Source organism: Rhodococcus sp. IEGM 1302 (genome assembly GCF_030056935.1).
GTDB classification, from domain to species: Bacteria; Actinomycetota; Actinomycetes; order Mycobacteriales; family Mycobacteriaceae; genus Rhodococcus_F; species Rhodococcus_F qingshengii.
In genome coordinates, this window is the sequence record NZ_JASHKY010000002.1 from 427,482 (window position 1) to 483,845 (window position 56,364).

Annotated in this window: 59 protein-coding genes and 1 tRNA gene (2 of these 60 running past the window's edge); 33 read left to right on the forward strand and 27 right to left on the reverse strand. The window is 62.5% G+C overall.

Annotation, left to right across the window (positions count from 1 at the left end; genetic code table 11):
* The 4 genes in view from QM609_RS06675 to QM609_RS06690 are tightly spaced (at most 56 nt apart) and all read left to right on the forward strand, a layout consistent with a single transcriptional unit that may run on beyond the window.
* Positions 1-115, forward strand: partial view of an alpha/beta fold hydrolase gene (locus QM609_RS06675; protein WP_047270040.1) — the end only. Its footprint begins 725 nt before the window's first position; 115 of the gene's 840 nt are visible here — the last part of the coding sequence; its start codon lies beyond the left edge, outside the window; it ends in the stop codon at positions 113-115.
* A 56-nt stretch (positions 116-171) separates the two neighbouring features.
* Positions 172-1,938, forward strand: a complete 1,767-nt coding sequence (locus QM609_RS06680; protein WP_047270036.1) for a multicopper oxidase family protein — start codon at positions 172-174, stop codon at positions 1,936-1,938.
* Positions 1,939-1,974: 36 nt separating this feature from the next.
* The gene (locus QM609_RS06685) at positions 1,975-3,189 is read left to right on the forward strand and encodes a CaiB/BaiF CoA transferase family protein (protein WP_283337168.1); all 1,215 of its coding nucleotides are present in this window, start codon (positions 1,975-1,977) and stop codon (positions 3,187-3,189) included.
* Between the two features lies 1 nt (position 3,190).
* Positions 3,191-4,102, forward strand: coding sequence for a hydroxymethylglutaryl-CoA lyase (locus QM609_RS06690; RefSeq protein ID WP_047270034.1), 912 nt, complete (start codon positions 3,191-3,193; stop codon positions 4,100-4,102).
* Between the two features lie 6 nt (positions 4,103-4,108).
* Here the strand turns inward: QM609_RS06690 and QM609_RS06695 are convergent, their stop codons facing one another.
* The 5 genes from QM609_RS06695 to QM609_RS06715 form a co-directional block, all read right to left on the reverse strand.
* The gene (locus QM609_RS06695; RefSeq protein ID WP_047270033.1) at positions 4,109-4,414 is read right to left on the reverse strand and encodes a hypothetical protein; all 306 of its coding nucleotides are present in this window, start codon (positions 4,412-4,414) and stop codon (positions 4,109-4,111) included.
* Positions 4,415-4,461: 47 nt separating this feature from the next.
* Positions 4,462-5,559, reverse strand: coding sequence for a DUF8320 family protein (locus QM609_RS06700; RefSeq protein ID WP_047270032.1), 1,098 nt, complete (start codon positions 5,557-5,559; stop codon positions 4,462-4,464).
* The gene (locus tag QM609_RS06705) at positions 5,556-6,623 is read right to left on the reverse strand and encodes a sensor histidine kinase (protein WP_042446628.1); all 1,068 of its coding nucleotides are present in this window, start codon (positions 6,621-6,623) and stop codon (positions 5,556-5,558) included. Before QM609_RS06705 ends, QM609_RS06700 begins: the two co-directional genes overlap by 4 nt.
* 131 nt (positions 6,624-6,754) lie before the next feature.
* On the reverse strand, positions 6,755-7,021 hold the full coding sequence (locus tag QM609_RS06710; RefSeq protein ID WP_370333094.1) for a response regulator transcription factor: 267 nt from the start codon (positions 7,019-7,021) through the stop codon (positions 6,755-6,757).
* 143 nt (positions 7,022-7,164) lie between these two features.
* A complete protein-coding gene (locus QM609_RS06715; protein ID WP_050656944.1) occupies positions 7,165-7,875 on the reverse strand; it encodes a response regulator transcription factor in 711 nt (236 codons plus the stop codon).
* A 183-nt stretch (positions 7,876-8,058) separates the two neighbouring features.
* Here QM609_RS06715 and QM609_RS06720 point away from each other — a divergent pair, with 183 nt between their 5' ends.
* From QM609_RS06720 to QM609_RS06755, 8 genes are all read left to right on the forward strand, one after another.
* Positions 8,059-8,583, forward strand: coding sequence for a TetR/AcrR family transcriptional regulator (locus tag QM609_RS06720; protein WP_228232611.1), 525 nt, complete (start codon positions 8,059-8,061; stop codon positions 8,581-8,583).
* Positions 8,580-10,064 carry a flavin-containing monooxygenase gene (locus QM609_RS06725; RefSeq protein ID WP_050656943.1) on the forward strand — a complete coding sequence of 495 codons (1,485 nt, stop codon included), beginning with the start codon at positions 8,580-8,582 and terminating at the stop codon, positions 10,062-10,064. The genes QM609_RS06720 and QM609_RS06725 overlap by 4 nt, the downstream gene beginning before the upstream one ends.
* Positions 10,061-11,776 carry a GMC oxidoreductase gene (locus tag QM609_RS06730; protein WP_007732329.1) on the forward strand — a complete coding sequence of 572 codons (1,716 nt, stop codon included), beginning with the start codon at positions 10,061-10,063 and terminating at the stop codon, positions 11,774-11,776. Before QM609_RS06725 ends, QM609_RS06730 begins: the two co-directional genes overlap by 4 nt.
* The gene (locus QM609_RS06735; protein WP_076948725.1) at positions 11,760-12,407 is read left to right on the forward strand and encodes an acetoacetate decarboxylase family protein; all 648 of its coding nucleotides are present in this window, start codon (positions 11,760-11,762) and stop codon (positions 12,405-12,407) included. Before QM609_RS06730 ends, QM609_RS06735 begins: the two co-directional genes overlap by 17 nt.
* A gap of 285 nt (positions 12,408-12,692) precedes the next feature.
* Positions 12,693-13,247: a Fur family transcriptional regulator gene (locus tag QM609_RS06740; protein WP_003943517.1), complete on the forward strand. Its 555-nt coding sequence runs from the start codon at positions 12,693-12,695 to the stop codon at positions 13,245-13,247.
* A gap of 31 nt (positions 13,248-13,278) precedes the next feature.
* Entirely contained in the window at positions 13,279-14,730 is a 1,452-nt protein-coding gene (locus tag QM609_RS06745) for a catalase (protein WP_003943483.1), read from the forward strand.
* A 269-nt stretch (positions 14,731-14,999) separates the two neighbouring features.
* Complete coding sequence (locus QM609_RS06750) at positions 15,000-15,686, forward strand: HAD family hydrolase (protein WP_003943463.1); 687 nt, start codon at positions 15,000-15,002, stop codon at positions 15,684-15,686.
* Positions 15,687-15,692: 6 nt separating this feature from the next.
* Entirely contained in the window at positions 15,693-16,682 is a 990-nt protein-coding gene (locus QM609_RS06755) for an LLM class F420-dependent oxidoreductase (RefSeq protein WP_283337173.1), read from the forward strand.
* Here the strand turns inward: QM609_RS06755 and QM609_RS06760 are convergent.
* Together QM609_RS06760 and QM609_RS06765 are read right to left on the reverse strand one after the other, a co-directional pair.
* Positions 16,579-17,958: a sensor histidine kinase gene (locus tag QM609_RS06760; protein WP_042446646.1), complete on the reverse strand. Its 1,380-nt coding sequence runs from the start codon at positions 17,956-17,958 to the stop codon at positions 16,579-16,581. The genes QM609_RS06755 and QM609_RS06760 overlap by 104 nt on opposite strands.
* Positions 17,955-18,659, reverse strand: coding sequence for a response regulator transcription factor (locus tag QM609_RS06765; protein WP_042922831.1), 705 nt, complete (start codon positions 18,657-18,659; stop codon positions 17,955-17,957). Before QM609_RS06765 ends, QM609_RS06760 begins: the two co-directional genes overlap by 4 nt.
* A gap of 167 nt (positions 18,660-18,826) precedes the next feature.
* Between QM609_RS06765 and QM609_RS06770 the strand changes: the two genes are divergently transcribed.
* From QM609_RS06770 to QM609_RS06780, 3 genes are all read left to right on the forward strand, one after another.
* Positions 18,827-19,291, forward strand: a complete 465-nt coding sequence (locus QM609_RS06770; RefSeq protein WP_050656940.1) for a hypothetical protein — start codon at positions 18,827-18,829, stop codon at positions 19,289-19,291.
* 220 nt (positions 19,292-19,511) lie between these two features.
* A complete protein-coding gene (locus QM609_RS06775) occupies positions 19,512-20,315 on the forward strand; it encodes a metal-dependent hydrolase (protein WP_007732353.1) in 804 nt (267 codons plus the stop codon).
* Between the two features lie 118 nt (positions 20,316-20,433).
* Positions 20,434-22,179 (forward strand): cholesterol oxidase substrate-binding domain-containing protein, encoded by a 1,746-nt coding sequence (locus tag QM609_RS06780; RefSeq protein WP_050656945.1) that lies wholly within the window; start codon positions 20,434-20,436, stop codon positions 22,177-22,179.
* A 5-nt stretch (positions 22,180-22,184) separates the two neighbouring features.
* Here QM609_RS06780 and QM609_RS06785 read toward each other — a convergent pair whose 3' ends face one another.
* Complete coding sequence (locus tag QM609_RS06785; protein WP_283337175.1) at positions 22,185-22,853, reverse strand: DUF6891 domain-containing protein; 669 nt, start codon at positions 22,851-22,853, stop codon at positions 22,185-22,187.
* Positions 22,854-22,972: 119 nt separating this feature from the next.
* Complete coding sequence (locus QM609_RS06790; RefSeq protein ID WP_283337177.1) at positions 22,973-24,589, reverse strand: DHA2 family efflux MFS transporter permease subunit; 1,617 nt, start codon at positions 24,587-24,589, stop codon at positions 22,973-22,975.
* A 120-nt stretch (positions 24,590-24,709) separates the two neighbouring features.
* Between QM609_RS06790 and QM609_RS06795 the strand changes: the two genes are divergently transcribed.
* Positions 24,710-25,186 carry a MarR family winged helix-turn-helix transcriptional regulator gene (locus QM609_RS06795; RefSeq protein WP_003943458.1) on the forward strand — a complete coding sequence of 159 codons (477 nt, stop codon included), beginning with the start codon at positions 24,710-24,712 and terminating at the stop codon, positions 25,184-25,186.
* Between the two features lie 57 nt (positions 25,187-25,243).
* On the opposite strand, the gene QM609_RS06800 is transcribed toward QM609_RS06795, so the two are convergent.
* Positions 25,244-26,275 carry an ABC transporter substrate-binding protein gene (locus QM609_RS06800; protein WP_076948726.1) on the reverse strand — a complete coding sequence of 344 codons (1,032 nt, stop codon included), beginning with the start codon at positions 26,273-26,275 and terminating at the stop codon, positions 25,244-25,246.
* A gap of 189 nt (positions 26,276-26,464) precedes the next feature.
* On the opposite strand from QM609_RS06800, the gene QM609_RS06805 reads away from it, so the two are divergent.
* Positions 26,465-28,021 (forward strand): acyl-CoA synthetase, encoded by a 1,557-nt coding sequence (locus tag QM609_RS06805; protein ID WP_050656938.1) that lies wholly within the window; start codon positions 26,465-26,467, stop codon positions 28,019-28,021.
* A gap of 1 nt (position 28,022) precedes the next feature.
* On the opposite strand, the gene QM609_RS06810 is transcribed toward QM609_RS06805, so the two are convergent.
* From QM609_RS06810 to QM609_RS06825, 4 genes are all read right to left on the reverse strand, one after another.
* A complete protein-coding gene (locus QM609_RS06810; RefSeq protein WP_042446659.1) occupies positions 28,023-28,376 on the reverse strand; it encodes a VOC family protein in 354 nt (117 codons plus the stop codon).
* Between the two features lie 76 nt (positions 28,377-28,452).
* Positions 28,453-28,776, reverse strand: a complete 324-nt coding sequence (locus QM609_RS06815; protein WP_003943496.1) for a hypothetical protein — start codon at positions 28,774-28,776, stop codon at positions 28,453-28,455.
* Between the two features lie 74 nt (positions 28,777-28,850).
* Positions 28,851-28,924 (reverse strand) — tRNA-Pro (locus tag QM609_RS06820).
* Between the two features lie 54 nt (positions 28,925-28,978).
* On the reverse strand, positions 28,979-29,947 hold the full coding sequence (locus QM609_RS06825; RefSeq protein WP_003943461.1) for a metallophosphoesterase: 969 nt from the start codon (positions 29,945-29,947) through the stop codon (positions 28,979-28,981).
* 132 nt (positions 29,948-30,079) lie between these two features.
* Here QM609_RS06825 and QM609_RS06830 point away from each other — a divergent pair, with 132 nt between their 5' ends.
* A complete protein-coding gene (locus QM609_RS06830) occupies positions 30,080-30,556 on the forward strand; it encodes a GatB/YqeY domain-containing protein (protein WP_003943491.1) in 477 nt (158 codons plus the stop codon).
* A gap of 95 nt (positions 30,557-30,651) precedes the next feature.
* On the opposite strand, the gene QM609_RS06835 is transcribed toward QM609_RS06830, so the two are convergent.
* Positions 30,652-33,021: a penicillin-binding protein gene (locus QM609_RS06835; protein WP_050655305.1), complete on the reverse strand. Its 2,370-nt coding sequence runs from the start codon at positions 33,019-33,021 to the stop codon at positions 30,652-30,654.
* A gap of 291 nt (positions 33,022-33,312) precedes the next feature.
* On the opposite strand from QM609_RS06835, the gene QM609_RS06840 reads away from it, so the two are divergent.
* Entirely contained in the window at positions 33,313-33,636 is a 324-nt protein-coding gene (locus QM609_RS06840) for a WhiB family transcriptional regulator (RefSeq protein WP_283337181.1), read from the forward strand.
* Between the two features lie 18 nt (positions 33,637-33,654).
* Here QM609_RS06840 and bagB read toward each other — a convergent pair whose 3' ends face one another.
* The gene (gene bagB / locus QM609_RS06845) at positions 33,655-34,833 is read right to left on the reverse strand and encodes an ATPase BagB (protein WP_007732380.1); all 1,179 of its coding nucleotides are present in this window, start codon (positions 34,831-34,833) and stop codon (positions 33,655-33,657) included.
* The gene (bagA, locus tag QM609_RS06850; RefSeq protein ID WP_037130910.1) at positions 34,833-35,846 is read right to left on the reverse strand and encodes an ATPase BagA; all 1,014 of its coding nucleotides are present in this window, start codon (positions 35,844-35,846) and stop codon (positions 34,833-34,835) included. The genes bagB and bagA overlap by 1 nt, the downstream gene beginning before the upstream one ends.
* Before the next feature lie 53 nt (positions 35,847-35,899).
* Between bagA and sp36 the strand changes: the two genes are divergently transcribed.
* The 9 genes from sp36 (at position 35,900) to QM609_RS06895 (ending at position 43,252) form a co-directional block, all read left to right on the forward strand.
* On the forward strand, positions 35,900-36,064 hold the full coding sequence (gene sp36 / locus QM609_RS06855; RefSeq protein WP_003943454.1) for a Sp36 family protein: 165 nt from the start codon (positions 35,900-35,902) through the stop codon (positions 36,062-36,064).
* Between the two features lie 5 nt (positions 36,065-36,069).
* Positions 36,070-36,540 carry a RidA family protein gene (locus QM609_RS06860; RefSeq protein ID WP_050655304.1) on the forward strand — a complete coding sequence of 157 codons (471 nt, stop codon included), beginning with the start codon at positions 36,070-36,072 and terminating at the stop codon, positions 36,538-36,540.
* On the forward strand, positions 36,540-37,325 hold the full coding sequence (locus tag QM609_RS06865) for an MBL fold metallo-hydrolase (protein WP_050655303.1): 786 nt from the start codon (positions 36,540-36,542) through the stop codon (positions 37,323-37,325). Before QM609_RS06860 ends, QM609_RS06865 begins: the two co-directional genes overlap by 1 nt.
* A 126-nt stretch (positions 37,326-37,451) precedes the next feature.
* The gene (locus QM609_RS06870; protein WP_050655302.1) at positions 37,452-38,927 is read left to right on the forward strand and encodes a 2-hydroxymuconic semialdehyde dehydrogenase; all 1,476 of its coding nucleotides are present in this window, start codon (positions 37,452-37,454) and stop codon (positions 38,925-38,927) included.
* Positions 38,928-38,969: 42 nt separating this feature from the next.
* The gene (locus tag QM609_RS06875) at positions 38,970-39,743 is read left to right on the forward strand and encodes a 2-keto-4-pentenoate hydratase (protein ID WP_076948744.1); all 774 of its coding nucleotides are present in this window, start codon (positions 38,970-38,972) and stop codon (positions 39,741-39,743) included.
* The gene (locus tag QM609_RS06880) at positions 39,740-40,192 is read left to right on the forward strand and encodes a RidA family protein (RefSeq protein ID WP_050655300.1); all 453 of its coding nucleotides are present in this window, start codon (positions 39,740-39,742) and stop codon (positions 40,190-40,192) included. Before QM609_RS06875 ends, QM609_RS06880 begins: the two co-directional genes overlap by 4 nt.
* Positions 40,189-40,710 (forward strand): 3-hydroxyanthranilate 3,4-dioxygenase, encoded by a 522-nt coding sequence (locus tag QM609_RS06885; protein ID WP_003943511.1) that lies wholly within the window; start codon positions 40,189-40,191, stop codon positions 40,708-40,710. Before QM609_RS06880 ends, QM609_RS06885 begins: the two co-directional genes overlap by 4 nt.
* A gap of 3 nt (positions 40,711-40,713) precedes the next feature.
* Positions 40,714-41,709: an amidohydrolase family protein gene (locus QM609_RS06890; RefSeq protein ID WP_050655299.1), complete on the forward strand. Its 996-nt coding sequence runs from the start codon at positions 40,714-40,716 to the stop codon at positions 41,707-41,709.
* A gap of 184 nt (positions 41,710-41,893) precedes the next feature.
* A complete protein-coding gene (locus QM609_RS06895) occupies positions 41,894-43,252 on the forward strand; it encodes an MFS transporter (RefSeq protein WP_003943460.1) in 1,359 nt (452 codons plus the stop codon).
* A 58-nt stretch (positions 43,253-43,310) separates the two neighbouring features.
* Here the strand turns inward: QM609_RS06895 and QM609_RS06900 are convergent, their stop codons facing one another.
* The 6 genes from QM609_RS06900 to QM609_RS06925 all read right to left on the reverse strand — a co-directional run bounded on the left by QM609_RS06900 (position 43,311) and on the right by QM609_RS06925 (position 48,045).
* Entirely contained in the window at positions 43,311-44,237 is a 927-nt protein-coding gene (locus QM609_RS06900) for a LysR substrate-binding domain-containing protein (protein WP_003943516.1), read from the reverse strand.
* A gap of 50 nt (positions 44,238-44,287) precedes the next feature.
* Complete coding sequence (locus tag QM609_RS06905) at positions 44,288-45,580, reverse strand: carboxylesterase family protein (RefSeq protein WP_283337185.1); 1,293 nt, start codon at positions 45,578-45,580, stop codon at positions 44,288-44,290.
* An 85-nt stretch (positions 45,581-45,665) separates the two neighbouring features.
* The gene (locus tag QM609_RS06910) at positions 45,666-46,226 is read right to left on the reverse strand and encodes a TetR/AcrR family transcriptional regulator (protein ID WP_042446684.1); all 561 of its coding nucleotides are present in this window, start codon (positions 46,224-46,226) and stop codon (positions 45,666-45,668) included.
* 15 nt (positions 46,227-46,241) lie between these two features.
* A complete protein-coding gene (locus QM609_RS06915) occupies positions 46,242-46,712 on the reverse strand; it encodes a nuclear transport factor 2 family protein (protein ID WP_007732407.1) in 471 nt (156 codons plus the stop codon).
* 130 nt (positions 46,713-46,842) lie between these two features.
* Positions 46,843-47,517, reverse strand: a complete 675-nt coding sequence (locus tag QM609_RS06920) for a Crp/Fnr family transcriptional regulator (RefSeq protein WP_003943506.1) — start codon at positions 47,515-47,517, stop codon at positions 46,843-46,845.
* Positions 47,518-47,772: 255 nt separating this feature from the next.
* Positions 47,773-48,045 (reverse strand): hypothetical protein, encoded by a 273-nt coding sequence (locus tag QM609_RS06925; protein ID WP_019746620.1) that lies wholly within the window; start codon positions 48,043-48,045, stop codon positions 47,773-47,775.
* Between the two features lie 80 nt (positions 48,046-48,125).
* On the opposite strand from QM609_RS06925, the gene nth reads away from it, so the two are divergent.
* From nth to QM609_RS06945, 4 genes are read left to right on the forward strand one after another with little or no spacing between them, the layout of a single operon-like run.
* Positions 48,126-48,911, forward strand: a complete 786-nt coding sequence (nth, locus tag QM609_RS06930; protein WP_003943471.1) for an endonuclease III — start codon at positions 48,126-48,128, stop codon at positions 48,909-48,911.
* Positions 48,912-48,917: 6 nt separating this feature from the next.
* Positions 48,918-49,571, forward strand: coding sequence for a TlpA family protein disulfide reductase (locus QM609_RS06935; protein ID WP_003943500.1), 654 nt, complete (start codon positions 48,918-48,920; stop codon positions 49,569-49,571).
* Complete coding sequence (locus QM609_RS06940; protein ID WP_050655297.1) at positions 49,568-50,287, forward strand: NUDIX hydrolase; 720 nt, start codon at positions 49,568-49,570, stop codon at positions 50,285-50,287. The genes QM609_RS06935 and QM609_RS06940 overlap by 4 nt, the downstream gene beginning before the upstream one ends.
* Positions 50,284-51,474, forward strand: coding sequence for a MarP family serine protease (locus tag QM609_RS06945; RefSeq protein WP_003946095.1), 1,191 nt, complete (start codon positions 50,284-50,286; stop codon positions 51,472-51,474). Before QM609_RS06940 ends, QM609_RS06945 begins: the two co-directional genes overlap by 4 nt.
* 3 nt (positions 51,475-51,477) lie before the next feature.
* Here QM609_RS06945 and QM609_RS06950 read toward each other — a convergent pair whose 3' ends face one another.
* Genes QM609_RS06950 through nhaA form a run of 3 tightly spaced genes read right to left on the reverse strand, consistent with a single transcriptional unit; the run spans position 51,478 to position 54,266 of the window.
* Positions 51,478-52,413: an alpha/beta fold hydrolase gene (locus QM609_RS06950; protein WP_007732412.1), complete on the reverse strand. Its 936-nt coding sequence runs from the start codon at positions 52,411-52,413 to the stop codon at positions 51,478-51,480.
* Between the two features lie 15 nt (positions 52,414-52,428).
* A complete protein-coding gene (locus QM609_RS06955; protein WP_007732413.1) occupies positions 52,429-52,938 on the reverse strand; it encodes a phage holin family protein in 510 nt (169 codons plus the stop codon).
* Positions 52,935-54,266, reverse strand: a complete 1,332-nt coding sequence (gene nhaA, locus QM609_RS06960) for a Na+/H+ antiporter NhaA (protein ID WP_371683642.1) — start codon at positions 54,264-54,266, stop codon at positions 52,935-52,937. Before nhaA ends, QM609_RS06955 begins: the two co-directional genes overlap by 4 nt.
* Positions 54,267-54,439: 173 nt before the next feature.
* On the opposite strand from nhaA, the gene QM609_RS06965 reads away from it, so the two are divergent.
* A complete protein-coding gene (locus QM609_RS06965) occupies positions 54,440-55,831 on the forward strand; it encodes an MFS transporter (protein ID WP_003946096.1) in 1,392 nt (463 codons plus the stop codon).
* Between the two features lie 55 nt (positions 55,832-55,886).
* Here QM609_RS06965 and QM609_RS06970 read toward each other — a convergent pair whose 3' ends face one another.
* Positions 55,887-56,364 carry the end of a purine-cytosine permease family protein gene (locus QM609_RS06970; protein ID WP_047270014.1) on the reverse strand. The gene runs 1,208 nt beyond the window's last position, so only the last 478 of its 1,686 coding nucleotides appear in the window; the start codon falls outside the window, past its right edge; the stop codon is at positions 55,887-55,889.

The following is a 56,364-nucleotide window of genomic DNA, read 5'->3' on the forward strand; positions in this document are numbered from 1 at the left end:
GTCGGCAGGGTGGGATATCGAGGTACTCGACGGTCTGGATCACACGCAGGCAATGCAACCGGCTCATGTTCTACCCATTCTCAAACCCTGGTTGGAGAAGGTGGTCGGTGTTTGACCGTGCGGGCACACGGGTAACCCGCTCCGGATGCCGTCAGCGTGAGGGGGCCGTGAGTGGACGAGTCACACAAGATCCGTCGCCGATCGTTTGTTCAAGGGCTTGGCCTGCTGGCCGGTCTGAGCGCGTTGTCCGCTGGATCAGCGACGGCTCGACCACCTGATGTCGATCCACTGCGCCCATTCCAACTTCCGTCGCCCCGTCTGGAACCGTTCCGGGAGTCCCTTCCTGTCCTGCCGGGCATTTCGGGTGGCAACCTGGAGCTTCGTGCGGCATCGTCGATGCACCGTTTCCATCCGGACCTACCGTCGTCGCCGTCGCTGGGTTACGGCGGAATGGATTATCTGGGCCCCACCATCGAGGCGCACGTCGATCAGCTCGTGACAGTCCGATATGCCAACGACATTTCTGCGTATCCGCTTGCCGCCGATGTCGATCCGGGTCTGCACGGCGTCAGCGACCTCGACCGCACACAGGTCCCCACCTCGCTTCACCTGCACGGAGGAGTTACTGCACCGCAGTTCGACGGGCATCCGGAGCTGATCCAGCGTCCGGGCGAAGGTTTGGTTCACGAATACACGAATGGTCGTGCCGCCGGCAATCTTTGGTATCACGATCACGCCATGGGAATGACGCGCCTCAACGTCTACGCCGGGCTGGTCGGGATGTATTTTCTCCGTGACGACGCAGATACAGGCACCACCGGGAATTCTCTCGGCTTGCCGTCCGGCGAATTCGAGCTTCCGATGATTCTGCAGGACAAGGTCTTCACCTCCGACGGTCAACAGAGTGTCCGTTCCACGTGGCTCACTCCGCAGGGTTCCTGGGATCCGGCGACTCCCGGTGACGTGGGTGTAGTGAACGGCGTCGTGTGGCCGAAAGTGGAGGTTGCCCGCGGCCTGTATCGATTGCGACTGCTCAATGCCGCAACCTATTCGGTGTGGAATCTGCACTTCGCAAATCGTATGCGGTTCTGGGTGATCGGTTCCGAAGGCGGTTTTTTGGCCGCTCCTGCGCCGACGGATCACGTCCGGCTGAGTCCGGGTGAACGCGCTGATCTGCTGGTCGACTTCAGCATGCTCGAGCCGGGCACGACGGTGGAATTGCGCAATGACGAACCGGTACCCCTTGCGGTGGCTCAACGCGGCACGCAGGTGATGCCGGTGTTCTGTCGGTTCGACGTGGGCAGCGCAAAGGGATTCACCGGCTCGATCCCGCAGCAGTTGAATTCTGTTGCGGCCGAACCAGTACAACCGGATGTGGTGCGAAATCTTACGATCATGCAGCTCTCGCGTCCCTCGGATTATCCCTCGATCACCATGTCGCTCAACAATTTGCGGTTCACTGATTCAGATATCGAACTGCCGCGTCAGGGAACCGTCGAGCAATGGAATCTGATCAACATCACCACGGAACCACATCCGATTCATCTGCACCTGGTGGCGTTCCGCGTTGTGGGACGCCAAAGCCTCGACACTGCAGCACTGATGCAGCGGTATCCGGTGCCTGACTTGGGGGTCCGGTGGACGCCGTCGGCAGAGGAATTCGTGACCTCTTCGCTGCGGCCTCCCGAAGTGTGGGAAACGGGGGAGAAGGACACTGTCATCGTGGATGCCAACTCGATCACCCGCGTGATCGTGCGCTTTCCGACGGCCGACGAGTTGGGCTTCGATCCGGATGCAACTTTCGCGAGAGGTTCCATGGCAGACCACTCGGCACACGGAGAAGCCGGTATGGGGGACCTGCAGGGGTACGTCTGGCACTGCCACATGCTCGATCACGAAGACCACGACATGATGTTGCGATATCGGGTGGTGACGTAGCCTTCAAGGGGAGAAAAGTTCCCAGAGGAGGCAGCTGTGTCGGAAGGTGCGCCCACCGGGCCCCTGGACGGATATCGGGTGATTGAACTCGGAACCTTGATCGCCGGGCCCTTCGCCGGGAAACTGCTCGGCGACATGGGTGCCGACGTGATCAAGATCGAATCGCCGGACCGCCCGGACCCGCTTCGTACCTGGGGTCAGGCCGAGCAGGACGGTCATCGATTCTTCTGGACGGTTCACGCCCGCAACAAGCGGTGTGTGACCTTGGACCTTCGTGTCGACGCGGGGCGAGACCTGTTTCTGAATCTGATCGAACATGCCGATGTGGTGGTCGAGAACTTCCGGCCGGGCACCCTCGAGAAGTGGGGCCTGGGATTCGACGTTCTCAGTGCGCGCAATCCGAAGTTGGTGTTGGCCAGGGTATCCGGTTACGGGCAGAGCGGACCGCAAGCCAAGAGCGCCGGCTACGCCTCGGTTGCCGAAGCGGTCAGCGGATTTCGGCATCTGAACGGTTATCCAGGGCAGGCGCCTCCGCGTATTGCCCTTTCGCTCGGAGATTCTCTCGGCGGGATGTTCGCCGTTCAGGGAGTGCTGGCAGCGTTGCTCTCACGAGAGCGGACCGGCCGTGGTCAGGTGGTCGACGTTGCCCTCACGGAATCCTGTCTGGCGGTGCAGGAATCCACGATCCCGGATTACGATCGGGGCGGGATCATCCGGCAGCCCTCGGGAACGAGATTGGAGGGTATTGCGCCGTCCAACATCTATCAGACCTCTGAAGGAAACTGGGTGGTGATCGCAGCCAATCAGGACACGCTCTTCGTGCGTCTGTGCACCATCATGGGGCGACCGGAACTAGCGCATGACGACCGCTTCTCCAATCATGTTGCGCGTGGCAAACATCAGGACGAGCTCGACGAACTGATCAGCGCCTGGGTCGCGCTCCAAGATCCCACCAGCCTGGTGGAACGCCTCACCGAAGTGGGAGTTGTTGCCGGGCCGATCAATACGGTTGAAGATGTCGTCAAGGATCCGCAGCTGATCGAGCGGGGGATGCTCGTCGACCACTACGACGAGCGGATCGGTGAAAACGTCCTCGGCCTGGGCGTCGTGCCTACCTTCAGTGAGACACCCGGATCCGTGCGCAACGCGGGAGCGTCGGCGCCGGGTCACGACAACTCCTCGGTGTGGGGCGGGCTCCTCGGACTCTCGGACGACGAGCAGGCACAACTGAAGACGAAGGGCGTGATCTGACATGTCGGTACCTGACGTGGGTATTCCAGCAGTCAGTATTCGTGAAGTCGGACCACGGGACGGGTTGCAGATCGAAGACCCGGTGTCGCTGGCGGAGAAACTTCGTCTTGTCGACGCTCTGGCTGCGACGGGTGTTTCGCGTATCGAGGCGACGTCGTTCGTCTCACCGCGCGCTGTGCCGGCGTTGGCCGACGCGGAATTGTTGGCAGCAGAACTGCACCAGTGGCCCGGCATCGAGTTCTCGGCATTGGTCGCCGGAATCGGTGGAGCGAAACGGGCCGTCGCCGCAGGAATGAAAACCGTCGAATATGTTGTGTCGGCATCGAATGGCCACAGCGAGGCCAACACTCGGTCGACGACGGAGCAAGCGACCGAACGTATCGGAGAGGTCGTCCGGATCGTCCACGACGCCGGAGGACGGGTGGAGGTCATCGTGGCCACAGCCTGGGACTGTCCGTTCGACGGTCCAACCGACCCGGATCGTGTTCTGCGGATTGCGGAGCAGGCCAAGGAGTTCGGTGCTGATCAGTTCTCGATCGCAGATACCATCGGCACTGCCACGCCGGGACGTGTCGGACGATTGATCGACGCTGTGGGCGAAAGAGTAGGTGACTTCGGCTTGGGTGCGCACTTCCACAACACGCGTGGCGCTGGTCTTGCTTGCGCGTTTGCGGCTGTGCAGCACGGTGTTCGAAACCTCGACGCGTCCACCGGAGGTCTCGGCGGTTGTCCGTTCGCTCCCGGTGCCAGTGGCAACATCGCGACGGAGGAACTGGTCTACATGCTCGAAGACATGGGCATTGCGACAGGTATCGACCTGGATGCGAGCATTCGTGCCGCTGCCGTTGCAGAGGAGATAGTGGGCCATACGGTTCCCAGTAATCTTCTCCGCGCCGGCGACCGGAAGCGGTAAAGACCTTTACTCTTCTCGGTTGGGTGATGCCAGCTGCAGTTTGACCAGCTGCTCGTGCGCCGCGGCCGGCCAACCGATGCGCTGCTTCTCCAGATACCAGGCACCGGCGGCAAATGCGATCGCGAGGACGATCCAGATCACGACGCTTCCGATCTGAGAGCCCAGGTCGCTCGACGAGGACACTTCGCCTGTGCTGTAGTCGTATTCCGTTGTCGTGGTGATTCCCTCTACTGCGAAGGTCCACAGAATCGGAAGGGCACACAGTGCGGCGAGGGCACGTGCTACATGCGCTGGACGCAGTTCGAAGATCATTCATTTCTCCTGGTGATCGACCCGGTGAATCTCACTCTCCTCGAAAGCTATTCGGGTTCGACGGCGCTGTCTGTAGTCGGATCGACGGACATGGACGAGGTGCCGAGCTCTCCCCGGTCCCCCTGCCGTAGCAGCTGCATTCCGTTGTGATCGAACTCGATTCGTCGAACGTCTTCAGTATCGACCAGCATCGTGGCCATAGCGGTACGCCGAGGTGGAAGGATCCGTATGGTCACTTTTCCTCGCGTGATCGCGGTGAGTTCCCGGACGATGCTCGAGTGGATTCGGTCGCGCACGTCGGCGTTCGCGCCATCCATTCCGTGGTCGTCGAGCAGGACCACTTCGACGCCGCGGTTTCGAGCGGCACGCACAGCATCGATGACATCTGTCTGTTGTAAGCCTGTCGCCCTCAGTGAATCTCGGAGTTGCGCCTCGAGGAGTTCGCATTCTTGCCGCTCGGTGGTTGTCAGTGGAACCCCGGAAGCGACCCGTTCGAGGAGCGGGCGTGCAAGGACATCGAGCCTGTCGAGTTGAGCGTCGCGTTCCTCGAGAATCGCAGCACTGGCGGATGCAGAGGCAATTCGTTGGGTGGACTGCTCACGAAGTTCGTAGATAACCTTGGCTTGAGGACGGATGGTGTATGCGAAGAAGGTCGACATCAGAACAGGGCCCGCGTTGATGACCGTCAACGACACTCCGTACATGGCCCCCTGGCCGGTGGTGGAGGACCAGATGGCGGTCACCAACACCATGAGTCCAAGCCCGAGCCACGCGAGTGCTGTACGCCCACGAACGCACATGAAGGTGAAGACTGCCGTCGACATCCCGAACATCCAGAGTTGAGTCATGTCGTTGACGGGGACTGGAACCACTGACAACACCAGGCCGCTCGTGACGGCGCCGGTCAGAGACACCAGAACGCTCTGCCCCAGCGGCATCGGGTCGCCTCTGCTCAGAACGAGTGTGAAAGCCGCAGTCGAGCACACGATAATTGCCAAGATCATCGGCCAGACTGCGCGGACGTCGGAGGATGTGTAGGCGACCGAGATCACGCAGGTGAGCGCGAAGCATGCAGCCATGAATCGAGCAGCACGGCTGTGCATGCCGAGAAGATCGCGGACATCTCGTCCGTCCGGCCTGGTCATGTCATCACCGCTACGGGCAAGCTCAACGTCAGAGTCACCGAAGTGCCGCGGCCGGGTGACGATCGAATGGTTGCCGATCCGCCGTCGAGTTGACGCATTCTGCCGCGGATGCTGACAGTGATTCCGAGGCGATGCGTCTCGACGGAGCTCGGATCGAAGCCGACGCCGTCGTCGGTGACGACTACTTCGAGGTGGGTGGCGGTTGCCGTGACCGTGACCGAACGCCGTGCACTGCTTCCGGCGTGTTTGACGCTGTTGCGCAGTGCCTCGGCCATCGCACCGGCCATCGCACGAATCGAGTCGGGTGCGTATCCGCTCGGATCAGACCCGTCGGAGAGGGCGGTCTCGAACGTGATGTTTTCGTCCACTTCCGAAGCGGCTGAACGCAACTGAGCGAGGATTCCGTCGAAGTCGAAACTCGTCTCGTGGTCGGTTCCGGAGCGCAGTTCGTCGAGTCTTGCCACCGTCCTTCGCGCCTGAGCGACGACCGAGGGATCGGCATCGTTTCTCGAAGCAGCGAGCAGAGTCGACATCACGGTGTCGTGGATGAGTGCGTCGAATCTCTCGCGTTCGACGGATTTGGCCTCGGCCGCGGCGGCGCCGGCGGCAGCGGCATGAGTGGTGGCGATGGTCGCATCCAGTACTCGTCCGGTTCGCAAGGCCATGACGGCCGCTGCTACGAAAACCGCGCAAAATGTCCAGGCGAAGGCGAGGTCGGGAACCAACAGGTGCGTCGTGGGACTCGTCCGGATTATGTGATTGGTCAACTGTGCGAGTGTTGCCACTACGAAAAGGTGCACGACGGCAGCGGCCGGTCGCCAAGCTGCAGCGGCAGCAAGGCTGGCGACGCCGGGGAAATTGGAAATCCACAAGGTGAAATCTGTGACGTGGTCACCATTCCACGCCGGCCACCACAGGAGGATGACCACGACGTAGAGAACCGCATTTGCGCTCGCAGTTCGTTTCACCCATCGGGTGTCGGCGTGGAACGTCGATGCTCCCAGCGCCAGCCCACTACCGAAAGTCGCGACCACCGCCAGTGGAGTCCACCACGACGCAGACATCGTGGTGGCTTCTGCAATCGCAGGGGCAAGCAATATCAGATAGCAGACATAGCCGGCGCCGATGAAACGGCCGAAGAGCCTCAGAATTTCGTCAGAAGCACTGGCTGTTTTGTCGAAAGCAACTCTGTCGATCAGAGTTCGTCGATCGTCACTATCTGATCTTGTATCGCTCGCACGAGTAATTCGCATTTCGTCGGTGCGTTCCTTCCAACGTCGGCATACTTCTCGCGAATCCGCGACAGGTGGGTCCCCACCGTTCCCACGCTGATGTAGAGGTTTTGAGCGACGCGTGACTTCGAATCACTCAGTAGCCATTCCCTGAGAACCTCGATTTCGCGCTCCGAAAGGTGCGGTCCTACGGGATCCTGTGCCATGCAGTTTTCCACAGTGACTGTCATGAGTTTCGTCCTTACTTCTCTGTAGCGGAATGACAGACCCCCGACAGTGCCGTCTTCTTGTCAGATGAATGTAATTCGAAGAGGGAAATTTTTCCCAGACATCAATTCCTCTGCCCATATTTTCAGGGGCAGCGCTGTGAGAGTTATTGTTGCCGAACCTCATTGTTAGTCAAAGTCAGCTTTTTTCCGGAAGTAGGCCGTTCAGGAATTGGTAACACCCCGTCTTCGACCGCGCGTTTGTACAAATCCGTTTTTGTCGGTGCGGGTCGTCCGACAGCCGCATATTTCTGCCTGATGCGCTGGAGGTAGTCGTTAACCGTCTGCGGCGCCAAACCGGTGAGTCGCGCAACTCGATCCGCCTTCTCTCCGGATGCGTAAAGTTCGAGGACCTCGAGTTGTCGAGGGCTCAGACCCACTTCGTCGAGACCTGGATCCCCGTCGATTGCGGCAGCCCACTCTGTCGTCACCACCTGCCTTCCCGACGCGGCGGCGCGTATCGCATCAACCACGACGGCAGTCGGTTCGGACTTGCGTACAACACCCAGTACGCCGGCACGGGCGGCCGAGCGAACGAGGTACGGGTTTTCCGCCCCGGTGAAGATCAATGTCTCGAGCCCGGCGGACCGCAGTTGCTCGACATTGCTCTTGGGCGATGACCCGTCGGCCAGTCGGAGGTCGAGGATTGCCAGATCCAAGGCGACGTTCTGAGCGAGCATCTCGGACACAGTGGTCGCGATGCACACCAATTCGAGGTCCGGCTCGTCCTCGAGCATCACGGACACGCCGATTGCTACCGACTCGTGGTCTTCCACCAACCCGACACGGCGGTGTGGAAATGCTGTTTGCTCTGGCATAGCGATTGTTTCCCTCCGCTCGATGCGAGGACGTTATCAGGCAGAGCTGACTGACCGGTATGTTACGTGTCAAGATTTGAAGTCAGCCTGGACTGTTTTACGTTTCGGCTCTACAGTTGTCTTGTGACCGAGACCACTTCCGATGCGAAAGTAAGCCGTACCCAGGCCGAACGTACAGCGGCGATGCGTGGGCGCCTCCTCGACGCCGCCGTCGAATCGTTGGTCGAGCTGGGCTACGCACGGACCAGCACGCAAGAGATCGCCCGCCGCGCAGGCGTCTCGCGGGGTACGCAACTGCATCATTTTCCGACCAAGGAATCGCTGGTCGTCGCGGCCGTCGAGTATCTGGTCGACAAGCGGCTGGAAGAAATCCTCACCGCTGAAGTGGATTGTGGTCGAGGCCTCGAGGTCCTGTCGGACGCGTTCTCCGGGCCGCTGTTCTATGCCGCCCTCGAATTGTGGGTCGCGGCGCGGACCGATCCCGTTCTGCATGCGGCGACGGTGCCCCTCGAACGCAAGGTGAGTGAGGCGCTCGAGTTCGGCAGCGCCGAGTTGTTCGGTGATCGGTTCGACTCCGAGTCGGTCGAACTCACCATCGAACTCGTTCGTGGGCTTGCCGTCTCAGCCCTGTTTCGTACATCCGAAGCCGACGACGCGCTCAGAGCGCGACTGTTGCCGGCCTGGCAATCCCGAGTGGAGAAGAAGTGAAGCTTCCCGAACATGTCGAAACGCTGATCGTCGGTGCCGGATTTGCCGGTATGGGCTTGGCCGCCAGAATGCTTCGCGACAATCGCGCTGCAGACGTCGTGTTGATCGAGCGTGGAGCTGACATCGGCGGCACTTGGCGCGACAACACCTATCCAGGCTGTGCCTGTGACGTGCCGACGGCGTTGTACTCGTATTCTTTTGCGCCGAGCGCCGATTGGAGTCATACCTTTGCTCGTCAACCCGAGATCTACAACTATCTGAAGAAGGTGGCCGCAGACACCGGCATCGTGGAACGCGTAGTCCTGAACTGCGAACTCGAAGCTGCTGTGTGGGACGAGGATGCGGTGCTGTGGCGTATTCGGACATCTCGAGGGTCGTTGACGGCCAAAGCTCTGGTCGCCGCGACCGGAGCGTTGTCGACGCCCAAGATCCCGGATTTCCCCGGCCTCGACCAATTCTCGGGGACCACTTTCCATTCGGCGACGTGGAACCACGAACATGAACTGCGTGGTGAGCGCGTAGCCGTGATCGGAACGGGAGCGTCGGCGGTTCAGTTCGTTCCCGAAATTGCCGACCCTGCTGCCCATGTCACCGTGTTCCAGCGAACTCCGGCCTGGGTGATTCCGCGGATGGATCGCACCCTGCCTGCTGCACAGAAGGCCGTGTACTCGCGGATTCCCGTTACACAGAAGGTGATTCGAGGGTGGGTTTACGGCTTCCGCGAGCTACTCGGTGCCGCGATGTCGCACGCGACGTGGGTGCTGCCTGCCTTCGAGGCGGCCGCGCGCCTTCATCTGCGCAGACAGGTGAAAGATCCGGAGTTGCGCCGGAAACTGACTCCCGATTTCACGATCGGTTGCAAGCGCATGCTTCTGTCCAACGACTGGTTGCGCACCCTTGACCGCGCGGACGTGAGTCTGGTCGACAGTGGGCTCGTCTCGGTCACCGAAAACGGAGTGGTCGACGGACGCGGAGTCGAGCACAAGGTCGACACCATCATCTTCGCCACGGGGTTCACGCCGACGGAACCGCCTGTTGCGCATCTGATCACCGGAAAACGTGGCGAGACGCTGGCCGCACATTGGAACGGTAGTCCCAACGCGTACAAGGGTACTGCGGTCAGCGGGTTCCCGAATCTGTTCCTCATGTACGGTCCGAACACCAACCTCGGACACAGTTCGATCGTGTACATGCTCGAGTCCCAGGCCGAGTACGTCAACGACGCCTTGAACACCATGAAGCGAGAGCGGATCGATGCCCTCGACGTGAACGAGACGGTGCAGGTGCACTACAACAAGGGAATTCAGCACGAGTTGCAGCACACGGTGTGGAACAAGGGCGGATGCTCGAGTTGGTACATCGATCCGGAGGGGCGCAACTCGGTGCAGTGGCCGACGTTCACTTTCAAATTCCGTTCGCTGCTGGAGCATTTCGATCGGGAGAACTACTCCGCTCGCAAGATCGAAAGCGTCGAGGCATGACCGCGACGCACTACGACGTGGTGGTTATCGGTTCGGGATTCGGTGGCAGTGTCGCCGCTCTTCGCCTGACGGAGAAGGGCTACCGTGTCGGGGTGCTCGAAGCCGGTCGACGGTTTGCCGACGACGAGTTGCCTGAAACCAGTTGGAGACTTCGAAAGTACCTGTGGGCGCCGTGGATCGGATGTTATGGGGTTCAGCGCATCCATCTTCTTCCGGATGTGCTCGTGATGGCGGGGGCCGGCGTCGGAGGTGGGTCGTTGAACTACGCCAACACGTTGTATCAGCCACCCAATCGGTTCTTCGAAGACCGTCAGTGGGCGCACATCACTGACTGGCACGACGAACTGGCGCCGTACTACGACCAGGCCAAACGGATGTTGGGTGTTCGCACCAATCCGTCCTTCACTCCTGCCGATGCGGTGATGAAGGACGTAGCCGAAGAGATGGGCGTGGGGGAGACCTTCACGTCCACCCCCGTCGGTGTTTTCTTCGGGGAGGCAGGAGTTTCCGTGCCGGACCCGTTCTTCGGCGGAAAAGGACCCGAACGCACAGGTTGCACGGAATGCGGGGGATGTATGACCGGCTGCCGAGTCGGTGCGAAGAACACGCTGGTCAAGAACTACCTCCATCTCGCCGAGCAAGCGGGCGCCAGGGTTCATCCGCTCACGACCGTCACCGACCTTCGGCCGGCGGCAAGCGGTGGTTACCGCCTGCTCGCGAGGCGAACGGACGGCGTCCGCCGGCGAGAAGTTCGGTTCACCGCCGATCAGGTGGTGGTTGCCGCCGGAACGTACGGAACGGCGAGACTGCTGCTCGGTATGAAGGAATCCGGTGCCCTGCCGGGCCTGTCGGATACTCTCGGCACCGTCGTACGTACCAATTCCGAAGCCGTACTGGCCGCAACGTCGAAGTCGCGTCGACGGAACTTCACGCAGGGTGTAGCCATCACGTCGTCCTTTCACCCGGATGATCACACGCACATCGAGCCGGTGCGATACGGCAAGGGCAGCAATGCAATAGGACTTCTGCAGACCGTCCTGAGTGACGGCGGTGGGCGAACTCCCCGGGTGCTGAAGACTCTGGCAGTCGCGGCCCGACACCCAGGAGCGTTCTTGCGGTCGTTGTCGGTACGGAACTGGTCCGAGCGAACCGTCATCGCGCTGGTGATGCAGACCGACGACAACTCCCTCGAACTTTCCAAGAACACCAAACGATTCGGGCGCTCCCTCACCAGTAGACCGGGACCGGGCGATCCACCTCCTCAGTGGATTCCGCAGGGTCATACAGCCATTCGCAAGGTCGCCGAGAAGATCGACGGCGACCCGGGTGGTTCCATCGCCGAGATCGTGAACATCCCGATGACGGCACACTTTCTGGGTGGCTGCGCGATCGGTGACAGCGCGTCGAGTGGCGTCGTCGATCCGTATCTGCGTGCATACGGTCACGAGGGACTGCACGTCATGGACGGTTCGGTGGTGAGCGCAAATCTCGGAGTGAATCCTTCCCTGACCATCACTGCGCAGGCGGAACGAGCGTGCGCGATGTGGCCGAACAAGGGTGGCGCGGACGCCCGCCCGAAGACCGGCGAGCCATACGTACGTATCGATCCGACTTTGCCGTCCGATCCGGTGGTGCCGACGCATGCACCAGGCGCTTTGCGGCTTCCCCTGACCATTCGAGCTGAGAAGGTGTCCGATGTGGAGCGTGCCTGAATCGACAAGTGACCGCGTCGACTGGCCGGTGAGTGATCCGCCGCCGTGGCCGGCTCGCGTTCGCGCGACACTGTGGTGGCACCGCAGTACGTCGGCGGCGCGGGAGCTCGGCCCGGATGGTCGAACGATTCCGATGACGGTGGCCATGATGGTGGACTACCTCGATTCGCCGGTCGGCCCGTATCGCGAGATCCTCGCCAGTCCGGTCTTGCATGCGCCAGGGAAACGGATCGGGCCTATGCCGCGGATGGCGGTCCCTTTCATCGCGGTGGATTCGGAACCGTCGGTGCACGGTGGGCGAGTCCACTGGCAACTACCCAAGGTTCTGGCCGAGTTCGACGGAGACGTGCAGCAGAAATTCACTGCAACCGGCGACGGATGGCGGGTGCGTTCGGATACGCGGATGCTCGGGCCGCGTCTGCCGATTGCCGGGGCGTTGGGATTTGCGCAGCCGGAGTCCGGTGGAGGTCTGGCGATCGCGTCGGCAAGGCTGACGGGATCGTTCCGATACGCGCGCGTGAGCGTCGAGGCAGAGGGGCAGACCCTGCCGGACTGGTTGGCTGCGGGCGCCCATCACGGCGTCGTGATTCTGGGCGGAAAAATGACTACGGGAGCGGCCAGGCGTCGGTAACGGGGGTTTGACCTGCGAAAAGCGACCAAGGCCGCCCGTCAGTGACCGGGCGGCCTTGGTCGTGTGGTGTGAAAGTCAGGTGTCGACGTCCCACAGGCGCCTCTCGGCGGGTGGTCGCTCGCAGCGACAAAAGGGGTGGGGCCCGGGGCTTGTTCGGACGCCGACAGGGTGTTCAACGGCGGTCTCCCCGGATTTGTTCCCGTCCTTGATATGTGACACCGGTCTCGATTCAACTTAGGCAATCCTTTTCTTGACTAATTCCAGAAAAGCGGCATACTGGGAAACATGCGAGACGGAGAGCATGACTTCGACCCCCGAGCGCAATTGCGCGCCGTCGGGTTGAGGGTCACTGCTCCGCGCCTCGCCGTGCTGGATGCGGTTACAGCCCAACCGCATTCAGACGCCGATTCTGTTGCAGCACTCGTGCGGCAGCAGCTCGGATCGGTATCCACACAGGCCGTTTACGACGTGCTGAAGGCATGCGTGAACGCAGGATTGCTGCGACGCATCGAGCCGGCGGGTTCGCCCGCACGGTTCGAGACGAGGACTGGTGACAACCACCATCACCTCGTCTGTCGCGGCTGCGGCAAGGTCGTCGACGTCGATTGTGTTGTCGGCCAAGCTCCCTGCCTCGAACCTTCCGATAATCACGGCTTCGAAATCGACGAAGCCGAGGTCGTGTTCTGGGGCCGTTGCGAAGATTGCCTGAAGAATTCTGCCGAATCCGACACCGAGTCGGACGCGGTCTCGCAGAATCGAATTGATGCGTCCAGAACCTCCGAGTCAGCCACCTCGCATGCAGCCCATGCGTTCGACTCGGATGCAGCCCCGCTCCTCTGACGCCCAGCCCACAACGCTAGGAGGCTTCGCCATGACCAAGCCCACCACCAACAATTTCGGTATCGCGGTCGCAAGTGATGACGAATCGCTGACCGCGGGTATTCAGGGGCCGGTGCTCCTTCACGACCACTACCTGATCGAGAAGCTCGCGCAGTTCAACCGCGAGCGTGTCCCGGAGCGCATCGTCCACGCCAAGGGCGGCGGCGCTTTCGGTGAACTCGTCATCACACACGACGTCAGCAAGTACACCAAGGCCGCGTTCCTGCAGCCGGGTAAGAAGACCGAGTCCCTCGTCCGCTTCTCCACCGTCGCCGGTGAGCAGGGCAGCCCGGACACCTGGCGCGATCCGCGCGGTTTCGCGATGAAGTTCTACACCGAAGAGGGAAACTACGACCTCGTCGGCAACAACACCCCGGTGTTCTTCATCAAGGACGCCATCAAGTTCCCCGACTTCATTCGTTCGCAGAAGCGACTGCCCGGCTCCGGTCTTCGTGACCACGACATGCAGTGGGACTTCTGGACTCTGCGTCCCGAGACCGCTCACCAGGTGACCTGGCTGATGGGTGACCGCGGTATCCCGAAGACCTGGCGCAACATGGACGGCTTCGGATCGCACACCTACCAGTGGGTCAACGCTGCGGGTGAACGCTTCTGGGTGAAGTACCACTTCAAGACCGATCAGGGCATCGAGTTCCTGACGCAGGCCGAAGCAGACAGCCTCGCCGGTAGCGATCCCGACTACCACCGCGCGGATCTGTACAACGCCATCGAGGCCGGTAATTTCCCGAGCTGGACACTCAAGGTTCAGATCATGCCGGTCGACGAGGCCGAAGGCTACCGCTTCAACCCGTTCGACCTCACCAAGGTCTGGTCCCAGAAGGACTACCCACTGATCGAGGTCGGCAAGTGGACGCTGAACCGCAATCCGGAGAACTTCTTCGCGCAGATCGAGCAGGCTTCGTTCGAGCCGTCGAACGTGGTGCCCGGCATCGGATTCAGCCCGGACAAGATGCTTCTCGGCCGCGTCTTCTCCTACGCCGACGCACATCGTTACCGCATCGGCACCAACTACGCCGACCTGCCGGTCAATGCCCCGAAGAACGAGGTGAACTCCTACTCCAAGGAGGGCGCCATGCGTTACAGCTTCAATTCCCCGTCGACGCCGGTGTACGCACCGAACTCGTACGGCGGACCGCATGCCGATCCGTCGGTTGCCGGTGACGAAGGACTGTGGGCGTTCGACGGCAAGGCAGTGCGCGCCGGATACATCGAGCACGCCGAGGACGGCGACTTCACGCAGGCCGGAACGCTGGTCCGTGAAGTTCTCGACGACGCAGCTCGTGAGCGCCTGGTGAGCAACATCGTCGGCCACGCCCTTGCCGGCGTCAGTGAGGAAGTTCTGTTGCGTGTCTTCGAGTACTGGAAGAACGTCGACGCAGATTTGGGCAAGCGCGTCGAAGAAGGTGTACGCGCAGGTCAGTGACCCGCTGACATGAGCATCGCCTAGGTCTACCGAATGCGGACCGCTGCAAGGGAAATCACTTCCCGGCAGCGGTCCGTTTCCGTCTACCCAACTACAGAAGCGCAAACCAATAGACGAAGCATGCGAGAAGGAATACAACGACTGACTCCATGACGACACCCCTGTTCGACGTGCACTTCTGCTGTTCGCACTCTCCATGATCCGCTTCTCGAGCTGAGAATGCTCGGGGCACAAGTTTCGCGAACCGAGGTGTTGGGCAGTCAATTCCCATGGCAATAGGTGCGGTTCTCTTCGACATCGACGGAACGCTCGTCGATTCCAACTATCTGCACGTAGAAGCGTGGTCGCGAGCTTTCTTCGAGGTAGGTCGCCCGGTCGACGCGTGGCGGGTACACCGCAGCATCGGCATGGACGGAGACCAACTACTGGAGTCCTTGCTCGGCGAAGACATCGACGGGTGCGGACCGCGAGCCAAAGAACTTCACACCACGTACTACCGGCAGTCGGCCGACCGTCTCCGAGTACTGCCGGGAGCGCGCGAGTTGATCCGCCGAGTTCACTCGCTCGGACTGCACGTGGTGCTCGCTACCTCGGCGCCGGACGACGAACTGAAATTGCTACGCCGGACGCTCGACATCGACGAAATGATCTACGCCGCCACCTCTTCGGAATCCGTCGACGAGGCCAAACCTGATCCGGACCTGATCGAGGTCGCGCTCGCGAAGGCAGGTGTCGACGCGGGCAATGCGGTCATGGTCGGGGATGCCGTCTGGGACATGAAGGCGGCGACATGGGCGGGCGTTGTGGCTGTGGGAGTGCGCAGCGGCGGCATGTCGACCGACGAACTCGAAGGTGCCGGTGCGGCTGCCGTGTACGACGACGCCCGCGACCTTCTCGACCACCTCGACGGCAGTGTGATTTCCGAACTCGTTTCAGGCCTAGATACCGGGAGTTGATCAGTGATGGCACGATTCGGCTACACCTTGATGACGGAGCAGGCAGGTCCGAAAGAACTGGTTCGCCATGCAGTTCGGGCCGAAGAAGTCGGCTTCGACTTCGAAGTGATGAGTGATCACTACTCGCCGTGGCTGACCGAGCAGGGGCATGCGCCCTACGCCTGGTCGGTGCTGGGGGCAGTCGCCCACGCCACCGAGCGAGTCGGTTTGATGACGAACGTGACTTGTCCGACCGTGAGGTACCACCCCGCCGTCGTCGCTCAGAAAGCTGCGACGATCCAGATCCTCGCGGACGGACGCTTCACCCTGGGATTGGGAAGTGGCGAGAGCCTGAACGAGCATGTGGTCGGCGAGGGTTGGCCGTCCATCGACACCCGCCAGGACATGCTGCAGGAGGCGGTGAGCATCATTCGCGCACTGCTCGCCGGAGATCTGGTGAGCTGGAAGGGGGAGTACTTCGACGTCCAGTCCGCCAGGATCTGGGATCTCCCCGAGAACCCGGTTCCGCTGGCGCTGGCCATGTCCGGAGACAAGTCCGTCGAGCGTTTCGGTCCGATGGCCGACGATCTGATTGCCGTGCAACCGGATTCGGAGCTAGTGCACTTGTGGAAGCACGTGCACGGCCGAGCATACGGATTGGCTCCCGCAGGCCGGACCATCGGTCAGATTCCGATCTCGTGGGACCCTGATCGCGACACGGCAATTGCACGAGCTCATCAGCAGTTCCGGTGGTTCGGCGGAGGGTGGTCCGTGAACTCCGAACTGCCGACGCCGGCGAGCTTCTCGGGTGCGACTCAGTTCGTGCGCAAAGAGGATGTAGCTGAAAGCATTCCGTGTGGTCCCGATCTCGATGTGATCGTCGAAGCGGTCAAGGCATACACGGACGCCGGATTCACCGATGTGGCACTGGTACAGATCGGTGGAGATACCCAAGACCGATTCTTCGACGAGGCGGCCAAGCCGCTGCTCGAGGCTCTGCACGTCGAATTGGGTTGATCGAGAAGATCAATCGAGTTCCGCCGAGTGGGCTCTTGTCGAGTCGCGCGCTACCGCCGTGCAGCCTCGCCTGCTGCGCGACGAGGGCCAGTCCCAAACCGCTTCCGGCGTCGCCCGCACCGGTACCACGAACGAATCTCTCGAACATCGCTTCGCGTTCCGAAGGCGCGATCACGGTGCCGTTGTCGTCGACGAATACCGTCGCCGAACCCGTCGCAGCCCCTGATCGGACGGTGATCTCGACTTCGTCGGCATTGCCGTGCCGAACGGAATTGGTGACGGCGTTGGTCAGCACCAGACGGATACCCGCGGGAAAGGCCTGAACCGAAAGTTCTTCCGGTGCTTTCAAACGAACGTCGACCTGCGGGTGCAGACGGCCTGCGTCAGCAACGGCGCGATCGGCAACCTCCACGAGATCGACGTCGGCACAATCCTCGGGATCGGCCACGTCACCCAGGGCTAGAGTCTCGAGGTCGGTCAGGGTGCGCTCGATCTGGCGCTGCGCTTCCAACAATTCGCCGGACAGTTCGCGCCGTTGGCTTTCCGTGAGATCGAGTGTTGCGAGAACTTCGAGATCGGTACGCATCGACGTGAGAGGTGTGCGCAGTTCGTGGGCGGAGACGCGAGCGAAATCGCGTGCCGACTCCAACGCCTCCTCGGTGCGGCTTCGATCGCTTTCGATGCGACTGAGCATGCTGTGGATTGCCTCCGACAGTTCTTCGGCTTCTCGCGTTCCACGTACCGACGGTGCCCGGCGCGAGAGTCCGTCGACGTCGAGGTTGTTGCCGATCGAACTGGTGGTCTCGGTCAATTGCTGTAGTGGCCGGACGGCTCGGCCGGTGAGGAACCAACCGAGCCCGGCCGCGGCAAGGATGGCGACCACTGCTGCAGCGGCCACTTGGAACTGCTGCTCACGGATTGCCTGGGTCAGTGGGTCTTCGGGGATGCTGACGGCCAGTGCGGCGCCGCTGTCGCCGGGCACCAGAACATCACGACTGCGAACATCGGTGGTAGCCAAGGCGCTGACGGTCGCGGCGTTGAATCCGGGGCTGACCACGGATGGTTCTGTTGTTGCAGTTGGTGTTTCGATGAATAGCGGGCTCGGCGCACTCGCCGCGACGCCCAGGGTGACGGAATCGAGAGTGCGTTCGAGTTGTTCGGATCCGTTGACACGCAGAAAGACCGCGAACGCAATTCCGATCGCGGCAATCACGATTCCGGCGGCCAGGCCCGAGGCGATGGCTACGCGAGTCTGAAGTGACAGCGGCCGCTTCATCGTTCGGCCCTCAGGACGAAGCCCACCCCACGCACTGTGTGGATCACGCGGGGAGTCCCGTCGACTTCGAGTTTCTTGCGTAGATAGGTGACAAAGACGTCGACGACATTGGTGTCGGCAGCGAAGTCGTAACCCCAGACGAGTCGCAGGAGTTGTGCGCGACTGAGTACGACACCGGCGTGCTCGGCGAGTACCGACAACAGGTCGAATTCTCTTTTGGTGAGTTCGATTCGTCTACCGTCGATGTGCGCTCGATGGCCACGGAGATCGACCGTCAGCGGTCCCACCGTGATCGGATGGTCGACCGACGGGGTGGCTCGCGTCGTGCGTCGAAGTAATGCGCGGAGTCTGGCGACGAGCTCGGCCAACTCGAAGGGCTTGGTGAGGTAGTCGTCGGCGCCCGCCTCCAGCCCCGCGATGCGATCACCCACGGAACTTCGGGCGCTGAGTACGCAGATCGGAACCTCGTTGCCGATCGCGCGCAGGGCGGTCACCACCCCGACGCCGTCGAGGCCGGGCATGTTGACGTCGAGAACGAGCGCGGCCGGGCATTGCTTGTTCACCGATGACAAGGCCGATCGTCCGTCGACGGCAGTTGCCGTGTCGAAGCCCGACAATCGGAGTCCACGTTCGAGCGAATTCAGAACCTTCGCGTCGTCGTCAACGATCAGGATGCGCTCGCGTGTACTCACCCCAGCCATGGTGCCATCGGATCAAGGCCTGGGGCCTCGCTCGGAGCGAGGGCCGTCGCATTCTCATCAACTCCTAAGAAACCGACAACAGATCTGCAGTGTTGGCTTCATAACCTCGGGTTTCTCGGATGCGACCGCGCCGAGAACTCGAGAACGTTCGATCAAGGAGAACTACGATGACGCGATTGAAAGTGAACGGCAAGCGGGCCCGCCGGACCGGTGTGGTGGTGGCGTCCGTGGCGGTCCTCGGTATGGCAGTGGCGCCGGGAATCGCCTGGGCTTCCAATCCGATTTCCGACGGGTCGCCGGTGGCGGTGCGGTCGATCGCGACCGCTCCGTCCGAGTTGGGTGTGGCTCCCGAAGTAGCGTGTGGTGTCGCGGCGCCGATTTCCGACGAGGAGCTGCAGAAGCTCATCGACGAGGGGAAGGTCGTGCGCGCGGAGGAGGCCGGTACGGCCGCAGTCACTATCGAAGTGCCGAGCGAAGCTGCGACATTCGTTGCGCGTGAAGGGGTGCCGGCGTTGCCGACCGTCGAGTGGGCTCCGACGACCGAAGGTGTTCCGGCAGAGGTGCTCGACATGGCAGGCGTCGCTCCGCTGGAGGAGGGCGTTGCCCTGTCATGCACGGTTGCCGCGGGCTGACGAGCGAAAAAAGCTCCGCATGAACCGCTTTGACCTGGAACGGTACGGCCGTACTCAACTGGGTCTGGAGGTTGGTCAAGCCTGTCGGTAGCACTTGCTACGTTCGGGGCGGTCTCGGCGAGCATGCCGGGGCCGTCGCCGACGGCGTCATGTGTGTGGTGTCTTGCAGAGGGTGCGGTACGGCCTGATGCGGGGCGCGTTTCGAAAGGTGTTGTGTTTCATGGTCATGGGCCCCACCCACGCGATGTCCGGTGCTGCTGTGGGGTTGGTGGTTGCGGAGTTGTTGCCTCTCGACTGGGGAGGGCCCACATCCACTGCGGAAACTTTGACCTTTGCCGGAGTGTGTGCCGGGGCCGCCTTGCTTCCCGACCTCGATACCGGTCAGTCGACGGTTTCGCGATCATTCGGTCCGCTCAGCAAGGCTCTGGCCAAAGGCATCGACGCAATTTCGGTGACCTTCTACCGCATCACCAAAGGCAAGAAGGACGGCAAGCGTCGTGGTGGGCATCGGACGCTCACGCACACCGCGCTGTTCGCCGCCGGGTTGGGTGCCGGGGTCTCGGCGCTGGTTGTTCAGTTCGGGAAGCCAGCCATCATCATCACCCTGTTCTTCTGCCTCGGGTTGGCCATCCGTGGATTGGCGGGTGAATTGGCCAAGGAGAAGGGTTGGCTCGCGGTCTCCGCCGTTGCGTTGGTGCTCTCTGCCCTCACCTGGCAGTGGTATCCGAGTGAGGCTGGATCCACGGGGCTAGGTGTTGCGGTGGCCTTGGGCTGCGCCACGCACTGTCTCGGCGATGCGATCACCAAGGAGGGAGTGCCGTTTCTCGCGCCCCTGATTCCGCTCGGCGGCAAACGATGGTGGGAACAACGGCTGCCGTCATTCCTGTCCATCCGTGCAGGTGGGAACCTCGAGAAGATCCTGATCGGGCCGGCGTTGACGGTTCTGACTGCCTGGTTGATCATCAGTGCGTTCGACGGTGCCCCGGAAGCGATCTACGCGGTCTTCGCTCCGATGGTGCAGTGAGCTTCGGAAAACTTTTATTACGGAACCACTGGCATCGTAATCATATTTGTTCTACGTTCGTCCCTGACATGAACCGAGTCGGCTGACGGAGTGAGCAGTGGTGCATCAAGCAGAGCGCATGGCAGAGCACAGCTCGAGCGAAGACGGTGTGAGCCGGCGCGGATTTCTCGCAGCGAGTGCCGGCGCAGCTGCTCTCGCGGGCATTTCCTGGGCGCCGGCTGGAGCAGTTCCCTGGGGCTCGGCATCGACCATCGCGCCACCGCCCGGATTTCCGTCGGACATTCCGTTGTCACAGCAGGCGTACGCGAACTGGTCGCGAGAAATCATGCTCGACAGCGTGTGGACGGCCACGGCACGTCACAGCGATGACGTCGTCACCCTCGCCAACTGGGCGTTCGACAACGGGTACACAGTGCGTGCGAAGGGAACGATGCACGGGTGGAGTCCGTTGACGGTGGTGCCCGGCGCACCTTCGGATCGAGTTCTGCTGGTCGATACGATGGCCAAACTGAATTCGGTTGTGGTGCAGCACGGCACGCCCGCAACGGTCACGGCGGGCGCCGGCGCCAGTATCGAAGCGATTCTGACAGCGCTCGAGCGAGAAGGGCTCGGCTGGGCCAACTCTCCGGCGATCGGTGAGCTGTCCATCGCCGGCGCGCTGGCGATCGGTGCTCACGGGGCAACCTATCCGGCTGTGGGGGAGACGATCACCCCTGGTCAATCGTATGGTTCGCTGAGCAACCTGATCACCGAGATCACGGTGGTGGCGTGGGACGAAGGCATCAATCGGTACGCACTGAAGACATTTCACCGATCGGACGTCGAGAGCACCGCCTTCCTGGCCCATCTGGGTCGAACCTTCGTCACCTCCGTGACGCTGCAAGCCGGGGAGAATTATCGGCTGCGGTGCCAGAGTTTCACCGACATTCCGTGGCAAGAACTCTTTGCTGCTCCCGGGTCGCCAGGGCGTACCTACGAGAGTTTCGTCGAGAAATCCGGACGGGTGGAAGCAATCTGGTTCCCGTTCACGCAAACACCGTGGCTCAAGGTCTGGACACCGACCCCGGTCAAACCGCCGGAGTCCCGAGAGGTGAGCGGGCCGTACAACTACTTCTTCTCCGACGCGATTCCCGAAGAAGTCACCACCCCGTTGGGGATGGTGGCACAGGGTCTCCAAGCTGCGACACCGCTGTTCGGCGCCTCTCAGTTCGGCGCTGTAGCAGCAGGATTGGTGCTGACCGACACCGACGATCTCTGGGGCTGGTCGAAAGACGTTCTGTTCTACCTCCGGCACACGACCTTGCGCGTCGTAGCCGGGGGCGGAGCCGTGATCACCAAGCGGTCCAACATCGGCCGAGTCGTCCACGAGATGACGAGTTGGCTGAACGAACGAATGACGCACTACGCGTCGCTGGGGCAGTATCCCGTCAACATGCCGTTCGAAGTGCGTCTCTGCGGTGTCGACGATGACGGCGAGGTGTTGGTCGACAGCGCCGGAGTGCCGGACCTGTCAGCGGTGCGGCCGCGGGCGGATCGTCAGGACTGGGACACAGCGATCTGGATGAACGTGGTCTCGATTCCCGGCACCGCGGGATTGCCTGCCTTCCTTCGCGAAATGGAACGGTGGATGGTCGCGAACTACTCCGGCGATTACGCGACCTTCCGTCCAGAGTGGTCCAAGGGGTGGGCATTCACCGATCAGGCGGCGTACCAGGACGACGAATTCCTCACCAGCACAGTGCCTGCCACCTTCCGTGCCGGTGGCGACGGGAATTGGGACTTCGCTCTCGCCACTCTCGACGAACACGACCCACACCGCGTCTTCAGCAATACGTTCCTCGACCGCGTATTGCCACCCAGCTGAATCTCCTACTGCGGAAGCGGTTTGCGCCAACATACGTCGGTGACACGGATACGCTGATTGTTGTCACCGCTCCAATCGACGCTCAGCCCCTGAGTTCGGAGTGCGTCGGCTACCTGGCGCCCGACGGTCTGATCGGTGTGCGCGATCATGTGTGCCTTGGCGGTTTCGTCGCCGCCGAAGGCAGCGGCGACCAGTGCGGGATCGAGATCGTGGGCCGGACGAAACGCACTGTAGGACAAGTAGAGATCGGACGGCTCGTCGCCGAGACGCTCCGCATCTTGCATGTGGAAGAACGTGTACGCCCACTGAGCAAAGGGATACCCGTTCTCGTCGGGTTCGGACGGCGTGCGTTCGTCGTCGATTTCGGTAGTGCCGCACTGCATGCAGCAGGTGAAGTTCATCCGGGCCACGATGCCGTTGCGTTCGAGTTCGGCGAAGGCTGCGGAGAGGCGCTCGAAGTCTCCGGGAGCCGTCCACTGGGTCTGCTCCTCGACTCTTCGGTCCCAGACCTCACGCACTACTGCGTCGATCTGTCTGCCGAGTTCGTCGTTCTCGAAGCCGCCCTCGACACAGTCTCGGGCGGCTTCGCAGATTTCGTCGAACGTCGCGAAACCTGGGAGTACCAGTTCGCGTGCTTGCTCACCTACGGCGACGATGTCGGCCTCACTGAGCACCGGTGCTGACCGTGACTGTGCTGACCGTGACTGTGCTGCCCGTGACTGTGATGACCGTGACTGTGATGACCGTGACCAGGGCAATCGCATACCGGCACCGTACTGCACCGATCCGACCGTCAGGCGACGTCGGCTGCTGCTTTCGTTTCCTCCTCGTTTGACGGGGCCGGCTTGTTCGGGATGAGCGCCGTGGCGATCAGGCCCACCACGACAAATCCGGCCGCAAGGTATCCGCCGAGTGTGATGCCGTGAGTCATCGCAGATTGGGCAGCGTCGGCGACGAAGGCAGTGTTCGGTGAACCGGCCAGCGAGTCGATGGCGGCGCCTGCGCTGTCGGTGACTGCCCGCGTCAACTGATCAGCCTGAGCTTGGTCGACACCGGATCCGGTGAGGTCGTTGTTCAGCGTCGAATTGAGAGTGCTGAAGAAGACCGTGGTGAGGACAGCGATGCCCAGTGCGGACCCGAGTTGGCGGAACGCGCTCTGAATGCCGGAGCCTTGACCGGCGCTCTGCTCGGGAATCTCCTCGAGCACGACGTTGGTCACCTGCGCAGTCGCAAAACCGACGCCGATTCCGTAGAAGAACAGCACTGCGGCGATAGTCCACCAGGGGCTGTCTGTCGCAGCGATGAATCCGAGACCGGCGAGACCGAGCGCCTCGAGAGCCAAACCGATACGGACCAAGCCCAACGGCGAGACCTTCGATGCCAGCCCGAAGCTCGCACCACTGGCGACAAAGCTGCCGATGGCAATGGGAACCAGTGCGAGCCCTGCCTGGAGTGCGCTGTATCCGAGCGTGAACTGGAGCCAGAGAGGAAGCACCGCAACGATTCCGAACTCGCCGAGCCCGATGATCAGCGTCGCGATGTTGCCGTTGCGGAACGACGAGATGGAGAACAACCGTACGTCCATCAGTGCCCGCGACGGATCGGCGCTGCGGGTGAGCATGGTTTGACGGTAGGCGAACGCACCGAGCGACAGAACGGCGAGAACCAGCGCCACCAGAACCGGCGACGGTCCGCTGGACCATGAAAGACCGAACAGATCGAAGGGTTCCTTCGTGGTCAGCCACCCGTACGTTCGTCCCTCGACGAGGCCGAAGGCCAGCAGGCCGAGCCCGGCGATGGACAGTGCTGCTCCGGTGGCGTCGATGCGCCCAGCGGTGCGGGGTGAGGGCGCGATGAACAGCACTGCGCCGATCAGAATGAGCGCAGCAAGCGGAATGTTGATCCCGAATGCCCAACGCCATGAGGCATGTTCGGCAAGCCAGCCGCCGAGCAATGGGCCGAGGGCGGATGCAGCGCCGATGGTGGAGCCCCAGACCGCGAAGGCCTGGCCGCGCGCCTTTCCGGTGAACATCGCGTTCAGAAGCGACAGTGACGTGGGCAGGATCATGGCCGCGCAGGCGCCCTGCAGGAAGCGCGCCAGGATGAGCAGACCGCCGTTCGGCGCCAGTCCGGCCAGCAGGCTCGTTGCGCCGAACACGACGACACCGGCGATGAAGATACGACGGGCGCCGACCAGGTCGGCAACTCTGCCGACCAGAAGCAGGAGTGCCGCGAACACGATTGCGTAGGACTCTTGGATCCATTGAGCCTGAACGGAATTGATCCCGAGATCTTCGATGATCGAGGGAACTATGACGTTGACGATCGTGGTGTCGACGACGATCAGTGCCACGCCGAGTGCAATGGCGATCAGGCCCAACCACTTGCGGGTGGTGGGTGAGATGTTCACGAATAAACCTCCATTGTGAAGTAACTTTATTATGAAGGTATATTTGAGGCGGTAAGTTGTCAACGTGCGCGCTGGGTTCGACCGGCCGCCGTCTGGCACAGGAAAGGTGGGATCACCGAGGTGGAGGCACCGCGCGACATCTCCGTGGAGCGGGAGCGGCTGATGGACGAATTCCGCGCGTACGGTGGCACGTTCACCGAATTCAGCCATCGATTCGCGTCGTGGCTCGGCCTGCATTCCACCGACGCGACTGCCTTGATGGAAATCACCGCTGCCGAGGAGAAGGGGACGCCGCTCTCACCCGCCCGACTCGGAGAGCGGATCTCGCTGACGTCGGGTGCAACCACCGCGTTGCTCAACCGCCTGGAGAAGGCGGGACATATCGTCCGGACCCGAGAGAATGCCGACCGGCGAGTGGTCACGCTGCACAGCAGTGCGCATGTGCAGGACCTGGCGGACGAGTTCTTCGGGCCCCTTGCCGTGCGACTCGACGCCATGATGGCGAAGTACCCGCCCGAACTGCTCAGTCGATTCGAGGAATTTCTCGTCGACCTTCACTCGACGATGAACGAACACCTCGAGCAGGACAACCGCTGAACAAAGAACGCCGCTCGACTCCGGAGAGTCGGGCGGCGTTCTTTGTGCCGGTGACGGCTACTTGCCGAGCTTGGCCTGCAGGTCGTCGAGAACCAGGCCGGCACCTGTCGGGCCGAGGCCCAGGAACCAGGTCTCGTCGCTCACCTCGGTGGCGCGTCCTTCCTTGACTGCGTCCATGCTGGCCCACAGCGGTCCGGCAACAACCGTGGTCTGGCCCGTGTCGGCGGGATTTCCGTAGCTGGAGTAGAAGATTCGGTCACCCTCCGCCTCGGTGATCGTTTCGGGGCTGACCTCGACGGCCAGTTCGTCGATGTCCTGGATCGCCGGGCGGGGCAGGCCGACGTCCTTCAAGATGACGCCGATGAACGACAGATTGCCGTACAGGCGCAGCTTCCCGGACATGAAACGAACCAGTGAAACGGTCGGGGAGCCGTCGATCGACTCACGTACCTTGTCGGCGTGCTCTTGGTAGTCGTTGAGAACCTGCTCAGCCTTGGTCTCCTCGCCGAGTGCGTCACCGGCAAGGAGGAAGTTCTCCTTCCACGGAAAGCCGGGGCGGATGCTGAAGACCGTCGGAGCGATTGCCGCGAGTTGCGGGTAAAGCTTGTCCTGGCGCAGCTTGCTGCCGAGGATCAGATCGGGCTGCAGTGCGGTGATCGCCTCGAGGTTGAGGTTGTTGGTCGTGCCGACGTCGGGGACACCGACCAACTTGTCCGCCAGGTACGACGGCTGACCGGCGGCGCTTTCCGGGCTGGCGATGCCGACCGGGGTGATCCCGAGCGAGAGAACCTCGTCGAGTTCACCGCTGTCGAGGACGACGACGCGGGTCGGCTTGGCCCCGAGGGTGGTCTCGCCCAGGGCATGGGTGATGGTGCGAGGGAACTCGCCTGGCGCGGCATCGCTGCCGAGCTTCGCGGTTTCCGTGTCGGCGGTGCTGAACAGCTTGCCGCCGGTCGCGACATCGGTGTTGCCGTTTGCGTTGCCGCCGGCGTCGGAAGAGCCGCAGGCCGTAGCGGCAAAAACAGTCGCCAGGGCAACCATGGCGACCCGGACCGACGTGCGGCTCCGGAGAGTGGTGCGTGAGTGCATTAGGCTACCCTACCTTTCGGCTATCGGGCTTGGTCAGGGAGGTATCCGCACCGTTGATGCCAGGTGAGCGGCGCGTCAGGTCTCGCTCAGCGGGACCGCTACGCAATTCGGACTACAGGGTGCGACCAACGTGTTAGCTTCGCGAAAGACCTGTACTGGTAAGCGAAGACGCGTGTAGTGAGGATTTCGATGACCCTGAACATTGCCGATCTGTTCGAGGCCGTTGCCGATGCGATCCCCGATCGAGTTCCCTTGATTCTGGAAGACGTGCGATTGAGCTACGCCGAACTCGAACTGCGATCGAACCGACTCGCTCATCACCTGCAGTCGGTGGGCGTCGAGCCTGGGCAGCACGTCGGTATTCACATGCGTAACTGCGTCGAGTACGTCGAAGCGCTCCTGGCTTGCTTGAAGATCAGAGCGGTACCGATCAACGTCAACTTCCGCTATACCGATGCAGAACTCCTGTACATCTACACCAACTCTCAAATGGTGGCACTGCTGGTCGAAGAGGAATTCGCGCCGACGGCATTGGCCGTGGTTCCGCAGTGTCCGGAGATCACCCACGTGCTGATCGTCGGCGAAGACTACGAGAACGCCCTTGCCGCGCAGACTGATACCCGCGACTTCGGCCCTCGCAGCAACGACGACCATTTCATCATCTACACCGGCGGCACAACCGGAATGCCCAAGGGTGTGGTGTGGCGGCACGAGGACTTCTTCTTTGCCGCCCTGTCCGGAGCGAACCTCAGCGGGCCGCCGCGTCGTAGCCTCGAAGAGGTTGTGGATGCAGCTGTAGCGAACACCAATCCAACTGTGCTGCTACTCATCCCGCCGCTCATGCATGGAGCCGCAATCTATTCACTGCTCACGGCATTCCTCATGGGAGCGCCCCGAGTGCTGACCCGCAGCTTCGATCCGATGGAAGTGTTGCGACTGGTCGAGGCCGAGAAGATCACCGGAATCACCGTCGTCGGCGACGCAATTGCTCGGCCGATCGCCGACGCCATCACCGCAAGCGAAGGGCGCTACGACCTTTCGACTCTCCAACTGATCGGGTCGGGTGGCGCGTTGTTCTCCCCGAACCTGAAGGCAGAACTGACAACCCGACTACCGGGGTTGGTGATCAAGGATGCATTCGGTGCTTCGGAATCCGGCAACGACGGCGTCGTCGAATTCGGTGAGGACGGTTCCAAGCGAATTCGATCCAACCCCAACATGATTCTTGTCGACGACGAATTCCGTCGCATCGAACCAGGCTCGGACACAGTCGGTTTCATCGCCCGGGCCGGCCATGTTCCTGTTGCCTACTTCGGCGACCCGGCCAAGACTGCTGCAACTTTTCCCGTCGTCGACGGGGTTCGTCTGGCGGTACTCGGGGACATGGGCACGATGGAAGCCGACGGAACCATCGTGCTGCTCGGGCGCGGTTCGATGTGCATCAACTCCGGCGGCGAGAAGGTCTACCCCGAAGAAGTGGAGCAGGCACTCAAAACTCACCCGGCAGTTTTCGACGCCTTGGTAGCGGGCGCGCCCGACGCACGATTCGGCGAGAAGGTCGCCGCGGTGGTGCAGGTTCGACCGGGATTCGAAGATTTTGCGACGGAATCATTGTCGGAGCATTGCCGCACCCACGTCGCCGGGTACAAGATCCCCCGCTCGATCGTGCTCGTACCAACCATCCTCCGCTCGCCCAGCGGTAAGGCCGACTACCGTTGGGCTCGCGAAACCGTAGCGGGAGCGTAAATCACCTCCCGGCACTTCGGACGACGCACCACTCGTTTCCCTCGGGATCCAGCAGCACCTGAAAGGTGCCGGCCGGGTCCTGCTGGACAGTACCGACCCGAGTTGCGCCGAGGCGCTCGGCAGCTTCGGTCGCAGCGACGACGTCATCCACACTGACGTCGATGTGTAGACGATTCTTCGTCAGCTTGGATTCCGGTACACGTTGGAAGGCGAGGCGAGTCCATCCTGGAGGGTCGACAAACGCCCACTCCGCGCTCCGCTCCACCGGCTGCCCACCGAGGATTCCGGCCCAGAAGGTCGCCAACTGGGCTGGTGCGGAGCAATCCACAACTACTTCATCGACCTGCCCGATCACCGCTTCACAGCTCCGCTGAATTCGGCTGTCACAGCTGCACTCAATTCGGCTGTCACACCTGCGCTGAATTCGGCTGTCACAGCCAGGGCTCGATCGGCTTCTTCACCCACATGATCTTCTCGTCCGGATGCTCACGCCGAGCTTCGGGACGGTCTGGGTTGGCTGCTGCCCACACGGCTTTCTCGTCGAGCAGTCCGGCCGCGATCGTCCAGGTCTCCCGCGTGCTCGGCGGATTGGCGCCCGCCGCCCGCGCAAGCTTGCGCAGCCGATCGTCGGGCATGTCGAGCAACTCTGCACTACTGATATCGCGATCCCAGGCGAACTTGGCAAGACCGACAGCTTTCTCACGTCGGCTACGGCTCGCCATGTCGTTGTGCGCGAAGTCTGGTTCGGATGCCACGGCTTCACCTTATCGTCAACGAAATCGAGGCCCTCCCGCGTAAGCGGAAGGGCCTCGATTTCTGTTCTTCACTGTCGGGGTGGCGGGATTTGAACCCACGACCTCTTCGTCCCGAACGAAGCGCGCTACCAAGCTGCGCCACACCCCGTGTCGAACCTCGGTTAGCTTACATTACCGAGTCGACTGACATTAAATCCGCAGGTCAGTTGCGTAGAACCGACGCTGGAGACTCTGCGGAACTGTGTGCGGAGACATGCTCCGGTTCGCGCCTGGTCGCCGGAACCAAAGTCAGCAGAGTTGCCTCGGGGCGGCAGCAGAAGCGTGCGGGAGCCCACGGCGAAGTGCCGATGCCCGCTGAGACGTGCAGCTGGGTGTGCGCGCCCCACTTCGATGGTCCCTTGACCCGGGATCGGTCGATCTGGCAGTTGGTGACCAGCGCGCCGTAGAACGGAAGGCACAGCTGACCACCGTGCGTGTGGCCGGCGAGCACCAGGTCGTAGCCGTCGTCGGCGAACCGGTCGAGAACTCGAGGTTCGGGTGAGTGCGTCAGGCCGAGCTTGAGCTGGGCGACGGGATTGGGTGTTCCGGCGACGGTGTCGTAGCGATCGCGCTTCAGGTGCGGATCATCGACGCCGGCGGCAGCAATGCGAATACCGGCCACTTCGAGTTCGCGGCGCACGTGGGTCATGTCCAGCCATCCACGTTCGGTGAACGCGGCCCGCAGATCGCCCCAGGGGAGGGGATCGCCGGTGATGCGCTTGTCCTTGTTGAAGATGTAGCTCAGTGGATTCTTCGGTTTCGGAGCGAAGTAGTCGTTGCTGCCGAAGACGAACAGACCCGGCCGAGCCAACAGATCGCCGAGCGCCTGGACCACTGCCGGGACGCTGCGCTGATGCGACAAGTTGTCTCCGGTGTTGACCACGAGGTCGGGGTCGAGGCCTTCGAGCTCACGCAACCAATTCTGTTTCAACCGTTGGTTCGGCATCATGTGCAGGTCGCTGAGATGGAGGACCCGCAGCGACGACGAACCGGGCGCCAGGACTGGCATCGTCACCTCACGCAGTGCAAATGCATTGCGTTCGATGCCGGATGCGTACCCGATCCCTAGTGCAGCGGCGCCCGCGGCACCAAGTGCGGTGCGGGTCAGATTGGTGCGGAACTGGGAAGACACCTCTCAAGGATACGGGTGTGGCGTTCTTCTGCGTCGCTCTCGCCGCCTTTTACAGCTATTCCACAGAGAATTGTGTCCGGGCGGAGGTAACTATCGGCACGCTCGAAACGCCGAGCGCGTAGCGTTTCCACCATGTCCGACACGACACCATCGCTCAAAGCCACCCTCCGAACCGACATGGTTGCATCCATGAAGGCGAAGGATCCGCTACGTACAGCCACCCTTCGGATGCTCATGGCAGCCATCCAGACCGAAGAGGTTGCCGGTAAGGAAGCACGGGTCCTCACCGACGAAGAAATCATCAAAGTCCTTGCAAAGGAATCGAAGAAGCGCGGCGAATCGGCCGAGATCTACACCGAGAACGGCCGCGGTGAACTTGCCGCGAAAGAGCGCGCCGAAGCTCAGATCATCGACGAGTACCTGCCGACGCCGTTGACCGACGCCGAACTCGTCGACGTCGTCGACACCGCCCTCGCTCAGGTGTCCGAGGAGCTCGGTGAGCGTCCGGGTATGCGTCAGATGGGCCAGGTCATCAAGGCCGCCAGCGCGCTGGCCAAGGGCAAGGCCGATGGCGCACGTATCTCTGCAGCAGTGAAGTCCCGCCTGTAGAAGCGCGCCACCGGAAACCGAAAACGGCCGCGAACTCCGAGTCACTCGGAGATCGCGGCCGTTCTTGTTTTCAGGGCCGTCAGTTTTCAGGGCCGTCAGTTCGGTGGGGTCCCCGCAGGCGGTGCGGGTTCGCCTCCCGGCGGAGTCGCATCCGGGGGAGTCGCGCCCGGTGCCGGAGCTGCTGGAGCTGCCGGGGATGCGGGTGCTGCCGGAGCCCTTACGGACCCGTCACTGATGTAGATCGTGACGGTCGAACCCGGGATCGCGGACCCGGACGGCGAAACTCCGGTGACCGTTCCCGCCCGTGCTCCGGATGCCGTGGTCACGGAATTGACCGTGAAGCCGGACGCCTGCAACCTCGACGTCGCCGCCGACTGGCTCAGGCCGACAACCTCGGGAACCTGGCCGTTCTGTGATCCCCGTGCGTACTTCTCGTCGATCGGGGGCAGCGAGGTGGGCCCGAAGTTGTTGGCGACCGGGTTCATTGCCGCGAACCAGGATCTCGCCGGTTCGGTACCGCCGTACAGGTTGCCGCTGTAGCAGGGGCGTAGCGGGCTCGAGCAGATCTCGCCGGGTGTCGGGGAGTCGCCGAAGATGTAGACGGCCGCAGCGAGGTTGTTGGTGAAACCGAGGAACGCCGAGGACTTGTGGGTCTCGGTGGTACCCGTCTTGCCCGACATCGGCAGGCTCCATCCGGCGCTGCTCGCGGCACCGGCAGACGTACCGGCGCCGACGTCGTCACGGCTCATGGCGTTGGCGAGTGTGTCTGCCAAGCCGGGATCGACGACCTGCTCACAGCCCTGCTCGGTGACGGCCACCGGCTTGCCGTAGCGGTCGAAGACCGAATCGATGGGACTCGGCGGGCACCACTTGCCGTGCGAGGCGAGAGTGGCCGCGACGTTGGAGAGTTCGAGCGGGTTGATCCAGGTGGGGCCGAGGGTGAACGAACCGAGGTTTTGTTCCTTCTGGAAGTCGGCCATGCTGCGCTCGTCGAAGCCCGAGGTGTTGGGATCGGCGTACGAGCGCATGCCGAGACGGACAGCCATGTCGACGGTCGGCGTGACGCCGGTCGCCTCGATGAGCTTGACGAAAGCGGTGTTTGGGGACTGTGCCAGGGCGTCGGTCACGGACAGCGTCGGCGGATAGTTACCGGCGTTCTCCACGCAGTACGTCGAGACCGGGCAGCCTGCCGCACCACCGCTACCCATGCCCTTGGCTTCGAAGCGCTTGGGCACGTCGAGGGTCGCGTTGATGCCGAGGCCCTTCTCCATCGCCGCAGCGGTCGTGAAGATCTTGAAGACGGAACCCGCACCGTCACCGGCAAGGGAGTACGGCTGCGCCTGGACGGTTTCGTCGGCGTCGGCATTGAGTCCGTACGTGCGACTGCTGGCCATCGCGATGACCTTGTGTGAATCCTGGCCCGGCCTGATCACGTTCATCACGTTCGCGATGCCGTCGAGGTTGGCGCTCGCGTTCGCGTTCAGTCCGGCCTTGGTGGACGCCTGGACCTGCGGATCGAGAGTGGTCTTGATGAGGTAGCCACCCTCGTTGATCTGGTCGCGGGTGATTCCGGCATCCGAGAGGTACTTCAGTGCGTAATCACAGAAGAATCCGCGATCGCCTGCAGCGATGCAGCCGCGCGGCAAGTTGTTGGGGGTTTCGAGGACGCCGAGGGGCTCTTCCTTGGCCGCACGGAACTCGTCGGCACGATCCGGAATGTTCGTGATCATGGTGTCGAGCACGGTGTTACGACGCTCGGTCACGCCCTCGACGTTCGTGTACGGGTTCAGCGCGGAGCTGGACTGAACCATGCCGGCCAGCATCGCGGACTGCGGAACGGTCAGATCTGCGGCGTCGACGCCGAAGTAGGTCTGAGCCGCGTCCTGAATGCCGAAGGATCCGTTGCCGAAAGGTACGAGGTTGAGGTACCGGGTGAGGATCTCGTCTTTCGTGAGTTCCTTGTCCAGCGTCAGCGCCATCCGGATCTCGCGGATCTTTCGGGCCGGGGTGGTCTCGATGGCAGCGCGGCGCTCGGCATCCGTCTTGGCCACGACCAACAGTTGGTAGTTCTTCACATACTGCTGATCGAGTGTCGACGCGCCCTGCTGCACTTCACCGGTCGTCGTGTTGGTGAGGAAGGCGCGCAGCGTTCCCTGCCAGTCGACGCCCTTGTGGTCGGGGAACCGGCGGTCCTCGATGGAGACGATCGCCAACTTCATGTTGTTGGAGATCTTCTCGCTCGGGACTTCGAAGCGTCGTTGGTCGTACAGCCAGGCAATGGGATTGCCTGCCGCATCGACCATGGTGGACACCGCGGGGACCGTGCCTTCGACCAGTTCGGCCGAGACGTTGTCGACGGTATCGGCAGCGCGATTGGACGCGAATCCGAATCCGCCGGCCACCGGGAACATCACCCCTGCGACCAGGACACCCGCCAATGCGGAGCTTCCGGCGAGCTTCGCCACTGTTTTTGCAATCGACACGATCTACAGAGTACGTGTGCCCACCCATTGGAACCGGTTTCAGTGTTTTGCGGGTGTTCAAAACCTCCTGAACACGCGCTTTGTACTGCCGTACCAAAAAATGCTCCCGACCGTCTTGCGTTAGGGGCGTTCTTTACCTAAATTGTGATCAGTGTGATCGACGTAACACTCGATCACGAATGTGTCTCAGCTTTCACGTGCTACCGCGAGACGGCTGAGATGGTGCGCTGCTCGCCTCATGGCGACGGTCAGACTTTGTAGAGGGGACCCAGAATGTACACAGCCACCCCGAGTAGCCGTTTGGACATCGAGCAGGCCGAGGCACGAATTGCCTGGGTAACTCAGGCGCGATGCCGCGAGGTCGATCCCGACCAACTTTTTGTTCGTGGCGCCGCACAGCGCAAGGCAGCCACCATCTGCCGTCACTGCCCGGTTCTCATGCAGTGCGGAGTAGATGCTCTCGACAACCGTGTCGAGTTCGGTGTGTGGGGCGGAATGACCGAACGTCAGCGCCGTGCACTGCTCAAGCAGCACCCCGACGTCGACTCCTGGTCCGAGTTCTTCGAAGACCAGCGCCAGCATCACTCAGCAGTCTGATCCAGGTCGATCGGGGGATCAGCCCTTACGAGTGAGCTGATCTCCCACCGCGCGCAGCGCCTCGAGGTCCGAGACCTCGAACGGTAGCGACGGAACACCGATCAGCGGCACCCTCGGGTGAGCTGCGGTGAATCGACTCAGCAAGGCGATTTCTCGCTTCGCGATCACTGCCCGATGGGCATGGATGCGGAGAACGGCTGCGGTGAGGGCCTCGGCCTCGGTCGCATTTTCCTTCGCTTCCAGTTTGTCGGCGGCGGTCACCGCATGATCGGCAGGCAGAGCCGTCAACGTCGGGTGAGTGCGGTTGAGAACCAGACCGGCCAACGGCATCGAGTCACCCGCAAGGCGATCGACGAAGAACGCCGCCTCACGGAGAGCGTCGGGTTCGGCCGCTGCGATCACCAGGAAATGAGTCCCCGGCTGACGCAGCAACTCGTAGGTCTTCGTGGCGCGTTCACGGAAACCGCCGAACATCGAGTCGAGCGACTGCACGAATGCCGATGCATCCGAAAGCATTTGGCTTCCCACGATGGTCGAGACACCCTTCAGAGCCAATCCCATCGCGCCGGCCACGAGCCTGGTCAGGCCACGGCCGGGTGCCGAGAGCAGCCGGATCATCCGTCCGTCGAGGAATGTTCCGAGCCTCTGTGGAGCGTCGAGGAAGTCGAGCGCATTGCGCGACGGCGGGGTATCGACGATCACCAGATCCCACGCGTCGTTCGACGCCAGCTGCCCCAACTTCTCCATCGCCATGTACTCCTGCGTTCCGGAGAACGATGTGGCAACGGTTTGGTAAAAGGGATTCGCCAGGATCTGCTCGGCCTTCTCAGGGCTCGAATGCTCGATGACCATCTCGTCGAAAGTCCGACGCATGTTCAGCATCATCGCGTGGAGTTCGCCCGTGGCCTCGGGACCCAGCTTCACCGGCTGCGGAGTGTTGTCGAGTTCGGCCACACCCAAGGCCTGTGCGAGGCGACGGGCCGGATCGATGGTGAGGACGACTACGCGTCGGCCCTCTTCGGCTGCCCGCAACGCCAGCGACGCAGCCGTCGTGGTCTTGCCGACGCCACCTGCGCCGCAACACACCACGATCCGGGCCGTCGGGTCCTTGATGATCGCCGAAATATCGAGGGCAGGAGCTGCGCGTCGGCCGGTCCTGGAACTGCCGACCGTCACGTTCTCGGTGGTCTCGGTCATCACACGCCCTGTTCCGTGAGGTATTCGGCCAGCTCGTAGAGCCCACCGAGATCGACGCCGTCGGCGAGTGCGGGAAGTTGCACCCGCGCGCCGTCGATCTCGCGGAGCTTCTCCGCACTGGATTCTTGAGCTTCGAGCACCGACGCGTGCTCGATCGTCTCGGTGAGCAGGCCGGCGAAGTCGTCGTCGGACAGATCGATGCCGACATCGGAGAGCGTCGACCGGATCGAAGCTGCATCGATGTTGCCGGCTGCAGCACCGGAGAGTTGGTCTTCGGGCAAGAACCTCGGGCTGGCGCGGTTGACGATGATGGCACCGAGGTTGAGGTCGTCACGCGCCAGTTCTGCGGCGGCGTCGGCGGTTTCCTGAACGGGCAGCGCTTCGAGAAGCGCAACAAGATGTACGACGGTCTCCGGCGAGTGCAGCAGCCGAACGACGCCTTCACTCTGCGAATGCACCGGGCCGCCCTTGGCGAGGTCGGCCATCGCCTTGGTGACGTCGAGGAAGCTGCCGATCCGCCCGGTCGGGGGAGCATCGACGACAACGGCGTCGTACACGCGTTTGCCGGTTCGATCGGTGCGGATGACGCACTCCTTGATCTTGCCGGTGAGCAGAACGTCGCGAAGGCCTGGAGCGATTGTGGTGGCGAATTCGATGGCGCCGAACTTACGCATCGCCCGGCCGGCGAAGCCGAGGTTGTAGAACATTTCGAGGTATTCGAGGAACGCGGTCTCGATGTCGACGGCCAGAGCCATCACTTCACCGCCACCTTCGGCGGCCGCGACCTTGGTCTCCTGCGGTGGAAGCGGTGGTACGTCGAAGAGCTGCGCGATTCCCTGGCGGCCCTCGACCTCCACGAGGAGAACGCGCTTGCCGCCTTCGGCCAACGCGAGCGCCAACGCGGCGGCAACCGTGGACTTACCGGTTCCGCCTTTACCTGACACAAAGTGCAGGCGGGCCTTCGTCGCAGACTCGGGCCAGGTCCTGCTCAGCTCATCTTGGGATGCAACCACACCGCGAGCCTATAAGTCTGGGGCCGAAGATGTACGCGGGATAGGCTCACCGCATGAGCGAAATAACTTCCTGGGAATACACCGTGACTCCGTTGCTGGTCCACAATCCGAAGGCAATTCTCGACAACTGGGGTGTCGACGGCTGGGAACTCGTCGCCGTCCTGCCGAGCGCGTCGGGCGAGCAGCACGTCGCGTACATGAAGCGTCCGAAGGGCTGAATCACATGGCAGAGGCAACACAGACCTGGTCGGAGCGTCTCGCCGAACTGGGCATTGCACTTCCCGCCGTCGCGGCACCCGTCGCTGCTTACGTTCCCGCGGTTCGCAGCGGCAACCACGTGTACACGTCGGGTCAGCTCCCGTTCGTCGACGGAAAACTGGCGCTGACCGGCAAGCTCGGCGCGGGCGTGTCGGATGAGGACGCCAAGGCCGCGGCTCGCACCTGCGCGCTCAACGCTCTTGCTGCCATCGACGCCCTGGCCGGCATCGACAACGTCGTTCGTGTCGTCAAGGTTGTCGGCTTCGTGGCATCCGCCGAAGGATTCACCGGCCAGCCCGGCGTGATCAACGGCGCATCCGAGTTCCTCGGCGAGGTGCTCGGCGACGCCGGTATCCACGCCCGTTCGGCAGTCGGCGTGGCAGAACTTCCCCTCGGCTCACCCGTCGAGGTGGAACTGATCGTCGAAGTTCGCTGATGTCGACTGTCCATCCCGCCTACGCGCAGCTTCGCCGCGTCACCGACATCGCTTCGGTCTTGCTCGAGAACAACCCGGGCATGATGACGCTGGACGGTACGAACACTTGGATTCTGCATGCTCCGGGCAGCGTCGAGTGTGTTGTCGTCGATCCAGGCGACAACGACGAGGAACACCTGCAACGTGTCGCTGGTATCGGTCCGGTAGCGCTGACCTTGATCACGCACCGGCACTACGACCACACCGGCGGGGTGGACCGTTTCCACGAATTGACTTCGGCTCCAGTGCGTTCCGTCGACCCAACTTTTCTTCGCGGGGGCGCTTCGGCGCTTGTCGACGGTGAAGTGATCGAGGTAGCGGGCCTGAAGTTGCGGATCCTCGCGACGCCGGGCCATACCGCGGATTCGGTGTCGATAGTCATCGAGAACGATGCGAGCGTGCTGACGGGCGACACCATTCTGGGCCGCGGCACGGCAGTTCTCGACGACTCCGACGGCGATCTGGGGGACTACCTCACCTCGCTGCGATCGCTGGCCGCACTCGGCGAAGGACTGACGGTTCTTCCCGGGCACGGTCCGGACCTACCCGATCTGCAGACGATTTCGCAGCAGTACCTCGCCCACCGCGAGGAGCGTCTGGATCAGGTGCGGGCCGCTCTGTCGACGTTGGGCGAGTCGGCCTCGGTGCGCGACGTAGTCGAACACGTCTACTCCGACGTCGACCCGAAGCTGTGGCCGGTCGCGGAGAAATCCGTCAACGTGCAGTTGGCGTATCTGCGACGCTGAGGCGCTCGGCGCCGACATGCAGAGCTGAGTTGTGTAGCCGAACTGCCGCCATCTATGCCGATCGAGGTATAGCTGGCGGCAGTTTTTGCATTTGTTTGATATGGGTCACGGCCCAATAGTTAGTCCATGACCTCACAATGCGACGGATGGATCCGCAATTACGTGGACGGCTCCTATGTCGAACCCGACGAGTCGTCGAGCTTCGATCAGGTCGACCCAGCAACGGGCCGTGTTCTCGCCCGGGTCCACGAGGCCGACAAGGCCCTGGTCGATCGGGCCGTGACCTCTGCCAGACGTGCTCTGGACAACGGTTGGGCCGATACGCCGGTTCGAGAGCGGACGGCTCTGCTGCGACGCGCTGCCGACCGGATCGAGGAGCGATTCGAAGAGTTCGTCGCCGCAGAGATGGCGGACACCGGCAAGCCGATCACGCAGGCACGCGAACTCGACGTCGCGCGCGCCCTGACGAACTTCCGCACCTTCGCCGACATCGTCGCCGCGGCGGGACAGGAATCGTTTGTCACGGACCTCGCGGGCGGCAAGCAGGCGCTGAACTACGCGATCCGCAAGCCGCTCGGCGTCGTCGCCGTGATCGTTCCGTGGAACCTGCCGCTGCTTCTCCTGACCTGGAAGGTTGCGCCCGCGCTCGCGTGCGGAAACTCCGTGGTGGTCAAGCCCTCCGAGGAAACCCCGGCGACTGCGTCGTTGCTGGCTGAGGTGCTCGAAGAGGTCGGCCTGCCTGCCGGCGTCTACAACGTCGTCCATGGATTCGGTGCGAACTCGGCCGGCGAGTTCCTCACCACGCACCCCGGTATCGACGGCGTCACCTTCACCGGATCTTCGGCAACGGGTTCGCATGTCATGAAAACCGTTGCCCCGCGGGTCCGTCCGGTCTCGTTCGAGCTCGGCGGCAAGAACGCCGCGATCGTGTTCGACGACGTCGACATCGACGAGGCTCTGACGGGTCTGACCAAGTCGGTGTTCACCAACACCGGCCAGGTCTGCCTGTGCACCGAGCGGGTGTACGTGCACCGCAGCATTTTCGACGACATCGCCGGTGGACTCGTCGAGCGGGCAGCAGGACTGCGTCTGGGCGACCCGACGCTCGATGCAACGACGACCGGACCGCTCATTTCGCAGGCACACCGGAAGAAGATACTCGACTACTTCGAGATCGCCGAGCAGGAAGGCGCGAAAGTGCTGACCGGCGGCGGTATTCCGGACCTCGGACAGGAACTGTCGGGCGGATCCTGGATCGAACCCACCCTGTGGACAGGCTTGACCAACAAGGATCGCGCCGTGCGCGAGGAGATCTTCGGACCCGTCGCGGCACTCATTCCGTTCGAGACCGAAGCCGAAGCGATCGCCCTCGCAAACGACACCGAGTACGGCCTTGCTGCCTCCGTGTGGACCAACGACCTGCGCCGCGGCCACCGCGTCGCGCAGAAGATGAACGTCGGAATCTCCTGGGTCAACACGTGGTTCACCCGCGAACTGCGATCTCCCTTCGGCGGCATGGGCCTGTCCGGCATCGGACGTGAGGGCGGCGAGTCCTCGCTGCACTTCTACACCGAACCGACGAATGTATGTGTGCAACTGTGAACATCGAAACCGCAAAAGATTTCCAGAAATGAGCGAGGCGTGATGACAGCCCCCGAAGACACCGTATCCGCGCTCGCGCGTCGCCTCGACGACGCTGCGCAGACGCGCACCGACACGCCGAGCCTCGCCGACGAACACACCATCGACATCGACCAGGCCTACCGGATCCAGAACGAACTCCTCGAACGGCGCACCAGCCGTGGTGAATCGATTGTGGGCATCAAGCTCGGCTTCACGAGCAAAGCGAAGATGGCGCAGATGGGTGTCTCCGGAGTGATCGTCGGTCAGTTGACCGACGCGATGTGCGTGAGCAACGGCGGCGAAGTCGACCTGAGGACGTTCATTCATCCCAAGATCGAACCCGAAGTGGCATACCGCCTGTCGAAGGACGTCGATCTCGACGATCCGAACGTCGACATCGAAACCTGCGTCGACGCACTGGCTCCCGCAATGGAGATCATCGACTCGCGGTACCGCGACTTCCGCTTCACCTACACCGACGTCGTCGCTGACAACACCAGCGCTGCCGGATACGTGATCGGGCGGTGGCTGCCGCTACAGAACGTCGAAGACCGTTCCGTACGTATGGAAGTCGGCGGTGAGACGGTAGTCGGTTCCACGTCGGCCATTCTCGGCGATCCGGCGCGCGCTTTGCATGAACTGCTCGACATCGCCCGCCGACGCCGAATTCCGTTGCGCGCCGGTCAGGTAATTCTGGCCGGTGCCGCCACAGCAGCTGTGCGACTCGACGAGGGCGTCGCACAGTGCACGATCGACGGACTCGGAACCGTCACGGTGAAAGGTGTGAAGCGATGAGTGGGGCGCAGGTCATCGAGAAGCTGGCGAAGCCGCGCGGAAAGTTCCCCCACGTCAAGGTGGTCGGCGATTTCGTCTATGTCTCCGGGACCAGTTCGCGTCGGCCCGACAACACGTTTGTCGGCGTCGCGGTCGACGAGATGGGGACGACGGCGCTCGACATTCGGGCGCAGACGCGTGCCGTCATCGAAAACATCGCGGCAATCCTCGCCGAAGTGGGTGGAGAACTCAGTGATCTGGTTCAGGTCACCTCCTACCTGGTGTCGATGAACGACTTCGGTGGATACAACGAGGTGTACGCCGAACTGTTCGACGAAAACGGTCCGACGAGAACGACTGTGGCTGTTCACCAGCTGCCTCACCCTCACCTGCTCATCGAAATTTCCGGCGTGGCGTACGTGCCCGCCTCCCGACGCACGGCGTCCGAAGATACGGAGAATGCATCATGACCACGATTCCTCCCGTCATCGACTTCAAGAAGTGGATCGACGACAACCGCCACCTCCTGCAGCCGCCAGTCAACAATCAGACGATGGCGCTCGGAGACGACTTCATCGTGCAGGTCGTCGGCGGCCCTAACCAGCGGACCGACTACCACCTCGATCCGTACGAGGAGTGGTTCTACCAGCTCGAAGGCGACATCCACGTCAATGTCATGACCGAAGACGGTCCTCAGCGCGTCGACATTCGCGAGGGTGAAACTTGGTTGCTGCCAGGAGACATTCCGCATTCGCCGCAGCGTCCCACCGCGGGCTCGATCGGCCTGGTCATCGAACGCGTCCGCAAGGAAGGCACGCTCGAGAAGTTCCAGTGGTACTGCCTCGAATGTGATCACAAGATTCACGAGGTCGAACTTCAGGTGCGCGACATCGTGGCCGACCTTCCGCCGGTGTTCGTCAAGTTCTACGAGAGCGAAGAAGCCCGCACGTGTGACAAGTGCGGCACGCTCCATCCCGGCAAGGGCTGAGCTATGAGCAACCTGATCGACATCCACACCCACTACGTGCCCAACGGGTGGCCGGATCTGACCGAAGACGCGGGGCCGCAAGCGCCGTGGCTGAAGATCGAGTCGGAAACCGAAGCAATGATCATGATGGGCACCAAGGAGTTCCGTCGCATCCAGTCCGATGCCTGGGACGCCGAGGTGCGGCTTCGGGACATGGATGCCGACGGAGTGCAGACTCAGGTCGTCTCACCTACTCCGGCGTTCTTCAACTATGGCCGGAGCGGTGAGCAGGCAAGTCGCATTGCACGGATCTTCAACGACCTCGCACTCGAGATCGTGGAGCCGGCGAAGGATCGGTTGATTCCGTTCTGCCAGGTGCCTCTGCAAGACACCGACGCAGCGTGCCGTGAGTTGGAGCGGTGCATCGCGAACGGGCACCGCGGTGTCGAGATCGGCAATCATGTCGGCGATCTGGACCTCGACAGCGAGGGGGTGGTGACGTTCCTGCAGCACTGCGCGTCGCTGGACGTGCCGGTATTCGTGCACCCGTGGGACATGGCCAACTCTCCGCGCCTCGATCGCTGGATGGCGCAGTGGCTCACTGCGATGCCGGCCGAAACGCACCTGTCGATACTCGCACTGATTCTCGGTGGGGTGTTCGACAAGATCGACGATCGTCTCAAGATCGGATTTGCGCACGGTGGTGGATCTTTCGCGTTCTGGTTGGGCCGGATGGAAAACGCCTGGCACGGCCGCAACGACATCATCGGTACGTCGCAGTTCCCGCCTTCGCACTACCTGGGAAGGTTCTACGTGGATTCCGTCGTCTTCGACGAGCGTGCGCTGCGACTGTTGGTGGACACGGTGGGGGTGGACCGTGTGATGGTGGGTAGTGATTACCCGTACCCCTTGGGGGAGCGTCCGGTCGGTGAGGTGGTTCGCAAGAGTGAGTTCTTGGACGATACTGCGCGCCAACTGATTTCGCGGGGGAATGCCGAACGTTTCCTGGGTCTCGTCTGAGGCCCCGGCTATACCTTTTCCGGTATGGCGGACGGTGAATTCGGCATTTGTGAGTCATGTCTCGAGCGAGCACAATTCCAAACACAACGATCGACGACGCTCGTGATACCGACAATCCCGAAGACGGGGTCGGTGACTACAGACTTCATCGTCCGCCTGCCCCATCCAATCGATAGGTTCCGCGATGTCAGACAAGATATCCAACAGCACTACGAGCGACGGAAAGCCGTTGCCGGAGAAAGCGGCCCGTAGCCGAGTTGCCATGGCAACCCTGGCCGGCACAACTCTCGAATGGTACGACTTCTTCCTCTACGGCACAGCCGCCGCGTTGATCTTCAACAAACAATTCTTCCCGAGCCTGAGCCCCACGGCCGGCACGCTGGCTGCCTTCAGCACCTTCGCCGTCGGGTTCATTGCACGGCCGGTGGGTGGACTCGTGTTCGGGCACTTCGGTGACAGGATCGGGCGCAAGGCCACGCTCGTGGTCTCATTGGTGATGATGGGCGTCGGGTCCACACTCATCGGCCTCATCCCGAACTACGACTCCATCGGTTTCTGGGCGCCTGTCCTCCTGGTGGCGATGCGCGTCGTTCAGGGCATCGGTCTGGGCGGTGAAGGCGCCGGTGCGACACTCATGTCGATGGAGCACGCGCCGGCGGGGCAGAAGAATCTCTATGCAGGTTTCCCTCAGATGGGCACACCCGCCGGACTGGTTCTCGCCAACGGCATCTTCCTGACGACCAACGCCGTGATGTCGGACTCGGCATTCGCTTCGTGGGGTTGGCGAATCCCGTTCCTGCTCAGCTTCGTTCTGGTGGCGATCGGTCTGGTGATTCGCCTGCGGGTCACCGAGTCGCCGTCTTTCGCCGGGATCATGGAGAAGGGCGAAATAGTCCGCTTCCCGCTGCGTGAGTCGCTCAAGGTCGGCTTCCCCCGTTTGTCTCTCACGCTTGCCGCGTGCTTGGCGAACTCCGCCGTGGCGTACGCCTTCATGGTGTTCACCCTGTCGTACGGAACTCAACATCTGGGCTACGACAAGCAATTCCTGGTGCTCAGCGTGACCGCGGCAGCAGTCCTGTGGTTCCTTTCCATCCCGTTCTGGACAAAGATCGCCGACAAGTACGGGCGTCGGCACATGTTCATCGGCGGATCTGCCGCAATCCTGTTGTGGTGCATCGTGTTCTTCCCGCTCCTCAACACCGAGAACAAAATGGTCGCCGTCATCGCGTTCCTGGGCATGGGCCTGATCGTTCCGGTCACACATTGTGTCCAGGGCAGCATCATCGCCGATACCTTCCCGGCCAAGGTCCGCTATTCCGGCTCGTCTCTGATCCTCCAGAGCGGTGCGATTCTCGGCGGTGGACTGGCACCGATGATCGCCACGGCTCTGCTCGACGCCACCGGATCTTCGGTCGGCGTGACCTGGTATCTCGCCGGGGTGTGCACGATCAGCCTGGTCGGCGCCATCGCACTGTTCAAGATTGTCCCCGATTCGTCGCGGGGCTTGGAGCACGAGGAGATTCGCGTCTCCGAAAACGCCTGAGTCCTGGTCGATCCGACATCGGCCCGTTCCCTCCAAAGGGAACGGGCCGATCGGCGTTTCACGGTCGCATGAGCTCAGTTGCAAAGGACTCCAGCGTCGCGATCAGGGCCTGCGCGGACGGACTCGACGTGCGAGTCGCCGACGAGGTGATGCCGACGCTGTGCCCGATCGGATCGAGTGTGATGGACAGGGTGGTCAAGCGCGCGTCGTCGCGGGGGATGAGGCTCGGTAGTACCGCGATCATGTCGGTCTCGACCAGTAGCTGACGCACGGTGAGGAAAGAGGTTGCCTCGACCCGATTTTCGGGCAACGGCAAGCCGTTCCGGGCGAAGAACTCCTCGAGTTCGCGTCGGAGCACTGTCTCGACCCCAGGAAGGATCCAGGGGAAGCCGCGTAGTTCTTCGAGTTGGACGTCCTCGCGGTGAGCGAGCGGGTGATCTACGCGGGTGACGAGTTCGACGGACTCCGCGTAGAGGTTCCGTCTTGTCGCGGTGTCATCGGTAGGTGAGGTGAGCCGGCCGACGATCAGGTCGATTCGGCCCGCTTCCAGATCGGTGAGCAACTGCTCTGGCGTACCTTCGCGCACGACGACGGTGAGCAACGGGTGGTGAACCTTCAGGCGCGCGATAGCGCCGGGAAGCAGCACGTTGGATCCGGCGAGATGTGTTCCCACGATGACGGTTCCGCGATTGGCGTCGGCAAGTTCGACGACGTGTCGCCCGGCTTCGGTCAGCTGCGCGATCACGGCCCGTGCATGAGTTGTGAAGGCCTCGCCGAAAATGGTCGGGGTGATGCCGCGTGGGCCGCGGTCGAAGAGCGAGACGCCGAGAATGGACTCGATGTCGTGCAGACTGCGGGTCGCGACGGGTTGCGTGATGTGAAGTGCGGCAGCGGCGCCGACCACACTGCCCTGACGGCTCAATGCGTCGACGAGCAGGAGATGGCGGAGTTTGAGTCGCCCGTCGAGGAGCTTGGGCATGTCCATGGAGCAATCCTAGACGGGATTTCTCCGGGTGGGTAGGCGCCCGAAGTTGCTCAGGAGAAGGTGATTCCGATCGATTGGGACGAGGCGTACTTCTCCCAGGTTTCGCTGCTGTCCGGACTTCCCGTGTGCGCAAACGACGTCCAGTGCCGGCGTATCCGACGGCCCAGTGCGTCGACGCTCTGCCAGTCGCTGCTGCCCAGCATCGGTGAGCCCTGCCAGGACTGCTCGGTTCCCAACACGAAGGGTAGTTCTATGCAGTGAGTTGCTCCGAAGACGTCGTCCGTCGGTGCCCAGTCGAAGCGGTACGTGTACACCGACGCGCCGGCCGCTGTGAAGGTCTCGGCCAGCTCCATTGCCGGTTCGGCAAACATGTTCTGTGTCAGTGCCTTTTCGGCGACGTGTTCGGGATCGGGTACTCCCGCTAGGTCGCGCACGAAAGCAGATCCCTCGTCTCGGGTGTATCCCACGATGACGTCAGGCGCTGTTTCGAAAGTTCGGATCACCGGTTCCAGTTCGGAGATCGGCGCGAAGGGCGGTTGCACGACATTGGGGGACCGCCGGCTGAACTCGACAGCCGTGCCGCGGAATGCGTCGAGAATGTGGGAGAGCGGCGCGGTCCGAGGATCTCCGTCGAGCAGTCGGGCAAACGTCTCCCCGTTCTCGATCGCGGCAGCCTGCGTGAAGTTGAGGTCCGGCCGTGGGGTGCTCTGCAGAATTGCTCGATGGAACAGGGTTCGAGAGTTGTTACTGCTCAACAGATTCACAATGGAATGGGCGCCGGCCGACTGCCCGAATACGGTGACCGAGTCTGGGTCGCCGCCGAATGCCTCGATGTTCTCGCGCACCCACTCGAGCGCCGCGATCTGATCGTGTACCCCGAGATTGCCTTCGCTGACGCCGTCGAGGAGGAGGTATCCGAGCACGCCGACGCGATAGTTGACCGACACCACGACGACGTCACCCTCGGCTGACAAAGCGCCGCCGTCGTACCAGGGGAGTGAGCCGCCGCCACTGGAGTACCCGCCACCGTGAAGCCACACCATCACCGGGCGATGACCGGTCAGCGACGGGGTTGTGACGGTGACGGTGAAGCTGTCCTCGCTGTGCCCCGGTTCGGGGAGCGGTGGCCCCATGATGCGTTCGAGTCGTGAAGGTGGTTGGGGGAAGACCGTTCCAAGCGCTGTGGCGTCGAAGACGTCGGAGAACGGTTCCACCGGTCGCGGCTTCTCGAAGCGCGGTGCGCTGGCGTAGGGGATCGCACCGAAGTAGTAGGAACCGTCACGCTTTCGGCCGCGGACCTTCCCCGAAGGGGTGGATGCGATCACCGTCTCGAACGAGGGCATGGGTTCCTTTCTTCTTGTGCACGCTTTTTCGAGCATGCCAGGTGGATGCCGCGGCACAAATGCCTTTGTGGTCGTGCGGTATGCGTTACGGCGTGAGTGCCTGTACCAGTCGATCTTCGAGTCGCGTCGTCACTCGGCTGTATACGGAACCGTCGTCCAGTGCCCGGGACATCACGATCGCCCCTTGGATCCCGGCCACGGCTTCTTCGGCGAGTCCGATGGAATCTTCGGCACCGACGAGTGCCGCCTCGAGAGCCGCTGTCCATTCGTCGAAGTATGTTCGGACCCTGGCGCCGAAGCGGTTTCGCTCTTCACCGAGTGCAAATGCGCCGAACAGGCAAATGCGTTGCCCTGACCGAAAGTAGTCGCCCGCGGTAGCGAACATGCTCTGGATGCGCTGCCTCGGTGGAACCGATTCTGCTCGAAGAGGTTCGAAGACTTCGGCGCGAAACCATCCGTCGACCTCGTCGAGTACGGCCTCGGCCATCTCTTCCTTCCCGCGCGGAAAGAAGTTGTAGAGACTGCCTTTGCCTAAACCGGTGTGTTCGGTGATGACGGCCAGGCTTGCTCCGTCGAACCCGTAGGTTCGAAACACGTTCGCGAGAGCGGGAATCGTGTCCGAGCGTTCAGCTACCTGTCTGGCCATGGATTCATCCTTTCATCACAGACCCAACTCGCTCAGGCCCGGATGATCGTGCGGGCGTGGTCCGGTCGGATCCCAGAAGAACTTTCGCTCGGACTCCTCGATGGGAACGTCGTTGATGCTGGCATGACGGTGGTGCATGAGTCCGTCGGCGTCGAATTCCCAGTTCTCGTTGCCGTAGGAGCGGAACCACTGCCCGTCGTGATCGTGCCACTCGTACGCGAATCGCACTGCGATGCGGTCGTCGCTGTGTGCCCACAACTCTTTGATCAACCGGTAGTCCAGTTCGCGGGTCCACTTCTCGGTCAGAAGTTCGACGATCTCGGATCGGCCGGTGACGAACGTCGACCGATTACGCCACCAACTGTCCGGCGTGTAGGCCAGCGACACCTTGTGCGGATCGCGTGAGTTCCATCCGTCCTCGGCGAGGCGGACCTTCTGGACGGCAGTTTCGTGAGTGAAGGGCGGAATCGGTGCTCGGACGGTCATTGCGGGGCCTCTCGATCAGATATGTACCTATCGGTACAGACTTTACCGATAGGTACAACAAGAGTCCAGTGAACGACTTCGGCCGCCCCCCACCGAAGCGGGAGCGGCCGAAAGAGTCGAACAGGAAGAGCTAGCGCGCGCGACGAGCGAGGCGCTCGGAATCCGAGATCAGGACGCTCTTGCCTTCGAGGCGAAGCCATCCGCGGTGTGCGAAATCAGCGAGCGCCTTGTTGACGGTCTCGCGGGAAGCGCCGACGAGCTGGGCGATCTCTTCCTGCGTGAGGTCGTGAGTGACGCGCAGGGCGCCACCTTCCTGAGTGCCGAAGCGCTGCGCGAGCTGCAGGAGCGCCTTGGCGACACGGCCGGGAACGTCCGTGAAGATCAGGTCGGCCAGGGTGTTGTTGGTACGACGCAGACGGCGGGCGAGAACGCGCAGAAGCTGCTCGGCGATCTCGGGGCGCTGCTGGATCCATGCCTTGAGAGCGTCGCGGTCCATGCTCACGGCGCGAACCTCGGTGACGGTCGTAGCCGTCGAGGTGCGGGGGCCGGGGTCGAAGATGGACAGTTCGCCGAACATGTCGGACGGGCCCATGATCGTCAGCAGGTTCTCGCGACCGTCGGGTGAGCGTCGACCGATCTTCACCTTGCCGGACACGATGATGTACAGGCGGTCACCGGGTTCACCTTCGTTGAAGATGACATGTCCACGGGGGAAGTCGACGGGCTGCAGCTGCTTTGTCAGCGCCGCTACCGCTGAGGGCTCGACTCCTTGGAAGATGCCGGCTCTTGCCAGGACGTCGTCCACGTGCGCTCCTTGTTGGGATTTGTTCGTTTGTGGTGTCATTTTTGCGCTATCTATCTTTGTACCCGCGCTGCGCACAAACCGTCGTACACAGGCTCAGCCCTCATGAGTGAGACACTGTGTCCAATGCAATCTGTGTTCAATGCAACAGGTACGGCATCGAAGTCTACGTCCCGTTAGCTCGCGACGAGTGATTGATGCCACGTAAGAGCCGAAAATTCTTCCGGAATCCGCTGCGGTGACTACTTTGTATGGCCGTCAACTTGCCCGTTGTGTCCGGATTTCGCCCAGGCTGGCGCTCTCGGGAGCCTCCGACTGACGGCCCTTACGCTTCCGGTGGAAGCGGGCGAACGCATGGGGAAACCCATCGCTTGCCAGGCGGGCGACGTCGTCGTGACTTGCCTGGTCGAGGAAGTCTTCTACTTCATGCTCTTGGACCGAGAGCCGACGCAATCGCCCTTCGACTCGTTCCATCGCCAGGGCAAAGAGCATAAGCAGTAGCGGAAAGAGAATTACTGCGAGTCCTTGCATAGGGGGAAGTAAACACGTCGAAGGTCTCAGAATCGACACGACGGAGTCTCCACTCATGTCGTATCCGTACAGTTGTCTGAGTGCAGACCACCCCGACAGGCAGTTCAGAGCAGCGGAAGAAACCGCGTTCGGGGGGTGCGCGGAAGGAAGAATCACACCTCGGATTGGTACGCCGGGCGCGTCGGATGAATCGTGAGCTCGCTGTGGCTTTCCCACACGTGTACTGCGAACTCGACTTCACGACTCCGTTGGAACTGGCAGTGGCGACAATCCTGTCGGCGCAATGCACCGACGTCCGCGTCAACATGGTCACGCCGGCACTCTTCGCCCGTTATCCCGACGCAAAGGCATACGCGGAAGCCGATCGGACCGAACTCGAGGAGTACATCCGCTCCACCGGCTTCTACCGGAACAAGACGACGTCGCTGATCGGACTCGGTCAGGCGCTACTCGAACGCCACGACGGGCAGGTCCCGAACAAGCTCGAAGATCTGGTGAAACTCCCAGGCATCGGACGCAAGACCGCGAACGTCGTGCTGGGCAATGCCTTCGACATTCCGGGAATCACCGTCGACACCCACTTCGGTCGGCTCGTGCGTCGGTGGAAGTGGACCGAGGAAGAAGATGCCGTCAAGGTGGAACACGCCGTCGGGGCACTGATCGAACGTAAGGAATGGACTCTGCTCTCGCATCGCGTGATCTTTCACGGCCGACGGGTCTGCCACGCGCGCAAGCCCGCATGCGGTGTGTGTGTCCTGGCCAAGGACTGCCCGTCGTACGGTCTCGGCCCGACCGACAAAACCGAGGCCGCGGCCCTGGTGAAAGGCCCCGAGACCGATCATCTGCTCGCCCTGGCAGGGTTGTGATCGCCGATGACAAGTGCCGGAAGATGGTCTCTCGCTGCGCTCGTGGTCGTCGCGGCTCTCGTCGTGGCGATCTGGCCGCGCGGAGGAGACGACACGACGCCCACGTCGACGGGCCCGTCCTCGTCCGCGTATCAGCCGCCGACGTTCACTCCGTCGTCGGAATCGCTCGATCAACTCCGTAGCCAGGCGGCTCTGGCCTCCTGCCCGACTCCGACCGGCGAAGCGCCTGCCGGCTCGGCTCTCGCCGGAATCACCCTCGACTGCGTCTCCGACGGAGCGCCCGTCGACCTTGCCGCAGCGGTGGGCGGAAAGCCGACTCTGCTCAATCTGTGGGCGTACTGGTGCGCGCCATGCGCCGAAGAGCTTCCGTACCTTCAGGAATTCGCGGAGCGCGCCGACGGCAGCATCAACGTGCTGACCGTGCATTCGGATCCGAATCAGGAGAACGCTTTGACGCGACTCATCGACTACTCGGTGCGTTTGCCCGGCGTCCAGGACGGTGACGGCAAGGTACGGATCGCAGTGGGCGCACCGCCGGTGCTGCCGGTGTCGGTGCTCGTGCGCGCGGATGGAACAGTCGCCAAGGTCTTGCCCCAACCCTTCCGCAGTGCGGACGAGATCGCCGCCGCTGCGGCGCAATATCTGGGAGTCGTCGTATGAGTACACCGGTTCCCGAGTGGTTGCGCGCTGTCGCCAGCACCGAGCCCACCGATCCCCATCGGATCAACCCCGTCCTCGAGCGTCGCGCGCCGCGCGGCACCGTGACGCGTCCGGCCGCGGTGCTCGTGCTCTTCGGCGGACCGCGTGAGGCCGACCCTCTCGCCGTCGGCGGCTTGCCGGAGGGCGCAGACGTCCTGCTGACCCAACGGGCGTCGACGATGCGTCAGCACAGCGGACAGGTCGCATTCCCGGGCGGCGCCGCCGATCCGGGCGACGACGGCCCCGTCGGCACCGCGCTGCGTGAAGCGCAGGAGGAGACCGGGCTCGATCCGAGCGGAGTTCAGCCGCTCACCGTGCTGCCGGAGATCTTCATCCCGCCGTCGGGTTTCGACGTGACGCCGGTGCTCGGCTACTGGGAGCAGCCGACGACGGTGGGCATTCAGGACGAGGGCGAGGTCGGACGGGTGGCCCGGGTGCCGCTGCGCACGTTGCTCGACCCAGACAACCGGTTTCAGGTTCGACATCCCCTCGGGTACCAGGGCCCGGCGTTCCGCGCCGACGGCATGCTGGTCTGGGGGTTCACAGCAGGAATCCTCGCGGCGCTGTTCACGGTGTCGGGCTGGGAGATTCCGTGGAACTACGAGGACGTGAGAGACCTGGACACAGCGCTGTCCGAGTTCGGTGAAGGTGTCGAGGATTCGGCGGTGCCGCGATGACAGGTTCTCGTTGGGTGGACATCGCCATCGTTCTGGTCGCCCTCATCGCGGCCACGTCCGGATGGCGGCAGGGCGCGGTGGCGTCGGCGCTGGCGTTCGTCGGCGTGATCCTCGGCGCCGTCGCCGGGATTCTGTTGGCGCCGCACCTGCTCGTGCACGTCACCGAAGGCAAGCTGCGCATCCTCGCGGGCATCTCGCTGATCGTGGTGTTGGTCATCATCGGCGAGGTCGCCGGCATGGTGCTCGGACGCGCGGCACGCAGCGGAATGCACAGTCCGACGGCGCGATCCGTCGACAGCGTCATCGGTGCGGGTCTACAGGCGGTGGCTGTCGTGGTCGCGGCGTGGTTGCTCGCGATTCCGCTCACTTCCTCGTCGCAGCCGAACATTGCCGCAGCTGTTCGTGGTTCGGACGTTCTCGCCAGCGTGGACGAAGTGGCGCCGCAGTGGCTGCGCCGCATCCCGACCGAGTTCTCGGCGCTGCTCGACACCTCCGGCCTGCCGGACGTCATCGGCCCGTTCGGGCGCACGCCCATCACCGAGGTCGAAGCACCCGACGCGAGCGTTCTCGCCAGTCCGTTGGCGGCGCAGTTGCGTCCGAGTGTTCTCCGCATCAACGGCGTCGCACCGAGTTGCCAGCGCGCGCTCGAGGGATCCGGATTCATCGTCGCCCCCGAACGCGTCATGACCAACGCCCACGTGGTTGCCGGAACCGAGAGCATCACCGTGGACACCATGGAGGGCGCACTGCCCGCGCAGGTGGTGCTCTTCGACTCCGCCGTGGACATCGCGATTCTGGCGGTTCCCGGATTGGACGCGCCGGTGCTGCCGTTCGCTCCGGAGCAGGCTCGGACCGGTGACAACGCGTTGGTGCTCGGTTACCCCGGCGGTGGTCCGTACACGGCCAGCGCAGCCCGCGTTCGTGAGGTCCTGAACCTGAACGGGCCGGACATCTACAAGGCCGGAACCACCCAGCGTGAGGTCTACACCGTGCGCGGATCCATCCGGCAGGGCAACTCGGGTGGACCGATGGTCGATGATCAGGGGCGGGTCCTCGGCGTCGTGTTCGGTGCTGCCGTCGACGACAGTGACACCGGATTCGTCCTCACCGCGCAGGAAGTCTCGCGCCAGTTGAACGCGGCTGCCTCGGCATCGACGCCCGTACCGACGGGCGCGTGCATCCTGTAGCGGTCACTTCTCCGTAAGGAGGAAGTCCCCGAGTTCGCGATTGACGCGCTCGGGGGCTTCCTGATGCGCGTAATGACCGACTCCGGCAATGGTGCGCAGTTTCTCGCCGGGAGCCCAGTGCTTGTCGCGACGCACAGTACGGGTGAGCACGTACGGGTCGAGTTCGCCGTGAATCTGGACGATCGGAATGCGAAGAACCTGATCCATCAAGCGCATGAAACGTCGGCCCTCGGGGCGGAGCTGGCTGCGGAAGGCCCAACGCTGGTACTCCAAGGTGGAATGCGCGACGCCCGGGATCCGGATCGCGGACCGCATCTTGCTCATGACGTCTGCGAATTCGGGTTGCTGCGGCCAGGTGGGGCCCGACCGCGAGCGAACCAGACGCTCCACTTCGGCGCCGTTGTCGGCCGTCAACCGACGTTCCGGGCGTAGCGGTACCTGATAGGCCAGGAACGAGGGCAAAAGCGCGCGGCGCTGATAGGGGTCGCGGACGACTGCTTTCTTGAGCGCCATCGGGTGTGGAGACGAGATCAGCGCGATCGACCGCACCAGGCGTGGATGCAGGAGCGCGGTCGCCCAGCACACCAACCCTCCGTCGGCATGACCGATCAGCGTGGCCTTGCCGTAACCCATCGCACGAATGAGGCCGGCTACGTCACCGGCGAGCGTCCAACCGTCGTAGCCGCGAGGGGGCTTGTCGGAATCGCCGTACCCACGAAGATCCATGGCGACGACGCGGAATCCCTGCTCCGACAGTGCCGTCAACTGATGGCGCCAGGACCACCAGAAATCGGCGAATCCGTGCAACAGGACCACCAACGGAGCATCCGGCTCCGCGTCGCCTACCTCGACGACGTGAAACCGGATGCCGTTGGCGTGAATGTCCCGGTGAATCCAGGGGCCGTCGAACCTGACGGTAGATGGATCTGGGGCTGCCACTTTCGATCAGACTCGCTACCGGCGCGCGTTGAAATCGACCGACGGCTTTGCGTCGTCATGGCTGCCGGGGATGACGTTCTTGGCCTGCTTGAGCGATTCGATCGTCTTCTCCGGAGCCCTCAGCTTGCGCACGCGCAGATAACCGAGCAGCGCCAGAATCGCGGTGGTCACCACCATGATCAGGAAGACGATGAGGAACGCCAGCCAGCGCGGCACCCAGGTGTCGAGCATCTCGGCCAGGAAGAAAAAGAAGAAGAACGAGCTGAACAGCAGAACCGTGAAGGCCAGGATGAAGAAGACGCTGCCCTGCAGACCCTTCTTGACCTCGCCCGTCACCTCGGCCTTGGCAAGTTCGACCTCGGCGCGCACGAGGGTGGAGACCTGTGCGGTCGCGTCCTTGACGAGGGCCCCGATGGTGGCCTCGCCCGGCGTGCGGGCGTCCACATCGGTGAGAGGGATGGAAGAGACCGTGTTCGGTACTCCATCTCCGGTGAAGCGCTGGCTCTCTCCGTTGGTCAAGCTCACTTGTCGACCTCTCCAGGTAGTTCTCTCGCGTCCGTGGCAATGGCGGAAGCGTCGTCTCGAGCCGCATGAACTCGTCCACGTCGCCACAGCAGCGCTGATCCGATCAGCGATGCCACCAACGATGTCACGAGAACTGCGGCCTTCGCTATCTCGGCCTCGCTGCCATCGCCGACCCCGTCCAATGCGAGGTCTGCTACAAGCAGGCTAACGGTGAACCCGATGCCACCGAGAACTGAGAGGGCAAACATGTCTCTCAATTCCAGTGTCTTGGGTTTGGTTGCTATCCCCAATTTGATCGCGAGCAGGGAAATTCCGAAGATTCCGACGGTTTTGCCGACCAGAAGGCCGACGACAACCGATTGCCCGACGGGGTCGGTGAAAATGTCGCCGAGCACCGCCGCGTTGATCGGAACACCGGAGGCGAACAGTGCGAAGACGGGGACACAGAAGCCTGCAGAGTAGGGCTGAATACGGTGCTCGAGACGGCTACCGGGCGCGTACTCCTCGTCCGGATCGCGCCTCACCCGGGTGAGTAAGCCGAGCGCGACGCCCGCGAGTGTGGCGTGTATCCCCGCTTCGTGCATCGCGTACCAGGTCAGTAGTGCCAGCGGGACGTAGAGGAACGGCGTCGTGATGCGTTTGTGTTGGGCGTAGGCGTAGGCAGCCAGGGCTGCGGCCGCGGTCAGCAGCCACAACATCGCGAGGGAACCGGTGAACAGTACGGCGATGAGGATGATCGCGAGCAGATCGTCGACGACGGCCAGGCTGAGCAGGAAAACTCGGGCGCTCGCCGGGATCTTCGAGCCGGTCAGCGCGAGCACGCCGAGGGCAAAAGCGATGTCCGTCGCGACGGGAATGGCCCAGCCCTTGTCCATGCCGGGCGTGCCGAAACCGATGGACGCCGCGATGATCGCGGGAACCAGGACGCCGCCGCACGCCGCGATGATCGGGAGCATCGCGGCTTTGCGGTCCGCGAGTTCGCCGACCACCAGTTCACGTTTGAGTTCGAGGCCGGCGACGAAGAAGAAGACGGCAAGCAGTCCGTCCTGCGCCCACGTGCCCAAGCTGAGGTCGAGATGGAGTGCGGACGGACCGATCTGGAAGTCACGTAGTGCGATGTAGCTCTCACCGAAAGGCGAGTTCACCCAGATCAGAGCGAGGGCGGCAGCGATCAGGAGGATCGATCCGCCCACCGTTTCGGTGCGGAGGTAGCGGGACAGTTCGGAACGCAGGGTGGAGATCACGCGTGGGGACGACCTTTGTTCGTGCAACCGAATTCGGATGCAACAGACATGAACGTGATCGACGTTGTGACGCATCGAATGCACGTGCCGACCAGACTTCCCGGCTCACCTTTACGGAATTTTATCGCGGATTGCCCGCTGAGCCGAATTCGCGAACCGAATTTGCGTCGGAAAACCCCGCGGGTGTTCAATTCCTACTGATTGGGACACTGTCCCACCAATTGGGCATCTTTCGTATAACGGCGCAGGAGCATGTTTTGAGCACGTCAGTCAGTGAGAATCCACCCAAGCCGGAGGGCGGCGACGCAGATACCGTCGCCGGAGTGCCGCGCAGCCGAATCGTGGTCGCCAGCATGGTGGGTACATCCATCGAGTTCTACGACTTCTACATCTATGCAACAGCGGCAGTATCGGTGTTCCCGCACCTGTTCTTCCCGAAGGGCAACGACACCACCGCGCTTCTCGCGTCGTTGGCGACGTTCGGACTCGCGTTCGTCGCCCGTCCCCTCGGTTCGATTCTCTTCGGGCACTTCGGTGACCGCGTCGGACGCAAGGCAACTCTGGTCGGCTCGTTGCTGACGATGGGCATAGCGACCTTCCTCATCGGACTACTGCCGACCTATCACCAGATCGGACTGCTGGCCCCGGCGTTGTTGGCGCTCATGCGTTTCTGCCAGGGTCTCGGGCTCGGCGGCGAATGGTCGGGTGCGGCGCTGCTCGCGACCGAGACAGCCAAGGAAGGCAAGCGGGCCTGGGCGGCGATGTGGCCGCAACTCGGTGCGCCCATCGGCTTCTTCATGGCCAACGGACTGTTCCTGATCATCACGTTGTTCATGAACCACGACAATTCCAGCCCGGACCTCGAGGGTGCCTTCCTGAGCTGGGGGTGGCGAATTCCGTTCCTGCTCAGCGCAATCATGGTGATGATCGGCCTGTACGTCCGGCTCAAGCTCGAGGAAACCCCGGTGTTCGCGCGTGCAGTCGAGCGCGGCGAGAAGGTCAAGACTCCGGTCGCCGAGGTATTCAAGACCAGCTGGCGTCAGCTGATCATCGGTACGTTCGTGATGCTCGCGACGTACACGCTGTTCTACATCATGACCACCTGGGTTCTCAGCCACGGAACCGGCAAGACGCCGGCCGACGGTGGAACCGGTGCGGGCTTCAAGTACACCGATTTCCTTGTCCTGCAGTTGATCGCAGTCGTGTTCTTCGCTGCCGCCGTGCCGGTCTCGGGTTGGCTCGCCGACCGTTACGGGCGTCGTATCACCTTGCTGATCATCACCGGTCTGATCATGGTGTTCGGCTTGACCTTCGGTGTCTTCCTCGAACCGGACGGAATGAACGACGGTCGCATGTTGGCGTTCCTCATCGTGGGCATGCTGCTCATGGGCCTGACCTTCGGCCCGATGAGTGCCGTTCTCCCGGAACTCTTCCCGACCAACGTCCGCTACACGGGCTCGGGAATCGCGTACAACACGGCCAGTATTCTGGGCGCAGCGGTGGCGCCGTTCATCGCCGTCTACCTCGCGAAGAACTACGGCGTCGGTTGGGTCGGCATCTATCTTCTCGTAGCGGCGACGCTGACTTTTGTCGCGCTGCTGGTCATGCGTGAGACGAAGGGTGAGTCGCTCGACGATGTAGGGGCATAACCCTGCTGTGCGCCTTTATTAACCCCCGGCGGTTAATAAAGGCGCACAGCAGTTGTCAGGGAAGCTGAGCAGGCAGGACATGCTCACCGGTCTTGTCGGTGCTCAAGGCCAAGGAACTGATGTACTGCTTCTCGCCGTTCGGACCGGGCACGTTCGACGCGAGCATGTCGGGACGCTCGAATTCGATTCCGCTGACGCAGCACAGAAGCGTTTCACCGGAGGGGTTCCCGTACTCGTCGAACATCGGCAGATCGATGCCGTCGTCGGTGCGGCGTAGGTAGTACTTTCCCTTGGTGGCGACGGCCAGGATCGGCGGCATCACCAGTGCGATGACGATTGCGACGATCGGGGAGAACGGCTTGATCGCCGAACCGAAAGCACCGAAGAACACCAGGATCGAAATGCCCGCGGCCAGCAGCATCGACACGAAGCCGACGGGGTTGACGTCGTAGAGCATCCCGCGTCGGAACTCGGGGACTTTCGGGGAGAGCTTCAACCAGTACTTGTTGATCGCGATGTCCGAGGCGACGACC

What these genes read in the sequence shown, in the direction of transcription:
- QM609_RS06690 (WP_047270034.1), top strand. Translation starts at nt 3,191, where the DNA reads ATGTCGGTACCTGACGTGGGTATTCCAGCAGTCAGTATTCGTGAAGTC.
- QM609_RS06695 (WP_047270033.1), bottom strand. Translation starts at nt 4,414, where the DNA reads ATGATCTTCGAACTGCGTCCAGCGCATGTAGCACGTGCCCTCGCCGCA.
- QM609_RS06700 (WP_047270032.1), bottom strand. Translation starts at nt 5,559, where the DNA reads ATGACCAGGCCGGACGGACGAGATGTCCGCGATCTTCTCGGCATGCAC.
- QM609_RS06705 (WP_042446628.1), bottom strand. Translation starts at nt 6,623, where the DNA reads ATGTCTGCGTCGTGGTGGACTCCACTGGCGGTGGTCGCGACTTTCGGT.
- QM609_RS06710 (WP_370333094.1), bottom strand. Translation starts at nt 7,021, where the DNA reads ATGACAGTCACTGTGGAAAACTGCATGGCACAGGATCCCGTAGGACCG.
- QM609_RS06715 (WP_050656944.1), bottom strand. Translation starts at nt 7,875, where the DNA reads ATGCCAGAGCAAACAGCATTTCCACACCGCCGTGTCGGGTTGGTGGAA.
- QM609_RS06720 (WP_228232611.1), top strand. Translation starts at nt 8,059, where the DNA reads ATGCGTGGGCGCCTCCTCGACGCCGCCGTCGAATCGTTGGTCGAGCTG.
- QM609_RS06730 (WP_007732329.1), top strand. Translation starts at nt 10,061, where the DNA reads ATGACCGCGACGCACTACGACGTGGTGGTTATCGGTTCGGGATTCGGT.
- QM609_RS06735 (WP_076948725.1), top strand. Translation starts at nt 11,760, where the DNA reads ATGTGGAGCGTGCCTGAATCGACAAGTGACCGCGTCGACTGGCCGGTG.
- QM609_RS06740 (WP_003943517.1), top strand. Translation starts at nt 12,693, where the DNA reads ATGCGAGACGGAGAGCATGACTTCGACCCCCGAGCGCAATTGCGCGCC.
- QM609_RS06745 (WP_003943483.1), top strand. Translation starts at nt 13,279, where the DNA reads ATGACCAAGCCCACCACCAACAATTTCGGTATCGCGGTCGCAAGTGAT.
- QM609_RS06750 (WP_003943463.1), top strand. Translation starts at nt 15,000, where the DNA reads ATGGCAATAGGTGCGGTTCTCTTCGACATCGACGGAACGCTCGTCGAT.
- QM609_RS06755 (WP_283337173.1), top strand. Translation starts at nt 15,693, where the DNA reads ATGGCACGATTCGGCTACACCTTGATGACGGAGCAGGCAGGTCCGAAA.
- QM609_RS06760 (WP_042446646.1), bottom strand. Translation starts at nt 17,958, where the DNA reads ATGAAGCGGCCGCTGTCACTTCAGACTCGCGTAGCCATCGCCTCGGGC.
- QM609_RS06765 (WP_042922831.1), bottom strand. Translation starts at nt 18,659, where the DNA reads ATGGCTGGGGTGAGTACACGCGAGCGCATCCTGATCGTTGACGACGAC.
- QM609_RS06770 (WP_050656940.1), top strand. Translation starts at nt 18,827, where the DNA reads ATGACGCGATTGAAAGTGAACGGCAAGCGGGCCCGCCGGACCGGTGTG.
- QM609_RS06775 (WP_007732353.1), top strand. Translation starts at nt 19,512, where the DNA reads ATGGTCATGGGCCCCACCCACGCGATGTCCGGTGCTGCTGTGGGGTTG.
- QM609_RS06780 (WP_050656945.1), top strand. Translation starts at nt 20,434, where the DNA reads ATGGCAGAGCACAGCTCGAGCGAAGACGGTGTGAGCCGGCGCGGATTT.
- QM609_RS06800 (WP_076948726.1), bottom strand. Translation starts at nt 26,275, where the DNA reads ATGCACTCACGCACCACTCTCCGGAGCCGCACGTCGGTCCGGGTCGCC.
- QM609_RS06805 (WP_050656938.1), top strand. Translation starts at nt 26,465, where the DNA reads ATGACCCTGAACATTGCCGATCTGTTCGAGGCCGTTGCCGATGCGATC.
- QM609_RS06830 (WP_003943491.1), top strand. Translation starts at nt 30,080, where the DNA reads ATGTCCGACACGACACCATCGCTCAAAGCCACCCTCCGAACCGACATG.
- QM609_RS06840 (WP_283337181.1), top strand. Translation starts at nt 33,313, where the DNA reads ATGTACACAGCCACCCCGAGTAGCCGTTTGGACATCGAGCAGGCCGAG.
- bagB (WP_007732380.1), bottom strand. Translation starts at nt 34,833, where the DNA reads ATGACCGAGACCACCGAGAACGTGACGGTCGGCAGTTCCAGGACCGGC.
- sp36 (WP_003943454.1), top strand. Translation starts at nt 35,900, where the DNA reads ATGAGCGAAATAACTTCCTGGGAATACACCGTGACTCCGTTGCTGGTC.
- QM609_RS06860 (WP_050655304.1), top strand. Translation starts at nt 36,070, where the DNA reads ATGGCAGAGGCAACACAGACCTGGTCGGAGCGTCTCGCCGAACTGGGC.
- QM609_RS06865 (WP_050655303.1), top strand. Translation starts at nt 36,540, where the DNA reads ATGTCGACTGTCCATCCCGCCTACGCGCAGCTTCGCCGCGTCACCGAC.
- QM609_RS06870 (WP_050655302.1), top strand. Translation starts at nt 37,452, where the DNA reads ATGACCTCACAATGCGACGGATGGATCCGCAATTACGTGGACGGCTCC.
- QM609_RS06875 (WP_076948744.1), top strand. Translation starts at nt 38,970, where the DNA reads ATGACAGCCCCCGAAGACACCGTATCCGCGCTCGCGCGTCGCCTCGAC.
- QM609_RS06880 (WP_050655300.1), top strand. Translation starts at nt 39,740, where the DNA reads ATGAGTGGGGCGCAGGTCATCGAGAAGCTGGCGAAGCCGCGCGGAAAG.
- QM609_RS06885 (WP_003943511.1), top strand. Translation starts at nt 40,189, where the DNA reads ATGACCACGATTCCTCCCGTCATCGACTTCAAGAAGTGGATCGACGAC.
- QM609_RS06890 (WP_050655299.1), top strand. Translation starts at nt 40,714, where the DNA reads ATGAGCAACCTGATCGACATCCACACCCACTACGTGCCCAACGGGTGG.
- QM609_RS06895 (WP_003943460.1), top strand. Translation starts at nt 41,894, where the DNA reads ATGTCAGACAAGATATCCAACAGCACTACGAGCGACGGAAAGCCGTTG.
- QM609_RS06900 (WP_003943516.1), bottom strand. Translation starts at nt 44,237, where the DNA reads ATGGACATGCCCAAGCTCCTCGACGGGCGACTCAAACTCCGCCATCTC.
- QM609_RS06905 (WP_283337185.1), bottom strand. Translation starts at nt 45,580, where the DNA reads ATGCCCTCGTTCGAGACGGTGATCGCATCCACCCCTTCGGGGAAGGTC.
- QM609_RS06910 (WP_042446684.1), bottom strand. Translation starts at nt 46,226, where the DNA reads ATGGCCAGACAGGTAGCTGAACGCTCGGACACGATTCCCGCTCTCGCG.
- QM609_RS06915 (WP_007732407.1), bottom strand. Translation starts at nt 46,712, where the DNA reads ATGACCGTCCGAGCACCGATTCCGCCCTTCACTCACGAAACTGCCGTC.
- QM609_RS06925 (WP_019746620.1), bottom strand. Translation starts at nt 48,045, where the DNA reads ATGCAAGGACTCGCAGTAATTCTCTTTCCGCTACTGCTTATGCTCTTT.
- QM609_RS06935 (WP_003943500.1), top strand. Translation starts at nt 48,918, where the DNA reads ATGACAAGTGCCGGAAGATGGTCTCTCGCTGCGCTCGTGGTCGTCGCG.
- QM609_RS06940 (WP_050655297.1), top strand. Translation starts at nt 49,568, where the DNA reads ATGAGTACACCGGTTCCCGAGTGGTTGCGCGCTGTCGCCAGCACCGAG.
- QM609_RS06945 (WP_003946095.1), top strand. Translation starts at nt 50,284, where the DNA reads ATGACAGGTTCTCGTTGGGTGGACATCGCCATCGTTCTGGTCGCCCTC.